The organism is Vibrio sp. 779(2023), assembly GCF_033344285.1.
Lineage (GTDB): Bacteria > Pseudomonadota > Gammaproteobacteria > Enterobacterales > Vibrionaceae > Vibrio > Vibrio alginolyticus.
This window is the reverse complement of sequence record NZ_JAWPOM010000006.1, coordinates 1-57671: the sequence shown is the minus strand read 5'-3', so window position 1 is coordinate 57671 and position 57671 is coordinate 1. Positions and strand designations below refer to the sequence as shown.

The following is a 57671-nucleotide window of genomic DNA, read 5'->3' as shown; positions in this document are numbered from 1 at the left end:
ACTCGATAATAAAGAGATTTTGTGAACTGAGAGTTTTTACCTTTTGAGACAAGTTGTTAAGCTGTTAATTATGTCTATGCAGACACAATCGATTCGTTTGTACTGCTAAGATAGTAAGCTGTAAAGGCAGCGTTTCATGGAGGGAAGGGATGCCTCTCAAAGCAAAGTTAATTCTGCTGACACTGATACCCGTGGTATTGGTGTCAGCGAGTATCAGCTGGATCTCTATCTATCAAACTAAGACCCTTGGCAAAAGGGAGGTGGAGATCTTTCATCAAAACCTGATCCAATCAAAAGAAGCGGCGCTGAAAGATACGGTCGACGTCGCTTTTGACTCCATTTCTTACATCTACAACGATCCGACTTTAGAAGAGAGTGCTGCCAAAACGCGTGTGAAAGCGATTTTAAATCGTTTGAGTTATGGGTCGGACGGCTATTTTTTTGCTTATGATAAATATGGTACCAACCTTGTACACCCAGTTCTTCCGGAGCTTGTCGGGGAAAACTTACTCTATCTTGAAGACGAAAATGGCGATCGCTTAATCGAAGCTCTATTGTATCAAGCGCAATCCGGTGGTGGATTTCATCAGTACCTGTGGCAAAAGCCATCTACGGGTGAAGTTGTCCCTAAGCTTAGTTACGCTGCATGGCTCGATAAGTGGGAATGGATGATAGGGACTGGGCTGTATATTGAGGATGTAAGCCGAGAAGTCGCCAATATGCGCGCGGCGGTGAACAAAAATATCGAAACGACATTTTTCTCAGTCGTCGTGATCTTAGCGGTGACCGTTGCTGTAATCATTGTTCTCACTCTGGCGATCAATCTGCACGAGCATCGCCTCGCTGATAAGAACCTGAAAGAATTGGCACATAAAACCGTGATGTTCCAAGAAGATGAGAAAAAGCATTTAGCGCGAGAACTGCATGATGGAATCAATCAGTTGTTAGTCTCCAGTAAATGTCATTTAGACTTAATGAGTCATAGACTGGAAGACGAAAAACTCAAATCCCACTTAGATAAATCACAACGATCGCTCGTCACCGCGATAAATGAGGTGCGGCATATTTCTCATCAGCTCCGTCCAAGCGCCCTCGATGATATCGGTTTAGAAGCAGCACTGACGACCTTGCTACAGGATTTTCATTCCCATTCCGGGATTGATATCGAGAGCAATTTCGATACTCAGCAGCACAAACTGACTTCGGAAGTCGCAACGACGCTATATCGCGTCGCTCAGGAGTCTTTGAATAACATTGAAAAACATGCGCGAGCGAAAAAAGTAACGGTTACTTTGCAAAAAATGGGCAATATGCTGCAATTACTCATACGTGATGATGGCGTTGGGTTTGTGGTTAACCAAGCAGTGCACCAACAAGGGATTGGGTTAAGGAATATGCAAGAGCGTGTAGAGTTCATCGGTGGTGAATTTGAGCTAATGAGTGAGCTTGGCTTGGGAACAGAGATTACCGTGCTGCTTAATTTGGATGAAATAGTTTATGGATAAACCGATTAGTGTAGTGATTGTCGATGATCATCAAGTGGTGTTGGATGGCTTCATGGCTCGTTTGGAGTTAGAGCCTGACATCGAAGTGGTGGGTACAGCAAGTAATGGTTTGGAAGCGATAGAGGTCGCAAAGCACTTGCAACCGGATGTCATATTGATGGATATCAGCATGCCTATAATGAACGGTATTGAAGCGACTGGTGTAATTAAAGAAGCGCGCCCAGAGAGCAAAATACTTATGTTGACCATGCACGATAATCGCGAGTACATCATGAAGGTCATGCAAGCTGGTGCCGTAGGATATATGCTCAAGGAAATCTCGGCCGAGAAAATGGTGCAAGCAATAAAAACGGTGAACCAAGGCTCGACGTATTTCTGTGAATCCGTCACACAAACACTCTTTACCCAAGAAGTGGTGCCTGCCACGCAAAAAACGAATCCTCTCAGCCGCAGGGAAGAAGCGGTACTTAAATTAGTTGCTCAAGGAAACAGCAGCAAGAAAATCGCCACTTTACTCAATATTAGTTATCGAACGGTAGAGACGCATCGCCATAACATTAAGCACAAGTTGGACTTACATTCGACGGCAGAGTTAGCAAAATATGCGTTTGAAACTGGGTTGACTGAGTAGGAGAGTAGTGCCCGCAAAAAGCGAGCACGTGGGAGCGAAACTAATCGGCTTTGGTAATACTACCAAGCTCTAGCATTGGAGCAACATCGATGTCCTCTGCATTCATCATCGTCGAGATGCGTTGAACGGAAGATAGTAGAAGGGATTGTTCCCATTCTTCCAATTTTTGGAATCGATTAATGAAGTGCTCTTGCAGCGGCGTTGGTGCTTGTTTTAAGGCTTCTTGGCCCTTGCTCGTAAGTACAGCATGCACTTTACGCTTGTCTTGAACACTGCGCTGACGCTCAACAAACTGGCCTCGTTCTAGTCTATCTAGAATGGTCGTTGCGGTCGCTTGGCTCATGTTAGTGTGGCTAGACAACTGTTTAATCGTCACGTTATCTAAGTCATTGATAGCGCGCATCAAAATCAACTGTGGAGCAGTCAATCCAGACTCTTTGCTCAGCTTTTTAGAATGTAAATCAATAGCGCGGATGATCTGACGAATCGAGACCAATACTTCTTCGTACTTTTCCAATTTATTCATCCAGTCTGTAGGGAACATTTATCGAGGCGACACTAACTTAAATGCGCCCTTATTTAAAGGGGGGAAATCAAAAATTACCTCTACAATTTTACGCCGTGTCCTCAATACCATTTTGTCGCGCCTTTTCGACAAAATAAGAAGAGCTAAAATTATTATAGCAATAAATGTTTGTGGTCTAACTATTGTAGTAGTGATTTGTTCTATCAAAGGCCGTAATCACACAGTGAAAAGTAAGTTATTGGATTTTTTAATAGCAAAAAGATAGACAAAAACGTGTCAAATGATAGGATCTTGCGCCTTCACGGAATGCAAAACGTATCGTGTTCGAAAGATTTTTTTGTTTGGTACGTAAAAACACTACAAAAATAGAGAGGAACGATGACAAAGGGTATAGATAAGTACAGTATCGATAGTACCGACTATACGGTAGGTCAGGACAACGTTCAAAAATGGGGTTTTGATGTTCATAACCCAGTTTTTGGTATTAGTGCAGGTTTAATTGCGCTGTTTCTTGTCGCTGCATTAGTTCTAGATGCACATACCGCAAAGACGGCACTTGATGGGCTGAAGTGGAAAATTATTGGTTCATTCGATTGGTTGTTCATTATTGCAGGTAACATTTTCGTTATTTTCTGTTTGGCGCTTATCGTCTCACCAATGGGTAAGATTCGACTAGGTGGTAAAGACGCTGTTGCCGATTACTCGTTTATGTCATGGCTTGCAATGCTATTTGCAGCTGGTATGGGTATCGGTTTAATGTTCTGGAGTGTTGCAGAGCCTGTCGCTTACTTCACCGGTTGGTATGAAACGCCACTTGGTGTTGAGGCAAATACACCAGAAGCCGCGAGATTGGCACTGGGTGCAACGATGTTCCACTGGGGCCTTCACCCATGGGCAATTTACGGTGTTGTAGCACTTTCTTTAGCATTCTTTGCCTACAACAAAGGTTTACCGCTATCTATGCGTTCGATCTTCTACCCACTTCTGGGTGATCGTGCATGGGGTTGGGCTGGCCACATTGTGGACATTCTGGCTGTGCTTGCGACTTTATTTGGTCTTGCTACATCCCTAGGTCTAGGTGCGCAGCAAGCAGCAAGTGGTATTCATCACGTATTTGGTGTTGAGCCAGGCCTTGGCCTACAAATCGTCGTTATTACCGTGGTGACTTTACTTGCTGTTGTTTCAGTCGTACGCGGCATCGATGGTGGTGTTAAAGTCATTAGTAACATCAACATGGTTGTGGCGTTCTTGCTACTGATTCTTGTTGGTCTTATCGGTTGGGCGGCGAGTTTAGGTTCGATTCCAACCACACTTATGGCATATGTGGAGAATATCATCCCACTAAGTAACCCGTTTGGTCGTACGGACGAAGCTTGGTTCCAAGGCTGGACAGTGTTCTACTGGGCTTGGTGGATTTCATGGTCGCCATTCGTAGGCATGTTTATCGCGCGTGTTTCTCGTGGCCGTACCGTTCGCGAGTTCATCACAGCAGTTCTGCTGGTTCCAACTGCGGTTACCGTTGTTTGGATGTCTGTATTTGGTGGCCTGGCGATCGAGCAAGTTGTTGATAAAGTAGGTGAGCTGGGCACAAATGGCTTGACTGACGTATCTCTCGCTATGTTCCAAATGTTTGATGTTCTTCCATTTGGTAGCATGCTTTCTATCATCGCTGTTGTGTTGGTACTTGTGTTCTTCATTACGTCTTCTGACTCTGGTTCACTTGTTATCGACAGTATCACGGCAGGTGGTAAAGTTGATGCACCTGTACTTCAACGTGTTTTCTGGGCATTCATGGAAGGTGCAATTGCGGTTGCTCTGCTATGGATTGGTGGCTCCGAGGCGGTTCAAGCTCTTCAGGCTGGTGCCATTTCTACAGCACTGCCATTTACCTTCATTCTGCTTGCAATGTGTGTGAGCTTATTGATGGGTATGAGAACAGAGCGTCAGTAATTCGGCATTTTATAAAACCGTCTGACTAACAATTAATCAAAAGGCCAGCAATTTGCTGGCTTTTTTTGTGCGGTTTTTATGACGCTCGAGACAAAAAAATGACACATGAAAGTTCATATTTTACAAAGAGTTAATGTGCTATTTTGTTTTTTAAAAATTAGTGAATAGTCGTAAAAAAGTGTGTAATATTCATGCACCTTAACTGTTCTCCCAACTCAAAAAACTATAAATATGAAATTATCATTAAAACAAAAGCTTATAGGCGCAAGCCTTTCTGCTGTTGTTGTGATGGCAACAGCACTTACTTGGTTGTCGGCTGGTCAATTATTTGATCAGACTCGTTCAGGTGTCTATTCACGTGCGCAAAGTCTTAGTACTACTGCGTCAGAGGGAATTTCTGATTGGGTCAATATCCGTAAAGATATTGCCACTGCGTTCAACGACTACTCGACCGAGCAAGACGTTGTTCCTTTCCTACAACAAGCTCGCAAGGCTGGTGGCTTCGATGACATCTTCCTTGGTACACCAAACGGTGATATGTACCGCTCTCATCCGGAGCGTAACCGTGTTGATTATGACCCTCGCACACGTCCTTGGTACAAGGATGCTGATGCAGCGGGTAAGCAAATCATCACAGCCGCATATCAAGACGCAATCACGAATGCACTACTTGTGACCATTGCTGAGCCAGTAATGAAAAATGGTCAGTTTGTTGGTGTTGTTGGTGCGGATGTACTGATCGATCAGCTTATCAGCGATGTGATTAACTTAGATGCAGGTGAAAACGCGCATGCGATGCTAATCGACATGAATGAAGGCACCTTTTTAGCGCATCCAGATAAAAGCTTGACGCTTAAGCCTATCACCAGTGTTCTAAAAGATTTTTCAGAAGAGGCAATTGAGCGCGCCGCCGATGAAGGTCGTATCGAAGATACGGTAATCAAAGGAAAAGAGAAGCTTTACTACTTCAATAAAGTTCCTGGTACGCATTGGATGTTTGCGATTGAAATGGATCGCGCAACAGAAGAAGCAGGTCATGCGGTATTGCTACGAGATCTATTGTTTACTGCTGTGGCGATCACGATTGTGGTTATTCTTGCAGTTTCTTGGCTAGTTGGTTTCTTGTTCCGTGACTTGAACCGCGTATCAAATGCACTGGAAGAAATTGCATCTGGTGAAGGTGACTTAACGCAACGCCTAGAACCACGCAGTGATGATGAAGTAGGTAAACTGGCGGAAAACTTCAACCGTTTTGTTGGCAACATGCACACAATGGTTACTAAGCTTAGCCACGTATCTTCTGCGCTTTCAGAGCAAGCACGCACGACAGCACAGCAAGCTGAGGAGCGTAGTCAGCGTATCTCTTACCAGCAAGATGAAATCAACATGGTGGCGACGGCCGTGAACGAAATGGCAGCAGCGACACAAGAAATTGCAGGTAATGCTGATAGCACGGCAAGTAACTCAGAAGAAGCGGTTCAAGCTTGTTCACACGGTTCAAGCCAAGTAACTCAAACGCAAGGCTCTATTCAGAACTTAGCGCAAGAAGTTCAAGTTGCTACTGATGTGATTCAAGAGCTAGAAGCACACGGAAATAGCATCAATACGATTCTATCAACGATTCAAGGCATTGCAGAGCAAACGAACCTACTTGCACTTAACGCGGCGATCGAAGCGGCACGTGCAGGTGAGCAAGGCCGTGGTTTTGCTGTGGTTGCAGATGAAGTCCGCGTATTGAGCCAACGTACTCATGCTTCAACGCAAGAGATTCAAGAAACTATCGAGATGCTACAAGGCACAACAGCCAAAGCGGTCGGTATTATGGGTGACAGTCGTCGTCTAGCTGATACCAGTGTTGATGATGCCAATGCGGCTGCAGCGAGCTTGACGCAAATCCACACTGCTGTTGAGCGTATCAGTGATATGGCAACGCAGATTGCTTCAGCAGCAGAAGAGCAAGCATCGGTAACCACTGAGATCACTCGTAACACTGAAGGTATTCGTGATGTGTCTAACGAGTTATCAGTCGAAGCTCATCAAGCAGCAGAACAAGCTGCTCATCTTTCTGAGCTATCACACGAACTTGAACAAGAGATTCAACGCTTTAAGCTGTAATCTTGTCTCAAGCTAAGCAAAAAAAGGAGCCATCTGGCTCCTTTTTTGATCGCTATTAAGCGTGAAGTATATTACAGCCAGAACTCACTGATGGGTTGCTCTTCACTGTAATGATGGGCGATTTGCGCTTGCAGTAGCTCTGCGGTAGCAATTGCATCGGTTAATGCATGGTGAGGCGTATAGTCTGGCAGCCCATAACGGCGTCGAGATTGCGCTAGCCGAACCGATTCTGGTTTTTTCCCTTTTAAACGCTCCCAGAGAGAGCCTGAACGTTTCTGTTGAATCGTTTCTTCAAGGTGCAGCGTATCTAAAACAGGAAACTCAATACCTTCCCCTAAACGGCTTTTGAGCGCTTTATCCAGAAACTCTCTCTCGATACGACGGTAATGAACAACAATGATTTTCCCGCTTAAGCATGGTAGCAGCTCGCTTAAGATATCGCCTAAGTCAGGCGCATCGATCAATTCGCTGTGAGTAATACCGTGTATAATGACTGAGTCTTCATCGAGTGCACGCTGTGGACGTACCTTCCAATGACGCGAGTTACGTAGGAAAATTCGCTTCAGGTTAAACGGCACCAAACCAATAGTAATGATGTCATGTTTTTCAGGATTCAAACCCGTCGTTTCGAAATCTAACGCCACGAACTCTACCTCAGATAACGGTGTTTCTGGAGCAGGCGGCTTGTTGCTATAAAACGCAATTAAATTCTCATCTTTCGCCATCTCCAGCTTTTGTTCAAACTTCGTTGGCCACTGAATGGTTGGCTTCTGAAAGAGCTTTTTAATCATGCTAAACCTCACTTAAAGCTCTTGTTCGCTTGGTAGCGGAACTTAAGGAAATTTTGACCATTGCTTAGGATCTGGAATGCATCCTTTAGGTTGCGACGTTCAAACTCAGAGAGGTTTTCTGGTTCGATATTGTTATCAGGATCAATGCCTAGTTCCACATCCGTCGCTTGGTGACGAATACGCACCATGGAAATAAACTCTAACGCGTCTTTTAAGTCTTGTGCTCGACCTTTTGGCAAAATGCCAGCATCAATAATGTCGTCAAGACGCTCAAACGAGTTCTGTGCACGTGAACCAACCGCCAGAGAGTGAACGCGAATTAAGTCGACCAGAGGAGCAGTACCGCGACGTTTGAGGTTGATGGAGTTGTTGTGTCTGCCATCTTTTTCCATCACGAAGTCTTTAAAAAAGCCTAGAGGTGGTGTTCTGTTTAGTGCGTTACGAGCCAAACACGCTAAGAAGCGGTTGTTCTTTCGAGCGCGACGAACAATAAAGCTAGTTAACTGTTCTGCCCATTTTAAGCGGCCATAGACGCCATCCAAGTCGAAAAAGATGGAGGCGTTGAGTAGTGCTTTCGGGTTCGGGTTATCAATCCAGTCAGCAAAACACTCTTCCCACTCTGAACGAGTCATGCGCCACAGTGGGTTGGTTGCCATAATATCGCCTGTGCAATATTTGTAGCCACAGGCATCTAACCCATCGCTGACGTATTTTGCTAGGGCTTCGAAGTATTTACCATGTTTCTCTTCTTGATAAGTTTCATCTAGAATGATGGCGTTATCTTGGTCAGTTACCAACAGTTGCTCATCTCGCCCCATTGAGCCAAGTGCAAGGAAACAATAAGGAATTGGCGGTGGGCCAAGCTCTTCTTCTGCCATTTCTAGCAGACGCTGTTTGAAGCTTCGGCCAATGACCGACATCGCGCTACCCACCATGTGAGAGTTGGCATCTTCATTGACCAAACGCACGAAGCTGCTTTTCACTTCTTCGGCAACAACTGCTAAATCTTCGATAGTCTGTTGTTGGAAAATACTACTCACCAACAACAACGAATTCTGAGATTCATAACGAACAATGTCGGTTGTTTCGATAATACCGATTGGTAATTGGTTTTTTACCACTGGTAGGTGATGTACGTTGTAACGCAGCATCGTTAACATTGCTTCATAGATGTAAGCGTTGTGGTCAAGAGACATGACCTCCGTGGTCATCACACTGGACACATCGTCCTGTGGGGACAAACCTTCAGCTAACACACGGGTACACAAGTCACGGTCGGTAATGATACCAAGTACTGGGGACTGTGGATCGTCTTCGTCACGAACGAAATCTGGGTCGACGATAAGTAAAGCCGATACGTTGTCATTCGCCATTTGCTGCGCGGCTTGCTGGATTGTCTGACCACGATCAATCGTATGAGCATCGCCAGTCAGCAAGGTTTTCACTTTCGACGTCGTCAGGTCATTGGCGTCTTTGTTTTCTGAAATGGCTTGGCGTAAACGAGCGCTATTTTCAACTTCAACAAAATCCGCAAAGGAATCAAAGTTATCGTAAATTTCTTGGAAAATGTCACCAGGAATACAGTAGAGCAGGGTATCCTCAATGGCTTTTACCGGAAAGCGGACTTTGTTATTGGTGAGCATGCCCATCTGGCCAAATAGGTCACCTTCGTCAAGGCGGTTATACAGCTCACCTTTGCGTCGATAAACTTCAACAACACCGCTTCGCACCACGTATAAATCTTGGATATAGTCTCCAAAATGGATGATGGGGGTATCTTCTCGGTAGTACGAGATTTCGACACTCTCTGTCACCTTGTTTAGTGTTTCTTCAGGGAGTTCATTGAACGGGGGATACTTGGCGAGAAAGTTGTAAATCTCGAGAAGTTCTGCATCCATCGAAGGCGCCTTTTAGTTCGCAAATAATAAAGTAATCTTAACTTAGTTTTAAAACAGAGTCTTATCTGAACCGCGATTTTCGTGCTCAGTCATAAGATTCTGACATATCGCACGATAAGGGAGCTTCATTTTTACTACTATATGGTCACCTCAATTGAAAAAGACGTCGTCGATATGTTTTCTTCGTGATGACTGATTAGATCTTTGGCTGTTTCAGATCGTTATCACGTCTTTAGATTAAGCTATTCTTCTTGAGCCAAGTAGCTCAGGCGATGGAATACAGTGTTTAGATAATTCTCATGAAAGGAAGTCGAATGGTGAGAAATTTATTGCTTGTTTCTTTAGCTGCTTTGCCGGCGATATCAAGCGCAGCGGTCATGGACCAAGCAGAAAAATTTGGGTACGAACACATTCATTTGGATGTTGGTGCCGGAACGACAAACGAAGAATGGTTAGATAACTCTAATGCGACCACAGTTGGACTCGGTGGTAACTATTTGTTTACTGAGAACTGGTTGTTTAATGTTGATTACTCAGCGCAGTTTTTCCATCCGGATGATTTTACTCTTCGCATTGACCGCCTTTTGTTTGGTGGTGGTTACCGTTATGGAGTTACAGAGCAATTCGATATCTACGGGATATATGGAATAGGCGCAATCAAAGCGAAAGCGACGGACGACAAAACGGATAATACGTTGTCTTCCGATAGCGAATTGATTCAAGCTGTAACTGTTGGGGTGAATTACTTGCTCAGTGAAAAGCTTATTGCGACAGCTGAAGTGGAGTTGAACCGTAGTGATATCGTTGATGAGAACAATTTTAAGATCGGTTTTAACTACCAATGGCATAAAGTCATCGGCACTGGTCTTTTTTATCAGTTTAGAGATACTGATTACAGCGGTGAAAGCTCAGATTACGTCAATGAAGTAGGGCTGAGTTTGAAGTTTGTCTACTAGATCGGACGGGTTCGTTTTTGGCGTTAAGTTAAAACAAAAAAGGTCAGCTTATGCTGACCTTTCCTTTTAATAAAGTATGCGACAGTCGATTATAAAACCGCTGCAATGCCTTTACACAGAGGGCCCATATTTGACTTCGTCATACCAGCAACACTGATTCGGCCAGAACCGACAATGTAAATACCGAACTCTTCTTTAAGGCGGTTAACTTGCTCTTTAGAAAGACCAGAGAAAGAGAACATACCATTTTGACGTTCGATGAAACTAAAGTCTGCGTCCACACCCTCTGCTTTTAGTGTCGCTACAAACAGTTCACGCATTTCTTGAATACGGTCACGCATTTCTGCTACTTCAGCTTCCCATTCCGCACGCATTTCGGCGTTGCCAAGAATGTGAGTCACGACAGCGCTGCCGTGTGCAGGTGGGTTAGAGTAGATAGAGCGAATAATGGCTTTAACTTGAGAAAATGCGGTTGTTGCGACTTCTTCTGACTCAGCTACTAACGTGAAGGCACCTACGCGTTCATTGTATAGGCCAAAGTTTTTCGAGAAAGAGCTCGCGACTAGGATTTCTTTGTTGTATTTAGCAAAAGTACGAAGACCTGCAGCATCTTCTTCCACACCTTTAGCAAAGCCTTGGTAGGCGAAGTCGAACAGAGGAAGCAATTTCTTCTCTGCGACAAGTTTCGCCAATGTTTCCCATTCTTCAGCTGTAGGATCGATCCCTGTAGGGTTGTGACAGCAGCCGTGTAGAAGCACGATGTCGCCTTCAGATGCAGATTGCAGATCATTTAGCATCGCATCGAAGTCTTTGTCTTTTGTTTCAGCATTGTAGTAGCTGTATTGTGCCGTTTCGATACCAGCAGCAGTAAATACGCCGTTGTGGTTCGCCCATGTTGGGTTGCTGATCCAGATCTTTACATCGCCTAGTTGACGTTTAATAAACTCGCCGGCAACACGTAGTGCACCAGTACCACCCGGAGCTTGAGCTGTTTTAGCGCGTTTTTCGTTTACAATTTCTGCATCAGAGCCGAAAAGCAGTTTTTGCACTGCAATACCGTACTCTGCTGTGCCTTCGATGGTTAGGTAAGATTTGGTTTTTTCAGTTTCAACAAGTGCTGCTTCAGCTTTCTTTACTGTCGCAAGAACGGGAGTTTCGCCTTGCTCGTTTTTGTAAATACCTACGCCAAGGTTAATTTTGTCTGCGCGAGCATCTTTTTTAAACTCTTCAGTAAGGCCAAGAATAGGGTCAGCCGGAGCGGCAACTACTTTTTCAAACATAATCTTCATCCATGTTAATCGAAGGGGTGTGCTAACATTTATACCTTTCAGCAATATTGGTTACAACCGTTACTGAAAAGAAAACCTAAAAAAGTTGCGATTTGAAACAGAATTCTAACATAACTAAAGTTTTTGCCATGAAAACGTTTGGTAGGCACAGAGTTTGAAGGGCATTTATGCCATGGTTGGAGAAGTTTTGCACACATCCCAATCGTTTCAATTCAGTGCTTTGCGTTAACGCGTTTATAGTTGTCTAGTGAGGATTTGTTGAGACAAAAACGCCCCACCAAAGGTGGAGCGTTTACTGTTAGAAGTATGGATGTCGGTTTGGGTTATTTCTTCAGATTGATTTCCGACTCAACCGCATTGGCTTCGATGTCAGGGTTAGAAGAAAGTTTTTCAGTCGCCCAGTCGTTCATATGCTTTAAGATCGCTTTTAATGCGTGCTTTTCGGTTGGTACTTCTGTCTTTTCAACTTCAAGTTTTTGCTTCGGATGCGTACCCGTCGCATCTTCCGCAACGTGTAACCAATCTGGGTGCCAGTAATAAGGTTGGCCGGAAGGAGAGCTCCAAGAATGTACGCCGTTGGATTCACCTTTGTATTTAATATCTTCTTCGTTGTATTTCGCCATTATTGTTTTCTCTCATAATCCATGAGTTGAGGTGTGCATCACCATTACTATTTAAATGTAACAGATGTAATGAAAATTAATGTGATAACAATCGACTTATTTTGCCCTTTGAACGCGATAGAAGATGCGTACTTCTCATTCAGAAGAATTTACTATTTGGCAGGTTTTAGCTTTATTTGTGTTTAAAGCATACAACGATGGATTCGCCTACCTAATGCTATTCTTGAACGGTGATAGAGCCTAAACTACTCGTCATTCAAGTGTTTGAGAATCGCCGCTTTTGCATGCTCTTCTGTCGCTGTTTCTCCATCAGGGACTTCAAGGTCAGCCTTTTTGTGTTCACCCAAAACATCTTCAGCGATATGCAGCCAATCAGGATGCCAATAATAAGGGGTGGTACTGCCAGGATGGTCCCAACTATGTACACCTTTATGTTTTCCGCGATACGAGAGATCGTCCATTGTAAAAACTTTCATCGCTTCCTCCTGATTTAAAGACCGTAGCTCGAAGTGAGTTTAACGCACTCAGTCCAACGTAAAACCTTGGCTTTTAGGTATTGCAAAGATGTGAGGCAATATGTATGTAACAGTCAAAGTATGGGATATAAACGCTCACTTCGTGGCTGAAATATCTATTGATAAGCTTGATAAATTACGTTGCTAAATTGAATACTCCCATATCAGAATGCTGGCGCGAAGTATGCTATGGTGCGGCTGTAAGTGAAATGAGGGAAACATGAACCGATACCGTCAACTGGCTGAGCTGTTCAAAACGCAGATTCAGCAAAATACATGGAGAGCAGGGGAAAAGCTGCCATCAGTGCGTGTAACAAGCCGAAACCATTCTGTCAGCGCAGGTACGGTGTTACAAGCTTATCAGCTGCTCGAAGCACAAGGTTGGGTCGCAGCGAAACCTCAGTCTGGATATTTTGTGACTGCGGAGTTGGACCGCTTCGAACCGAGTTCTCCAGCCACTTCCGTTTATCGCTCTAGCATCAACGATGAACTTTACGACTACCTCAAAAATCAGGCCTCACCGAATGCGGTGAAGTTTGGCTCCGCGTTTCCAGACCCTGCATTGTTCCCATTAGAAGCGCTAAACCGCAGCCTAGCCAGCTCAGGCAGGAAGATGGGGGCAGAGACGTTATTGGATAACTTGCCGCCGGGCTGTGAGTCTCTACGCCGTTTGATTGCTCAACGGTACATCCAACAAGGTATGGTGTTTACCCATGATGATATTGTCGTTACTTCTGGCGCATTAGAAGCATTGAATTTGAGCCTTCAGGCCGTGACCCAGCCTGGAGATACTGTTGTAGTTGAATCACCGACGTTTTATGGCGCACTTCAAGCGATTGAACGTTTAGGTCTAAAGGCGATAGAAATAACGGTGGATCCGTTAACTGGACATTCAGTGGATCAAATTGAAGCGACTTTTGCCGGCAATGATGTTCGCGCATGTTGGTTAATGACTAACTTTCACAATCCAACAGGAACCTTATTAAGTGACGGGCAGAAGCAACGTATCGTCGAACTGGCTGACAAATACGATGTGTACTTGATCGAAGATGATGTGTATTCAGAGCTTTATTTTTCTGAAAAAAAGCCAAGCTCACTTAAAGCTTTTGATACACAAGAGCGCGTGTTGCATTGTGGATCATTTTCAAAAAGCCTTTGCCCTGGCTATAGGCTGGGCTGGGTGGTAAACAAACGCTTCAATGAGCAACTTCAAAAGCTGCAACTTATCTCGACGTTGTCAGGCAGTGCACCAATCCAGCAGGGTATCGCGCATTACTTGCAAAACGATAGTTATGATAGCCATCTTAGAAAACTGCGAAAGAATCTTGAGCAGCGGCAATTGGCGTTTATTGAACTGGTTGATAAGTACTTTCCCCAATCGATTCGTTACACGCAACCGGAAGGCGGCTATTTTCTTTGGATAGAACTGCCGAAAACAAAGTGCGGAAAAGCGATTTATCAGAAGTTATTGGAAGCGAACATCACTGTAGCATTTGGTCAGTTGTTTTCTATCGCTCCAAATTATGAGAACTACCTGAGGCTTAATACATCGTTACTTGTAAATGATGAATTAGAACAAGCCGTGAAGACGGTCGGAGAATTACTTCATTAGCCAACTGTTTACCTGTTTTTTGCTCAAACTGTATCAGTGGACGATACCGAAGCTGTGTTTCAATCATGGGCAGACAACCATTTAGGTTAGGAGCCGTAATGAAAAAGCAGTTGGTAAAGCATGAACTTAGGTTGATGGGTGTTGCTATTTTTAGCGCATTTTTGTTGGTGTTTGCACACTTGATATTGGCGAAATCTTTCTCTCATATGGTTTGGACGGAATACACTGCTGCCGTTATCCCATTTGTGATGTTTGGCTTGTGTGTGGTTGGAGTAAAATACGCAGCGCGAGCAGATGAGGATGACGACGAAAATAACAACTAGAGTGCTTACATCGGTTGCTAGAAAATCATTCGTACAAAATAAAAGACCTCCACATGGGAGGTCTTTTTAATTCAATATCACTAAAAAGTGATTAGAAGTTCGCAGAGCGAGGAGTACGTGGGAATGGGATCACGTCACGAACGTTGCCCATACCAGTTACGTAAGATACTAGGCGCTCGAAGCCTAGACCGAAGCCTGCGTGTGGCACTGTACCGTATTTACGTAGGTCGCGGTACCAGCTCATATGTTCAGGATCGATACCCACTTCACGCATACGTGCATCTAGAATGTCTAGGCGCTCTTCACGCTGAGAACCACCGATGATTTCGCCGATGCCCGGTGCTAGAACGTCCATCGCTGCAACTGTTTTACCGTCATCGTTAGCACGCATGTAGAATGCTTTAATGTCTTTCGGGTAGTTCTTAACGATTACAGGTGCTTTGAAGTGTTCTTCAGCAAGGAAACGCTCGTGCTCAGAAGACATATCGATGCCCCATTCCACTGGGAATTCGAACTCACGACCTGAATCAAGAAGGATCTGGATTGCGTCAGTGTAGTCAACTTGCGCGAAGTCAGAAGAAACGAACTGCTCTAGACGAGTGATTGCTTCTTTGTCGATGCGTTGAGCGAAGAACTCAAGGTCATCGCGACACTCTGCAAGCACTGCTTTAAACACGTACTTGAGCATGTCTTCAGCCAGTTTCGCTACATCATCCAGTTCTGCGAACGCAACTTCAGGCTCAACCATCCAGAATTCTGCTAGGTGGCGGCTTGTGTTTGAGTTTTCAGCTCGGAAAGTAGGGCCGAAAGTGTAAACTTTGCTTAGCGCACAAGCGTAAGCTTCTGCGTTTAGCTGACCAGATACGGTTAGGAACGTCTCTTTACCGAAGAAGTCTTCGTTGTAGTCCACTTTACCAGCGTCAGTGCGAGGAAGGTTTTCCATGTCTAGCGTAGATACGCGGAACATTTCACCAGCGCCTTCAGCATCTGAAGCCGTGATCAACGGCGCAGATACCCAGAAGTAACCTTGCTCGTGGTAGAAGCGGTGGATTGCTTGAGATAGGCAGTTACGTACACGTGCTACTGCACCGATTACGTTTGTGCGCGGACGTAGGTGCGCTACTTCACGTAGGTACTCGATTGAGTGACGAGTTTTTGCCATTGGGTAAGTGTCAGCATCTTCAACCCAGCCTACAACTTTAACGTCTGTTGCTGCTAGTTCGAAGTCTTGACCTTTCGCAGGAGAGGCAACAATCTTACCAGTTACTTCAACAGAGCAGCCAGTAGTTAGCTTTAACACTTCGTCTTCGTAATTATTAAGATTATTAGGGACCACGGCCTGAATCGGGTCGAAACAAGAGCCGTCATAAATGGCAAGGAAAGAGATTCCAGCTTTGGAATCACGACGTGAACGGATCCAGCCACGAACAGTTACTTCACTGTCTACTGCTAGCTGACCTTTCAAAACGTCTGATACAGGCGCGTAAGTCATGTTTTCAATATTCTCCATTGAGGTAAAAATTCAACTCAACGCTTACTTAAAGTACTTGTCTAATAACATTTTTGTTCAAAAAACAAGCTAAGCGCTGAGTTGGGTAGCATTTTACAGATTCAACGAGACATATTACCTGTCAATTCGCTCGCATCAACCTTTATATTCGTTTTGATGGGGAGAATCTCTCTATTTATTCACTCTTTTGTGCTCTGAAAGTGTGAATTGGTTTAGTAATTGCTCTAAACGTTCGGATAGATGCTCTAAATCAACACTAATATCACGCGTGTGCGATGCTGATTGCGATGTGTCGTTAGCATGCAGTGTGATCACATCTATTTTAGATTGAATATGCTGACTTACATCAGATGTGGTTTGCGTCTGGTTTTGGATATCTTCTGCATGTCTGAGCACTTGGCGCATTTCGTCAACAACGTTATGCATTGTGGCTGATAGTGCCTCGACATCGACAGAGCGTTGATGAGCAAACTGGCAGACGGTATCAACAGAAGTTAATGACTCTTCACTTCCTTGCTGGAATTGAGAAATGATATGTTCAATATTACCAGTGGCCTCAGCCGTCCTAGAAGCCAGGTTACGCACTTCTTCCGCGACGACCGCAAAACCGCGTCCTTGCTCTCCGGCACGGGCGGCTTCGATAGCAGCATTCAACGCGAGCAGATTGGTTTGTTCTGCAATACCCTTAATAACCACAAGAATGGACGACACTTCTTCGGTTCTTTGATTTAGAGAGCTGATTTTTTCCCGTACGGTATCAATGTTACTTACTAGTTGTTTGATGTCTTCACTGACGTTGTGTGCTTGGCTTGCACTATGAGTGGCGACATCAACGGTGTGATTGACCAAAACAGTAGCGTTGTTAGTCGAGTCCTCAACCGCAGTTTGTTGCTGCAGCATATCGGTGATATTGCTTTGTACTTCGCTGGTCTCTAGCTGTTGGTTATTGGCCGCTTTATCTGTGGACTGCGCGACAGCAGTTAGTTTACTCGCGGAGTCGGCAAGTGAGTGAGAGGTGTCTTGCACACGTTCTAAGCTTTCGGAGACCGTGTCCATGAATGAATTGATGGCTGTAGAAAGTTGGCCCACTTCATCCTGTTGGTGATGCATCAGTCGTTGAGATAGATCTTTGCTATGGCTCACATTCGACATGAATTTCGACGTTCTTTGAATTGGTCGTACAATGATTTTCTGAATCAAACTCATCGTTATGATGAAGCCCACAAATGCGATTACGGCCATTATTCCCATCGCAAACATTGCCTGTTTACTGATCATTGAATTGACATGATTCATGTTGTATTCCAAGCGAATCGCGCCCAACACTTCTCCTGCTGGTGCAACGTGGCAAGAAACGCAGTTGGTGCCACGGTAATTTTCGCTCGATTTCATTGGTAGTGCGACTACTAACCCTTTGCCCCAATCGGCTGAGATTGGTTCAATCACCAGTTCACCATTCAACGCTCGTTGATCAATATCATCGACAGGCTGCTGGTTTTGTTGCCCAGGTCCGTAAAGTTTGGTCACAGTATCAGCTCGCAACACGCGAACTGCTTAAATGCCTTCTTGGGCCAGGGCCTTTTGACGTAAGGTTTCTTTTTGCGACATGGTGCCCGTAAGCATCATCATATTTAGGCTATCGAAATAATTACTAGCCTTATCATGGAGTTGTTCACTAAGAACATCATTGATTAAGGTTTTTTGTTGATGGTATTGGTAAGCCGTAGAGGCAGCTAGAACGCAGCTGAAGACAGCAATTAACGCCAGTAAGAGCTTAAAAGTGATAGTTGAGCGCATAAATTTATAAGTGTAATTGGAACGAACTGCACAATATTAATGTGCACAAATGCGCACTGCGAACAACGAAATGAATGATTGTGACCCCACACATGTTGGGGATATGTAATTGTGATGTGAGTGCTGTGTAATCAAATGTTTGGCGCGTGACAGAAATACGGCGCTTTGGTGTGAGTGATAGCAAAGAGGCCGGGAACTAGCGGAAGTTTTTGCTACGCTTGTATGGGGTAACGCTTGTCTCTTGGCAGCGAATTCCTTAGTATTGCCTGTCTTTTTAAAGCCTGAGAATCAAGATGAAAACAGAATTATACAAAGAGTTTATGTTCGAAGCAGCACACCATTTGCCACACGTACCAGAAGGTCACAAGTGTGGTCGTTTGCACGGACACTCTTTCCTTGTTCGTCTTTATGTAGAAGGTGAAGTTGATCCACATACAGGTTGGGTAGTGGATTTTGCAGAGATCAAAGCTGCGTTTAAACCAATTTACAATCGCTTAGACCATTACTACCTAAACGACATTGAAGGGTTAGAGAACCCGACTAGCGAAGTGTTAGCAAAATGGATTTGGCAGCAGCTTAAGCCAAGCTTACCACTGCTAAGTAAAGTAGAAATCAAAGAAACGTGCACAGCGGGTTGTATTTACAAAGGCGAATAAGTCACTTTCTATTGAGCATTAAACAAAGGCAAGCGAGAAGCTTGCCTTTGTTGTATCTGAATGGCCCAATTTTGATTATGCTTCACCAGTTAGCTTAATGGGTGTCGTAGAATCCATTCTTTTTCATTATCACCCAATGTTGTTTCCTCTGTATTAATGAATCCGCACGCATCAAAAAAACTGATAGCGTATTGCTGACTTTGTGGAACAGTGGCGCAAAGAGAGGTGCTTTTAGGGTTAATGGTATACGCATAAAGGAACAGTTTACGCAATGCCTCACTCCCAACCCCTTGACGTTGGAAACGTTGATCAATCATCAAGTACTTAAGCTCCAGTTCGTATCGTTTAGCAAACGGCGCATGTTGGGAGAAACCTTTATCGATAACAAGATAGCCTACTAATAGATCATCAGAATAAATCGTAAAGAACGCCTCTGACTTACTACGTTTTTGATAAGCCATTTCAAACGGTGTAAAAAATCCTTTTTGCTCTTCTTGCACATCCAATTGCATCAAACTTGAAAAATCTTTCAGTTTGGTGGGTTTAATCGCAATCATCGCTCAATCACAAATTGGCGGCATACCTTTATGCCACCACGAGTTTTTATAGAGTATTAGATCTATTTTAAGTAACTAACCGAGTGAAGAAAAGCTAGCAATGAAGAGGGTAATAATAACCTTGGTGAATATAGGCGCCCAATGTTGTGAGTAAGTGAGCACTGTCTGCCGTTTCTACGCCTTCAACAATGACCGTGCAGCGATACGTATTGCCCATAGCAATTAACTGACGCAAGGTTTCTATCTTTTTATCATCAGATTTTAGGCCAATAACAAATTCTCGGTCGATTTTGAGGTAGTCCGGATTCAGCTTGCTGATAAGCGCCACATTATTATTGCCGGTGCCAAAGTCATCAATACTGATTTTACAATCCAGAGCTTTTAGTTTCGCGACATTGTCATAAATCTCAGAGGTATAGTACATCGATGCATTTTCTGTGATTTCGATTGTCAGCAAACGGCAATCCCGATTAGATAGCTCTCTATATAGGATTGAAAAGTTACGCCCTCGCAGCAAAGAAGGACAAACGTTAATGCTGATAGGGATGGGCAACGCTTTTTGTTTGGTGTAGATGGAATCAATCACCAGTAAGGTATGAGTTAGCAGCAATCCATTGCGGATCAGTGTTTCAATAAACCGTTGCGTATTTTTACCTTAAACCGGGAGAGGGCTTCGTAGTGCACAATCTTTTGTGCCGAAGTGTTATAAATCGGCTCCAGTTTTATTTTGAATTGTCGAATTGCGCACAAGTAAGCCATAAAGGCTTGTAGGGAGCGGTGACGCAGTATAATGAGAAAAAGTAAGCTCAGTAGAATGATACTTTGAAACGGTCCAGAGATGTAATACACCTCTTTATAGCCACTATTCTTTACGTGATAATTGAAAAAGCGTTCATTGGTGTTACCAATCTCTAACGACGTTCCGGTATTCGTTGATAGCTTCATACCAGAAAGAAAAAAACGTGAAATATGATTTTCAACATTGTCGGATAAGTTAATGTTTTTAACACGAACCAAAACAGTTGCGTTATTTAAGTCAAATGATTGGGTGGTGTAATTGTTATTGTTACTCCACTCTTCAAAGGCTTTTTTGCTGACAGGGACAACGGTTTCTGGAGTGACTAAGCATCGAATATTGAAACGATCTAGCATCATGCTCGATTCCACCAACTTCACATTATCAAATAGCGACTTCAGTTCGCTTTCATTAGCAAAGCAACTCCTGCGGGAAAGGCTCTCTGCAATTTCGAAGGCGTTATCCAGATAATTATGTTTAACGATGCTGTTTATCGCGTAGTAACAGATAGCAAAGAAAATGATCGCAGTGATCAACACAACCCACATTGCTTCTGAATAGATCTTTTTATTACGCAGGCAAATACGAAGCGCTTTGCGAAGACTATTGGTTGTGTATTGATTGATCTTCTGTTGATGTTCGATGCCATTCTGGTGGTTGTTTTGCATAGTAAAAGGGATGAAGTATCCGGTCCGGTGAATGTTTTCGATAATGTTTTTGTTAGTGGTTAAATGTTCTTCCGTGAGCTTGCGAAATTTCTTTCTTAGAGCGGCCACCGCGTTTTTAAAGCCATTTTCAGGCAGTGTCATTTTGTATTGTTGAGTGATTTTGCTTTCTATTAACCGCTGACTAATCGGCGTATTTAAACTGCCGTATGTGGCGATAGTTGACAGAATGGCGTACTCATTTGGGTTGACAGGAATGGAGTGGTGGAGTGACTGATTGAGCTCTAGAGATATTTCGTTTTCGGACAAGCAAACGCAGATTTGGTTTCCAATTTCAAACCTAATCATGTGTTGATGTGCTCCAAGTTTAATTTTTGGCTACGTTATCAATAAAGCTAGGGAAGAGATGTGATTTTTTACTGAGATATCCATAATATTTGGATATATTCAACGTTTTAGGTTTTTTTTACTTGTCCTGATAACGCATTTTCCTGGGTTTTTTAGGTATAAAAAAACCCGAGCACAGACTCGGGTTTTGATTGGTATTCAGAAAGGCGTGTTAGCAAATCACTTTGATTGCTAGACCACCTTGAGATGTTTCGCGGTATTTCGCGTTCATGTCTTTACCTGTTTCTAGCATGGTTTCGATAACCTTATCTAGAGAAACAGTTGGAGCTGAAGAGCGACGTAGTGCCATGCGAGTAGAGTTGATTGCTTTTACTGCCGCAATACCGTTACGCTCAATACATGGAACCTGAACCTGACCTGCAACTGGGTCACACGTTAGACCTAAGTTGTGCTCCATCGCGATTTCTGCTGCCATACATACTTGCTCAGGGCTACCACCCATAAGCTCAGCAAGGCCTGCTGCTGCCATAGAACATGCCACGCCAACTTCACCCTGACAGCCAACCTCTGCACCAGAGATAGACGCGTTACGCTTGTAAAGACCTCCGATTGCGCCAGAAGCCGCAAAGTAACGGATGTAATCTTTTTCAGTCACAGTTTGGATGAACTTATCGTAGTAAGCCAGTACCGCAGGGATGATGCCACACGCACCGTTAGTTGGTGCTGTAACAACGCGGCCACCTGCTGCGTTCTCTTCGTTTACTGCGAAAGCGAACATGTTTACCCAATCAACAACAGACATTGGGTCGTTTGTAGTCTTTTCTGAAGTAAGTAGCTGCTGGCGAAGTGCTGCTGCACGACGAGGCACACGCAGTGGACCTGGCAAAATACCTTCTTCATTCATACCGCGATCCATACACTCGCGCATTGTGCGCCAGATGTTTGCGAAATAAGTACGAGTTTCTTCATCTGAATGAAGCGCATGCTCATTCTTCATGGTTAGTGCACTGATGGACAATCCACTTTCGTGGCATTGGTTAACCAGTTCCTCTGCCGTTGTAAACGGGTAAGGTACTTTTACTGGGTTTTCAGCTTCTTTACCGAAATTTTCTTCATCAACGATGAAACCACCGCCGATAGAGTAGTAAGTTTTTGAGTACGCTTTTTCGTCATCAATCCAAGCGTGGATCTGCATGCCGTTTTCGTGTAGCTCTAGGTTTGTTTTGTGGAAGTTCATTCCACCTTCACGTGGGAACGATACTGTGTGACAGTGCATGCCAACAGGAAGGCGTTCAGTTTCTTCTACACGAGCGATAAAGCCCGGGATAGAATCGATATCAACTTTCTCAGGAGTGTTGCCTGCAAGACCCATGATGATAGCAATATCTGTGTGGTGACCTTTCCCTGTCAGTGATAGTGATCCATAAACGTCAACGGTGATTTTAGTGATGTCGCGCAGTTTTCCCATTGCACGAAGATCATCAATAAACTCTTTACCCGCTTTCATTGGGCCTACAGTGTGTGAGCTTGAAGGTCCAACACCGATTTTATAGATATCAAAAACACTAATCATATCGATTACCTCAGAAGAAAGCCTCCCAAGGGGAGTTGGGAGGCTTAATTTTATCGTTATATTTTTGGATTAATCATACTGCACTGGGCAGAGATGATTAAAGAGCGCCGTAGATTACAGAACTAATTGCAGCAAGACCACAGATTGCTGTGAAAATTTGCACAGGTGCTGAAGTTTTGTACTTAGCCATCGCAGGAACTTTTTGCATTGCGAAGATTGGCATCAAGAATAGGATTGCCGCAATCATCGGTGCACCCATTGTTTCAATCATACCTAGGATGCTTGGGTTAACGATAGCAACGATCCAAGTTGTGATTACAATGAAGATTAGAGACATCTTCTCGATCTTACTTACTGGTGATTTTGAACGAGATTTCACTAGACCAACTAGACCTTCGTGCGCACCCAAGAAGTGGCCAAAGTAGCTAGAGGTGATCGCTGCGAAAGCAACCAATGGACCCATGTAAGAGATCAGTGGAGATTCATGCACGTTTGCTAGGTAAGAGAGAACAGAGATGTTTTGCTCTTGCGCCGTTGCTAGTTGCTCTGGAGACAGAGAAAGTACAACAGAGAAAACGAAGAACATAACAAAGCCCATCAGCATCATTGCTGCGCCACCGGTGATAGCGTCAGTTTTCTTAACTGCGTCATCACCGTATACACGACGTTGCTCTTTAGAGAACTGAGAAATGATTGGGCTGTGGTTGAAAGAGAACACAATAACAGGGATTGCTAGCCAAACGATAGCTGGCATTGCACCCCAGTCAGGTGACACTTCCATCATTGAAGTGTTCCAACCAGGAATTAGGTATACAGACAGTGCTAGTAGGATGAACACGAGAGGGTAAACCATTGCTGAAGTTGCTTTCAGCATAAGCTCTTTACCGAATACTACGCCTGCTGTCATTGCAGCAATAAGTGCACCAGAAAGTAGCCAGCGAGGAATAGATTCCATGCCCATTTGGTTAACTAGGAAAGAGTCAACTGTGTTTGTGATACCAACACCGTAGATAAGTACGATTGGGTAGATAGCGAAGAAGTAAGCGAACGTAATAAGGTTTGCGCCAGTCTTACCAAAGTGCTCTTCTACTGTGTCGGTGATGTCCGCTTCAGGGTTTTTCGCAGAAAGAACGAAACGAGCTAAAGATTTGTGTGCGAACCAAGTCATTGGTGCTGCGATTAGGGCTAGGATTACTAATGGCCAAAAGCCACCTGCACCTGCTTTAATAGGAAGGAACAGTACACCTGCACCTACTGCCGTACCAAAAAGGGACAGACACCAGGTAAAGTCTTTGTAAGAAAACTTACTAGACGATTGTGCGGTAGAAACCGCAGAAGTAGTTGTATTCATTTTTTAGTTACTCATTTTGGGAACAGGAAATAAGTCGGGAGTAATTTTGCAAGATTTTACACTAGGAAAATTAGATCTAAATCATTTATTGCTTACGCTTATTGAATGATATGTCAAAAACCTGCTTTTTATCACGAAAATGATGTGCTACTCGTGATTTCTGCTAATGAGTAAAATTAGAAAAACTTATCAATAGGGCTGTTTGTATAAATTTATTTCACCGCAAGCGTTTGCGGTGAAAATGGAAAATTAATCTAATGTGAATGAATGTTTATGAAGCAACGTTTTATTAATATTGATGCGCATAATGATCGCGCCTATAAAAGCACCGATATCAACAACTGTTTAATGTGAAATAATATGTTTTTGCATTGATTCGATAATTTGTGCCGTCATGCCCCAGATGAAATGCTGTCTATATGGGATAGCAAATACACGATGACTGCTTCTTTTTAGGTCAAATTTGGTGCTATACAATTTTTTGGGGTTCAGAATATGGTTGGCAGGAACCTCAAAAACTGACTCTACTTCATTTGGGTCAATATGCGTTTTATATTCCGGAGAAACAAAAGCCAAAAAAGGTGTCACATTAAACTGACTAATCGTTGGTAGTGTAGGCAGTTGACCAAACACATGAATATGCTCATCTTCTATCCCAACTTCTTCTTTGGTTTCTCTTAAAGCGGTATTCACGAGCTGAATATCTTCCTGCTCATATTTGCCACCGGGAAAGCTGATTTGTCCCGGATGATGGCGTAAGTGGGCTGCACGCTTAGTCAGAATGACTTGTAACCCGTCATCGCGTTCCACAAAACCGATTAAGACTGCCGCATCTCTCAGGGACTTTTCTTTCATCCATTTCAGTCGTGCAAGGGACTCTTTGTGGTAGCCCGTTGGAAGCCGAAATTGAAAGTTCTGTAGTAAATGAGTTTTGTCGATAACCAAACTGAGTCCTTATTTATCGTGCCTAACCATTATTTATTATACTCAAAGACGGCAAAGCGTATGGCGTTATCGTTACTGGTTGCCAAATAAAGCATTCACATTAAAACACTCGCCAGCACTTTCCCTCTTTGTGTTGTGTGTCTCACTCTGCTTGAACATATTAATTTGAAACTTATAAGGTTATACACCATTCTTTATTTTAGGACGTCACTATAGGGCAAGTATTGGCCAATGAAAGGGATTATTTTCACCGAGTTCATGGAGTTAGTGGAAGAGAAATTCGGTCTTGATGTGTTAGACCAAGTTCTCGACCTTTCTAACGATGAAGGTGTTTACACCGCTGTTGGTAGTTACGATCACAAAGACTTGGTTAAGTTGATCGTGAATCTCAGTAAAGTATCTGGTGTTCCCCCCGAGCAACTGCAAGAGGTGTTTGGAGAGTGCGTCTTTTTGAATTTACTTCGCTCCATTCCTAGTCACGCCAGTTTGCAACAGTGTGAAACGACGTTTCAATTTGTTCGCCATGTTGAAGACTTTATTCATGTCGAAGTTAAGAAGCTCTATCCTGATGCTAACCCTCCGCAATTTGATTTCATTAGTGAAAACCAATCCCAATTGGTATTTGACTACCACAGCGCAAGATGTATGTCTCACGTATGCTTAGGGTTGATAAAAGGTTGTGCTGCACATTTTGGTGAGGTAGTTCATATCAAACATCAAAACCAGTCAGAAGATGGCAGCAAAGTACGTTTTTGGTTAGAGGCTCAATAAGAACGATATGACGGGAAGTTCCTCATTAGAAAGGAAACTCAAACGAGAAGTTGCATCAAGAAAAGCAGCTGAGCAGCTGTTGGAACAGAAAAGCTTAGAGTTATATGAATCCAACCAGCAACTCAGTGTTGCATTGAAAAAGCTAGAGCTGAAATCTAAAAAGGATCTTCGTAAGTTTGAGTTTGAAGAGCAAATTGATGCGACGTTGATTAAGTTCGGTCGTACTTTTTTATCGAGCACGTTCGATGAAGCAATGATAGCGAGCTTTATTGAGCAGCTCACTTCTAACTCGATCATTTCTGCGGCTTACTTGTTTCTTGACGCTACAAAGCTGAGCTCATTGCGTCGTCATCACTTTGGTCACTTACAGCTTCGTCATAACAACGAGATTTTAACCTCTCCTAATTGGCAGGGAGAGAATTTGCATTTGCCAGTTATCATTGATGGGGAAACGGTTGGGGAGTTGATTTTCTCTGTGTTGCAAGATCAAATCGATCAGTCTTTTATTTCCAAACAGATGGAGCTCGTGTCTGACTTAGTTCATGGTGTTATTGGTCGACACTTAAGTTTAGAGCGAGAGGTCGAGCTGAGAAAGCGGGCTGAGGAATCAGAAAAAGCGACGAAGGAGTTTGTCGCCATGATTAACCATGAGCTGCGAACTCCTCTCAATGGCGTATTGGGTAGTGCGGAGTTATTGAGTCGAACCCAATTAGAAGAAGAGCAGCGTCAATACTTGAGCAATCTGACTCAATCAGGGGACTTATTGAGAGTGATCATTAATGATCTTCTTGATTTCAGTAAGATGAATGCCGGTATGATGGAAATCATACATAAAGTTTTTGCCTGGGAGGAGCTTGAAAAAGCCATCATGGGTGTATTTGCCGCTAAGGCTGCGGAAAAACGCATCCATTTCTCTATCGACAAAAAGCTGGGGATCCCTGAGTTTTTAGTCGGTGACTTAGAGCGCATTACACAAATTTTGGTTAACTTGGTGGGAAACGCGATTAAGTTTACTCACTTGGGTGGTGTCGTGTTACGGGTGGAATGGCTTAACGGCACGGCTTATTTTGAGGTTGAAGACACTGGTATTGGCATCCCAATAAAAGCACAGCCGTCACTCTTTGATCCATTTGTCCAAGTTGATCGCTCGGCGAAACGCAGCTTTGAAGGCTCAGGTTTAGGTCTCGCGATTTGTAAAAACCTCGTGGATTTGATGCAAGGTCAAATTAGCTTTGAGAGTGAAGAGCGCAAAGGGACAACTTTTAAAGTTGCTATTCCTCTTGAGGAAGGGCAAGCACAAGGCACAGCAGAGGGGGAATTGGTCACCATAGAGCGAAGCGATTTAGCAGGACGCTCAATATTAGTGGTTGATGACATCAGAATGAATCAAGTCATTGTTACTCAAATGCTGAAAAAACTCGACATTACACCTGATTTAAAAGCCAACGGCAAAGAAGCATTAGAAGCGGTGAAAAGTAAAGACTACGAACTGATATTCATGGACTGCCGAATGCCAGAAATGGATGGTTATGAGGCGACGATGTATCTGAGAGAGCGTGGCTTTACTCATCCTATTATTGCATTAACCGCTGGCACTACCATCGAAGAGCGTCAAAAGTGTATTGATTCAGGCATGGACGACATCCTCACTAAGCCGTACACCGCAACCGATATTGAACAGATTATGTGTAAGTGGCTTGAGCAGTAGACGCTGCCTCTTAAAAAGTATGTTTGTTCGCCAACGGCTAAAAGCTAAAGTACATGCAAATAAAACACACAAAAAAACGCACCACACCGGATAATGCCGATCATTTAACGATGTTTTTTGGGTCATTCTAGCGAGCCTTGGCGAGACTAAGAATCTAGTAGCAGCACGATGAGCGGGTAATGAAACAAATTTGACCACAAAGTGCTTGAATAGAAGAACCTGTATCACGCTCCTTCGTCGCTGTGCAGGGGGATGAGATACAGAAATATGCCACTCGCTGTTAAACGAGCGGCATTATCCGTTCTGGAGGCATTTTAGATTGTTTTCGTCAATAGCATTAAAGCGACGTTGTCCACGGTTGAAATCTACGATTGCAGCGCTGGTAAAATCTTTGAAAGCTTGTCCAACGTTTCTTGATACTCAGAGGCGCAATCGCTATCTGCCACGACGCCGCCGCCAGCCCAAGCGTAAAGTTTGTTTTGTTCCGCTACAAGAGTTCGGATAGTAATGCTGGTGTCCATACGACCATGGCGTGAAATGTAGCCAATACTGCCGCAATACGCGCTGCGTCGATGCGGCTCCAGTTCTTCAATGATCTGCATTGCGCGAACTTTAGGTGCGCCCGTAATTGAACCGCCTGGAAAACACGCTCGCAGCAAATCCGCAGGAGCGTATTGTTCATCCAAATTTGCACGAATGGTGCTCACCAAATGATGCACGGCAGGGAAGCTTTCAATATCGAACAGCTTTGGAACGTGAACGCTACCCGGTGATGCAACTCGACCAATATCATTACGCAGCAAATCGACAATCATCAGGTTTTCTGCCTGATCTTTTTCCGCTGTCTGCAAGTCATGGGCATTAGCGTTATCTTTCGTTGGATCTTCGCTGCGTGGGCGAGTACCTTTGATTGGTTTTGTTTCAATGACGCGATCTTTGAGCTCTAAAAAGCGCTCTGGAGAGATACTCAAAATCGAAGACTCAGGCATACGGATAAACGCTGAGAATGGCGCTTGGTTTGCGGACTCCAATTTCAGATACGCTTGCCACTCACTGCCTTGATACGGTGCGTTAAAGCGCTGCGCCAAATTGATCTGATAGCAGTCACCGCTTAACAAGTATTTTTGCACCTTGTCAAAGCGAGTGGCGTAGCTCTCTTTCGTCATGTTTGACTGCCAAGCTCCAGACAAAGCGAAGTCAACGGTTTGTTCTGCTTTTTGCTCGTTTAACCATTGCCAAGCTTGCTCGATGTTCTGACCGACTAAGCATGCTTTTTTTAGCTGGTGGTCAACAACAACGGCCCATTCATACAGACCTACCGCCATATCCGGCGTGTTGAGGTCCTTTTCTGCCACTTCTGGCATCGTTTCTACGCGGCGACCTAAATCGTAACTGAAGTAACCGAGCGCACCGCCGACAAAAGGCAAATCCAATTCTTTATTTAACTCTACGTGAGGAAGCCACTGTTCTTGCAACTGATGAAGCAGCGCAAATGGGTCATCTTGAGTTGAATAGGCATTCGATGGTGTTTCAACTTGTGTGTTGTCGGCAGTGGTTTCTAACGTTGCAATTGGGTTGGCAACCAATACATCGAAGCGGCTATCGATATGCGTTTCTGATGCAGAACGCAGCAACATCGCCCAAGGTAGGTGTTGAATGCGAGAAAAAAGGTGAAGAGCAAACTCTGGTGCGTATTCCAGCGCTTTAAAATCAATGAATTGATTGTCCATGTTGTTCATTTGTGTAATTTGTGACAAAGAGATCGTTCACTGCATGGCATGTCATGGGCAGCAAGAGTATCATATTCCTCTGTATAGCCAAACTCCCTCTATTCATAGGGTTTTGAGATGGTTTACAAGTAGGCAACTTCAGCATTTCGTGTGTCGATATCAGCCGTTCGACAATTGTTTATAAAAAACGAAGCTCAAAAGAGCAATAAGCTCAACAAACACGATTGAAGCTAAGCCAATAATGGAAGCATAACTATAACGAGGCATGTAATGACGGTAATACGCAAGCAGGATGTGATCAGCAGTGTCGCTGATGCGCTACAGTATATTTCTTACTACCACCCGCTAGACTTTGTTCAAGCTCTTGAAAAAGCCTATCACCGCGAAGAGAGTCAAGCCGCGAAAGACGCGATTGCTCAGATCCTAATTAACTCCCGAATGTCCGCAGAAGGTCACCGTCCAATTTGTCAGGATACTGGTATTGTGACGTGTTTCGTCAACATCGGTATGGGCGTGCAATGGGATTCGACCGACATGACGGTTCAGCAGATGGTAGATGAAGGTGTTCGACAAGCGTACACGAACCCTGATAACCCGTTGCGTGCGTCAGTACTTATGGACCCTGCTGGTAAACGTATTAATACCAAAGACAACACGCCTGCCGTCGTACATATCAACATGGTTCCGGGCGATAAAGTTGAAATTCAGATCGCTGCGAAGGGCGGCGGTAGCGAAAACAAAACTAAGATGGTGATGCTAAACCCATCTGACGATATTGCTGAGTGGGTAGAAAAAACGCTACCAACTATGGGGGCGGGCTGGTGTCCTCCTGGCATGCTTGGCATTGGTATCGGCGGTACGGCTGAAAAAGCAGCGGTATTGGCAAAAGAATCTCTAATGGAACACATCGATATTCAAGAGCTTATCGACCGTGGTCCACAAAACGCAGAAGAAGAGCTTCGTTTGGATATCTTCAATCGCGTGAACAAACTTGGTATCGGTGCGCAAGGTCTTGGCGGTTTGACGACTGTTGTCGACGTTAAAATCAAAACTGCGCCAACGCACGCGGCTTCTAAGCCTGTTTGTTTGATCCCGAACTGTGCGGCGACTCGTCACGTACACTTCACGCTTGATGGTAGCGGCCCAGCAGAGCTAGCACCACCTAAACTAGAAGATTGGCCAGATATCACTTGGGAAGCGGGCGAAAATACGCGTCGCGTAAACTTAGACACAATTACTAAAGAAGAAGTACAAGAGTGGAAGACAGGCGAAACGGTTCTTCTATCAGGTAAAATTCTGACTGGTCGTGATGCTGCGCATAAACGTATTCAAGGCATGCTAGATAATGGCGAAGGTCTACCTGAAGGCGTAGATCTAAACGGTAAGTTTATTTACTACGTAGGCCCTGTCGATGCAGTTGGTGATGAAGTCGTTGGTCCTGCTGGCCCAACAACATCAACGCGTATGGATAAATTCACCGACATGATGCTAGAAAAGACCGGCATCATGGGCATGATCGGTAAAGCTGAGCGTGGCCCTGCAACGGTTGAATCTATCAAGAATCACAAAGCGGTTTACCTAATGGCTGTCGGTGGCGCTGCGTACTTGGTGGCGAAAGCGATCAAGAAAGCTCGCGTTGTCGCATTTGAAGATTTAGGTATGGAAGCGATTTACGAATTTGAAGTTGAAGATATGCCAGTAACAGTGGCTGTCGACTCAAATGGTGTTAACGCGCACCAAATCGGTCCAGACACTTGGAAAGTGAAAATTCAAGAGATGGAAGCATAAGGCAAAGGGCAATCTTGCTGCGTCTCAGTAGAGAGAATGTGACAAGGTGCTGATTTACCTAGCAAACAATTGACAAAAGTGCAGCGAAACCTGCACTTTTTGTCTATATAATTAAGGATATAAACCTTTAGGCATAGCAATCAAACGTTATGCGAACAATAATTAGGAGACGGCATGCCTCGTTTTATTCAGATTCTACAAATTATTCTTGCTGTAGTGATAGGTGGCTTTGTTGGCTATGACTTGATTCTTCACGGTATCAGCATCTTTGATGAAAAGTACGTGACCATCACATGTGTGTTGTGGCTGATTTTAGAAATCGCTCTATTTGTTATCTATAAGTTAATCGAAGACGACTAGGCTTAAAGAAAGCGGGTTCCTGTTTAACATAGTAATCAGCGTATATAGAGTTACTAATGCTGTAGATTAAGTAAGCCTCTGAACCACTCAGGGGCTTTTCTTTTTTAACACAGCATTAAGCCGGATGTTTTGTTCATCTTTTATTAAGGTATATAAAGTTAAACTCATAGAATTCGAGATAGAACAGTATTCATAGCTCGAAATTCGAAGTCGCTGACAACGTTGTTTTAAAGTGGAGTAAGATAAAGAAGCGTAATGAAGAGAATAAAGAAAGAAGTTAATGACTTTATCAACAGAGGTATGGACTCTAATGTTCGAATTGCTGTCACCGGACTTTCTCGTGCCGGTAAGACGGCATTCATCACGTCATTAGTGAATCAGCTTCTTCATACTGCAACCCATGACAATTTGCCTCTTTTGACTGTGGCTAGAGATAAGCGCCTTATTGGGGCGAAGCGTGAGCCTCAATCGAATATGATGGTGCCACGCTTTGCTTACGATGAGGCGATGAGCCAAATTCATGCGACTCCACCTCAGTGGCCAGTACCGACACGTGATGTGAGTGAGATTCGCTTAGCGCTCAAGTACAAACCAAATAAAACTACGAAAAAGCTGTTGAGTAAAACCGCAATTTTAAATGTTGATATTATCGACTATCCAGGAGAGTGGTTGCTCGACCTGCCTTTATTGGACATGGACTTTGCAACGTGGTCGCAAACTCAGTTTGATGCACTTAAAGGCCAGCGTGGCGATTTAGCCAAAGCTTGGCTTTCTGAACTGGAGAAAGTGGATCTCTTTGCAGAAGTGAATGAGAAACTACTTGAGAAAGTTGCACACATATACACAGAGTACCTTCATTCTTGTAAAGACGCTGGCCTTCATTGGGTTCAGCCTGGCCGCTTTGTATTACCTGGTGAGCTAGCAGGCGCGCCGGTGCTACAGTTTTTTCCGTGTCGTGCTGATTCGGAAAGCAAAGCGCCCAAGGGCAGTAACTTAGCGATGCTAGAAGCCCGTTTTCAGGAATACCAACAGAAAGTAGTGAAAGCGTTTTATAAGCATCATTTTGCGACCTTCGATCGCCAGATTGTACTGGTGGATTGTTTGCAGCCTCTCAATGCTGGTGATGAAGCGTTTTACGACATGCGCCAAGCGCTAGAACAGATCATGCATAGCTTCCGTTATGGTCGTAGTAGCTTTTTGCGTCGTTTGTTCTCACCAAAAATCGACAAAGTGTTGTTTGCTGCTACAAAAGCGGATCATATCACGCCCGATCAGCACCCAAATTTGGTGTCTCTGCTCCAACAAATGGTGCATCCAGCATGGCAAACGGCAGCCTACGAGAATATTGAGATGAGCTGCATGAGTATCGCTTCCATCCAAGCAACCACGACGGGGTTTATTTCCTCTGGAGATAAGACCATCCCGGCGTTACAAGGAACAACATTGGGTGGTGAGCCGATGACTATGTTTCCCGGAGAGGTGCCGAAAAAGCTACCAAATGCAGCTTATTGGCAAAACAACGGGTTTGATTTTACGTCGTTTCGTCCGATGCCCTCACCGAATGATGAGCCAGTGAAGCACATACGCTTAGACAAAGCACTGGATTACCTGATTGGAGATAAATTGAAATGAGTGAGTTGAAGCAAAAACAAGTTTTCTCTGAAAAGGTAATGGAAAAAGATCAGCAATCGAATCAACCAGAGTTGACGGCGCAGCAAACATTCGGCGAAAAAGAAACATTTGTACCTGTTGAAGTTAAAGAAGCGCACCAGGAGACAGAACAGGAATTGCAACTCGAGCATGTCATTCGTCCAAAATCGGGCAGAAAATGGCTCGCGACTGGCGCATTTGCAACTTTTGCTGGTTTGGTTGGCTGGCAAGCGGTGGACTCGGTTATAACCGCAATTCAGGCTTCTGATTGGCTGGCCTTAAGCTGGACGGGGTTTATTGCTGCGATCGCTTCGCTTGGTTTAGGAGCTATGGGTAAAGAGCTTTGGAAACTGCGAAAACTACGAAATCATTTTAGTGTTCAAGAAGAAGCAGAAGCACTTGTTAATAGTGAGAGCGTTGGGAAAGGGAAAGACTTTTGCGAAACCGTAGCAGAACAAAGTGGTGTGATGGCAGAGAACCCGGGCTTTGATCGTTGGCAGAACAGTATTAACCCTGCTCATAGTGACGCTGAAATTCTTGATATGTATGACTCTATGGTGGTGAGCCAACAAGACAAGTTGGCAACGAAAATCGTATCACAGCACGCAACCGAGTGTGCGGCCCTAGTCGCCGTGAGCCCTCTGGCTGCCGCTGATATGTTGCTGGTGGCGTGGCGAAATTTCAAAATGATCGACAACCTCTCCAAAGTATATGGGGTAGAGCTAGGTTATGCCTCTCGCATCAAGTTACTAAGAGCGGTATTTGTCAATATGGCGGCGGCTGGAGCCAGTGAGCTCGCTATTGATGCCAGTATGGATTTGATGTCGATGGATCTTGCTGGCAAAGTTTCTGCTCGTGCAGGGCAGGGACTAGGTGTTGGTATTCTAACGGCACGTTTGGGCTTGAAAGCGATGACCTTATTGCGTCCACTACCCTGGTATCCTGACCGTCAGGTTAAGTTGGGCACCATACGCAAGGCAGTGGCGGCGAAAGTTGCATCAATTACGATGAAACCGTAACGAATATCAACTTTGATGGATAGGATTGCTTGACGCCATTCCAAGCATGATAGAAACTACTGTCAACTTTTCCTGACAGTTGTGAATTGGGATATTTTAAGTGCGTCTTGAAGTCTTATGTGAAGATCGACTCGGTTTGACCCGAGAACTGCTCGATATTTTAGCGTCTAAAAGCATCGACTTACGTGGTATCGAAATCGATATTAGCGGTATTATCTATTTGAATTGCCCGGATATTGATTTTGATACGTTTAGTGAGCTGATGGCTGAAATCCGCCGTATTCCGGGGGTGAAAGACGTACGTAAAATCCAGTTTATGCCGATGGAGCGCCACAATACGGAGCTGCTCTCGTTAGTTGATAACTTACCCGATCCGGTTTTTGCCATTGATCTTAAAGGTGCCGTAGACATGGCAAACATGTCTGCACTTTCATTGCTTGGCCTTCACAAGCAAGAAGTGATTGGTACTCAAATCGGTGCTTTGTTACCAAGTGTTCGTTTCTCTCGTTGGTCTGAGGGTGTGAATGGCCGAACACGGGAAAACCTTGTGATTGATGGCTTGGACTATGTTCTAGAGTTGATGCCCGTTTATATCCGAGACGAAGCGCAAAACTCGACTCTAGCGAGTACTCTAATGACGATTCGCTCTAGTCAGCAAGTTGCCAGAATTGAAGAAGCGCTACCGCTGCATAATCCTCTGGGTTTTGAGCACTTTGTTGGTCTATCGAACCGTCATAAAGCACTAATGAACCAAGCTAAGAAGCTGTCTGTGCTTGACCAACCATTGTTGATTGAGGGCGAAACGGGGACCGGTAAAGAAATGCTTGCTAAAGCTTGCCACAGCCGTTCTAGCCGTGCGAGCAAGCCATTCCTAGTTTTGAGTTGTGCTTCGATGCCTGACGATGTAGCAGAAACCGAACTTTTTGGTCATGCGCCGGGTTCATTTAATCATGAACAAGGCCACAAAGGCATCTTTGAGCAAGCAAATGGCGGGACGGTATTTCTTGATGAAATCGGTGAAATGAGTTCGCACCTTCAAATCAAGCTGTTACGTTTTCTACAGGATGGTAATTTCCGTCGTGTCGGTGCAGAAGATGAGATGCATGTCGATGTTCGTATCATCGCTTCAACAAAACATAACCTTGCCGAGCTTTCTGAAGCAGGAATGTTCCGTGAAGATTTGTATTATCGTCTCAACGTACTTACGCTCAGCATTCCTCCGTTACGCAAGCGCTCAAACGACGTTGCACCATTGCTTGAGTTGTTTGTCGCGAAACATGCTCAACAGCTTGGGATTGATAAGCCAGAGTTTGATGATGGTCTAGTTGATGCCCTTGCAAATTATCAGTGGCCAGGAAACATGCGCCAGCTGGATAACATGGTTCTTCGAGCGCTCACAGAAATGGATGGTGGTATACTAAACGCGGATCACTTCAATTTACCTCAGCCTCAGTCAGTCGGCGCTGGTAGTGCAACGCTTAACATCGACGGTTCATTGGATGAGATCATGCGTGATTATGAATCTCAAGTTCTGGAACGTTTGTATCAGTCATTCCCATCAAGCCGCAAGCTTGCTAAGCGCTTAAATGTATCGCATACCTCAATCGCTAATAAACTGCGTGATTACGGTATCCGTAAGAATTAATCGAATTGAACGAAAAGACGGAATTAATCATTTGTAATGGAAGATAACAGCTCATCTATCGCCGTTCATAAGTTGGACGGTGACTTGCTTCTTCGTACCGCTGAAATCGGTGACGCAGATATGATTGCCGAATATTTTCAAGCCAACCGAGAATACCTGAAACCGTTTGAACCGAAACGTGAAGAGGCTTTTTTCTCAGTGAACGGTTGGTTGCAAAAGCTTATCAAGCTCAATGAGCTGCATCGAATGGGATTGGGGTATTATTGCCTTTTAGTCAGAGCCTCTTCGGGTGAAATGCTAGGTACGATATCCTTTAGTAGTTTGAGTCGTTTTCCTTTTTATTCTTGTAACGTCGGATATTCTCTCGCTGAAAAAGCGCAAGGGCATGGTTATATGCGTCGTGGATTAACCATGGCTTGCGACTACATGTTTAACGTTCAGAAACTGCATCGTATTCAAGCTGGCTACATGCCTCACAATAAACGCAGTGAAGCTGTGCTAGAGCATGTAGGTTTCAACCGAGAAGGGTATGCAAAAGATTACCTTTTGATTAATGGTGAGTGGCAAGACCACGTTCTAACGTCGCTTATTAATCCGAATTGGCAGCCAGAAGGGCGATAGTATGGAACGATTGGAAAAGCAGTTAGCACTTGTAATCGAGCTCGATAAACTCAAAAGCATTTTGCGCCGAACTCGAGTTAAAAGTGCTGAAGGGCGCCTCGAAAATAGTGGTGAGCATAGTTGGCATGTCGCACTGATGGCAATATTGATGGAAGAGCATGCGAATGCACCTGTTGATATTTGCCGAGTGATGAAAATGTTATTGATACATGACGTAGTAGAGATCGACGCGGGCGATACCTTTGTTTATGATACTGCTGCGTCTCAAGAGCAAGCAGAAAAAGAAATTAGAGCTGCAGAGCGCTTGTTTGGTATGTTACCCAGCGATCAGGAGCAAGAGCTATTGGCGCTTTGGCATGAATTTGAAGCCGCGCAGACCGATGATGCTAAGTATGCAAAAGCACTCGATCGGTTAATTCCAATGCTCTTGAACTACCATAATAATGGTCAGAGTTGGAAGGAACATGGTGTCTCACGCGAACAAGCACTTACCATTAATAAACGAATTGAATTTGGCTCTGTTACCTTATGGGACAAAGCGAAAGAGTTGATTGAAGAAGCCACAGAGAAAGGTTGGCTGAAATCGTAATAAAGGAGACTGAATGTCTTATTTGCCTTTGGATGAATACCAAAGAAAATGGATTTTTACGCATCAGTCGATGCCTGTGCCAGAAGAAGATTTGGCTTTTATTAAGCCGATGAGCCAAGCCCGTTCAGCACAATTTTGGAAAGAAAATATCAGTGCTCAAAGCCCTGATATGGATAGACTTAGTTCCCAAGACTGGCCAATGAATGAGGCGAATTGGTCTGAAACTGTGGATTGGATGGCTGCCTGGGAGTCGGATGATCCTGACATGCTAGCGGAAGTTGAGGCACATATCGATTGGCAAGACGATGTGACCGTTTACTTTTGCTACGAGAAGTACAATGTCATCGAAACGAAATGGTCTATTTTTAAAAAGCACTGGAAGAACTTTCTCTTTTATGACGATGGTCCGATACTAATAGGACGTCGCCGTTCACAAGCACTTTGGTTTGATTCAAAAGGCAATGTGAAACTCGGTGTTCGTCAATAACGAGTTATAAAGCAAAGCCACCTTTCGAGGTGGCTTTGTTTTTCTAAAGGCTGGATAATGGACTCAACACACCGCCAGCCCCGCGCTCGATAACGTGAGTATAGATTTGCGTGGTTTTCACATCAGTATGCCCTAATTGTTCCTGAACAGTTCTAATGTCTGCGCCAGATTCCAATAAGTGCGTGGCAAAACTGTGTCTTAGTGTGTGGCAAGTTACAGTTTTCTCAATGCTTGCGTCGCTTGCCGCGCGCTTTACTGCTCTTTGTATTGCGCTTTCATTGATATGATGCCTTCTGAGTTCACCAGTGTCTCGATCTGCGCTTAACTTTGTTGATGGAAACAAAAAGTGCCAGTTAAAATCTAGCTCCGCTTTTGGGTATTTACGTCGTAAACCTTCAGAGATGTATACGCCCGCATAACCAGGCATGTGCCTATCTTTAAAGTAATAGTTTCTTGCTAAATTAACTTGAGCTTTGAGTGGTTCATGCAGTTCTTTGGCTAATGTGACTGTACGATTTTTACCTCCTTTTCCTTGCCAAACGCGAACTGCACCATAATCATAATCGATGTCTTGAACTCTTAAGCGTAAACATTCCATAACTCGAAGCCCTGAGCCGTAAAGCAGCTGAATATGGAGTCTATACCTCGGGTCGATATGCTGAACGAATCTTCGGATCTCCTCCCTGGTTAATACAACGGGAAGTTTCTTTTCGGTCAAGGATTTCTGAAATCTCATATCAAGTGATAGTGGGGTTTTGAAATAATCACGATATAAAAATGATATTGAGTTCAGCGCCAAAGCTTGCGTTTTTACCGCAACTTTTTCTTCTACCGCTAAGTAACTCAGAAATTGAATGACATCATCTTCTGCTAGTGTTGATGGGTGTGCAAGCTGGTGAAAAGTGATAAAGCGTTTTATCCAAAATAGATAACTTTCGATAGTTTTATTCGCATAATGACGCGTAAGCATGTGTTCTTTTACACTAAGTAAAAACTGACTTTTCATGATAAATTAACCTGTTTATTTATACAGCTCTGTTAATGTATCACCACTTTTGAAATTAGCGTGCTGTGCGCCGACTAATTGCGCGCGCTACCACACATATTCATACTGTTTTTCTATTTGTTTCATACATATAAGTGCTACGATTGATAGCGCTTTTGATAAGAAAGAAGGCGGTAGCCTGCCATAAAAACGGCAAATCGCCGTATAGAAAGCGTTATGTGATTCATGAAATTTATACTCTGTTCTCCCTTTCTATATTTAAATAGAAAGGAGAGGTATTATGAAATATTCAGTAAAAATTGTTTGGTCAGTTATCATCTGGGTTGCTTCAGTGATTCCGGCTTTTGCCTTAGAGCCGGTATACAGTGACTTCTGGGGTAGAGCCATCAAGGGCTATGACAGTGTTTCATACTTTACTGATGGTATCGCGGCCAAAGGCGATAGTGATTTTATATATCAATGGAATGGTTCAAAGTGGCTTTTTTCATCTCAGCAAAATCTTGAGTTATTCGTTTCTAACCCGGAGAAGTATGCGCCTCAATATGGCGGCTATTGTGCATGGGCCGTAAGTAAAGGGTATGCTGCTAACATCGATCCGAATGCTTGGAATGTTGTTGAGGGTAAGTTGTATCTAAACTACAGTAAATCAGTTCAAGAGACTTGGCAAAAAGATATCAAAGGTAATGTTGCTAAAGCAAATGTACACTGGCCTAACTTAATCAGCGAATAAAATCACATAACAAACAGTTCAAGAGGGATTCAGCACGCGTGGCATTTTTGGTATGCGTTGGTTTTTGTGTTGTAGTGCCATGCAGTAACATTGGTATTGCGTGCTTCACCCCTTAACTGGGCGTTAGTTTGCAAGAGGAAAAACGCAGCTATATCGCAAGGTCTAATAGTAAAAGCTCAAAAGCTAAATTGTTGTATCGGCGTTCAATTTCAGTGTTAATTTACGTGGTCAAAGTCCAAATCAGGCAACGCTTTAACGGTTGATTTGTTCTTTGGTGCGGCGACTTTTGGGTTAACGGAGTCGAGCTTTTTCGCTGAAACTCTGCTCGTTGAGTTTATTGGTACAAAAGCCGATTTACTCGCTGAAATGGCGTTTTCTCTGGTGTGAAAAGTTCACGTGGTTTCAGTGACTTTGTTGAAAGTCCGCATTGTGAGATTGGTTTTCCAAAAGCACTTTTTGGTATTGTGAGTTCGTTTTCTGCGGCGTTGTTTGTTCCACGTGGTTCCATTGAGTAGCCGCTTTGAGACTACGCCTGACTTTAGTGCGTCAAAGCACATATGGTTTGTTGTTCGCAAAGTTTAAAATAACGTAAAATCAACGCTTTGGGTTTGCAAACTAACAAACTGCTCAAGAGGGATTCGCAACGCGTGGCATTTTTACTATGCGTTGATTTTAGTGATTAAGGTGGTTTGCGGCAACATCGGTATTGCGTTGCTCACCCCTTAGCAGGGCGTTAGCTTACAGTCTGAAAAATCAAACTCATATAGCTGATGTTAGGTAGGGCATATCGTCAAAACGAGGGCTCTGATTGGCAAATGTTTTGGTTGTATCAGCGGTAGTAAGTAACATTTGTTAAGCGGCAATTTTTACCGTGTGTGGTCGTAAGCTCACTTGGTCTAGGTCTAGGTCTTGGTTTGTTGGTGGTAATGTCAGTACCGCCTCTATTTCATTCATGGTAAAGTTTTGCACTTGAAAGCAGCAAATCCAATACGAGCATTGGTGGGTGAAGTTCCGTGAGTCTCCACGCTCGGCGGTTTGGCAAAGCTCAAGTTAATACTAAGATCATCGCCTGAAGTTGTCGGCTATGTTTATAATCTCGACTTCACGTTTAATGCTAGAATAACTTGTTGTTTTAGTTTGGAGTTTTCGAAAAGTAATAAGCTAACAAAGCGTTAAAGACGGATTCGCAACGCGTGGCATTTTTCGTTTGGTTTGGCTTTAGTGTGTACGGCACAATATTTTAGGTCGGTGGTCTGCGTTGCTCACCACTTAACGCGGCGTTATGTGCTTTCCTAAATTTTTATATCTTGCGCACACTATCGTTGTGCGCTATTATTCTCACATTGATGCACAACAAGACAGTGCGAGGACATGGCAGTAAATTTTAAAGATGACTGGCTCGAAGCGTTCTACGAAGAGGATAAGCGACATCGTTTAATCCCTAAGACTATCGAGAATGCGTTGTTTCGCAAGCTTGAAATCTTAGATGCAGCAAAAGCCGAGTCTGACTTGAGAGTTCCACCGGGTAACCGGTTCGAACACCTTGAGGGAAATTTGAAAGATTGGTGCTCAATACGAGTGAACAAACAGTATCGTTTGATTTTTAAGTGGGTTGACGGTGTAGCAGAAGACACCTATTTAGACCCTCATAAATATTGAGGTAAGGGTAATGCGTAGAACTAAGCGTCGTCCAGTTGGTGTAGGTGAAATGCTCAAGCTTGAGTTCTTAGAGCCTATGGAAATTACATCCAAAACTTTAGCTGAAGCAATGGGTGTGCATAGAAATACAGTTAGTAACTTAATTAATGGTGGTACTTTGACTGCACCACTTGCAATTAAACTTGCGGCTGCTCTAGGCAACACTCCAGAGTTTTGGCTTAATATCCAGCACTCGGTAGATTTATGGGATACTAGAAATCGTTATCAAGACGAAGCAAAATTCGTAAAGCCTTTGTTTTCAGCGCAAGATCCTGAATTACGCACATAACAAAGCATTTAAGAGTGATTCGCAACGCTTGGCAGTTTCGCTTCGCTCAAGTATAGCCAAGCGCCGCTCACACCTTAATGCGGCGTTATAGCTTTGGAGTAAAAAGTGGCATTCAATCTATCAGAAGAACAATTAGTCAATACAGAGGTTGAGCTTGGTGCTGTGCTTCCTCATGAACATCGCGAATCAATGAAAATTGAAAATGGTGGTGAAGTAACGACTGAAGAGGACGATTGGGAACTTTATCCAATTAAGGACAATTCTGAGCGGAAAAGGTTATCTCGTACTTGCAACCACATTATTGAAGAAACTAGGTCATGTTTTGGTTTTGGCAACTTTCCACACAATGCATTGGCAATTGCCGGCAACGGTCTTGGAGATCAAATGGTTTTCTTAAAAGAATCAGCACAGTTCAAACCAGAAGTTTATATTTGGCTTCATGAAACTGGAGAGACTCAGTTGCTTGCAAGTTCATTTGCCAAGATAGAAAAGCTATAACAAAGCGTTTAAGACAGATTCCCAACGCTTGGCATTCTCAGTTCAAGGTTGGGTCTTGTGTTTACGGTGCAATGGTTTAGGTTAGGTGGTTAGCGTTGCTCACTACTTAACGCGGCGTTAGTCGCCAGAAAAAGCTAGCAATCAAAATCATGTTTCTAAGCTCAAACTTGGCTGCTGATCGTTCGGTTCACAGGTTCATCGTTGTTGGTCCAAACTCATTTTCAGATGTTTTAAGTCCAAAGTTTTGTAACTGTCCTGGCGGTTGTTTTGTCCATTGGTGCTGACAGAGCAGGGCAATCGAGAGTTTGTTTTTGGTTGCAACTCCGCTCGGTGAGTTTGTTGGGTACAAAAGCCGATTTACTCGCTAAAATGACGTTTTCTCTGGTGTTGTAAATTCCACGTGGTTTCAATGACTTTGTTGAAAGTCCGCACTGTGAGATTGGCTTTCCAAAAGCGCTTTTTGGTGTTGTCAGTCCGTTTTCTGCGGCGTTGTTTGTTCCAAGTGGTTTCATTGAGTAGCCGCTTTGAGACTACGCCTGACTTAAATGCATCAAAGCACATAAAGTTTGTTGTTCGCAAAGTTTAGTTCGGCTTAAAATTGTCGCTCGGTGCCTCGCGACTAACAAACTGCTCAAGAGGGATTCGCAACGCGTGGCATTTTTACTATGCGTTGATTTTAGTGATTAAGGTGGTATGCGGCGGCTTTGGTATTGCGTTGCTCACCCCTTAGCAGGGCGTTAGCTTACAACAGTAAAATCAGGATCTTATAGCTAGTGTGAGGCTGGGAACATCATCGAAAGTTAGTGCGTTGACCTTTGACTACACTTTTTCTTGTTCTAGATATCTCAGTGAATACGCTTGTCTTGGTTCTTGGTTCTTGGTTCTTGGTTCTTGGCTTCTAGTATCTAAACTTTAAAAGTTGGTGCTTATTTCAATCACGCCTTGGCTAGTGCCATTTGCAAAGTCTTGTACATGAAAACAGCAATTCAAATGTCAGCTTCAGTGCGTGAAGTTTCGTGAGCCTGCACGCTCGGCGGTTTTAGCTTGGCTCAAGGTCATTCAAAGTTTACAGCCTGAAGTTCTCGGCTTCGATGTTAAGTCTCAAGTTCAGCATGTAAAGCAAAGTAAGGTATGGCTTTTGGTATACAATGGTTTGCATGAAATAAGCTAACAAGGCGTTCAAGAGGGACAGTCAACGCGTGGCGAGTTTGGCTTAAATCTTGGTATTTGTGTTTACGGTGGTAAATTGAAGTTTGGTGGTAGTGCGTTGCTGCCCCTTAACGCGGCGTTATAAATCTAGGAGAACTTAGGTGACAAAATTAAGAAATACTACAAAAACATCAATATACAATAGGCTTGATAGTACTTACTTTACAGCCAATAGTTTCAAGATTGAGTACCATGAATCTGAGTCTACATTTGTTACAATATGCTTTCTGCCTCAACCAGAGTTCAAGTTTCAAATTAGTACGAGTAAAGGATACAACGCTAAAGGTTGGGTTGTGTCTGAAGCACCAGGTGAGCACTTGCGAGAAGTTGAGAGAGTTTCATTAAGTGACTTTGACCAGATTATTAATCGAATACCCCATTGGGCTCAGCGAATACTAGAAGACTATAGACAAGCACAAGCTAACCCAGACTATGGGTTTGAAGATTTCTCTGAAATCATTAATAAAAAAATAAACTCATCAGAAACTGAGCCTGATGCATTCTTTGACGCTCAAGAAGCTGAAGAACTTCAAAGCAAATTAGATGCTATGTACAAAAAGTTTATTGAAATTTCTGAAACGAACGAAGAGTTAAAGTCTCAGCTTGACAAAGTGCAAAAAGAAATCGAATGCATCAAGAGCGATGTAAACTTATTTCCTAAAGGAACTTGGTACAGGGTATCTGGAGCTAAGGTTGTAAAAATGATGAAAGATTTTGCCAAAAGCTCCGAAGGTCGAGCTGTTATTGCTGAAACCGCCAAAAAGTATCTTTTGGGGTTGTAGGTATCAGATTTATAACAAACTGTTTAAGAGTGATTCACAACGCGTGGCATTTTTGTTATGCGTTGCGCCTAGTGTTTAAGGTGGTATGCGGAAGCCTCGGTATTTCGTTGCTCACACCTTAACAGGGCGTTAGTTTGCAAGAGGAAAAACGCAGCTATACCGCAAGATCTAGTGGTAAAATCTCAAAGTTGAAATTGTCGTATCGGCGTTCAATTTCAGTGTTAACTAGCGTGGTGATAATTCAAAATTGGCATCGTTTCAACGGTTGATTTATTCTTTGGTGCGGCGACTTTTGGGTTAACTGAGTTGATCTTTTTTGCTGAAACTCTGCTCGTTGAGTTTGCTGGTACAAAAGCCGATTTACTCGCTGAAATGACGTTTTCTCTGGTGTGGTAAGTTCCACGTGGTTTCAGTAACTTTGTTGAAAGTCCGCATTGTGAGATTGGTTTTCCAAAAGCGCTTTTTGGTGTTGTGAGTTCGTTTTCTGCGGCGTTGTTTGTTCCAGGTGGTTTCATTGAGTAGCCGCCTTGAGACTACGCCTGACTTGAGTGCATCAAAACACATAAAGCTTATTGTTTGCAAAGTTTAAAATGACTTAAAATCAACGCTTTGGGTTTGCAAACTAACAAACTGCTCAAGAGGGATTCGCAACGCGTGGCATTTTTACTATGCGTTGAATTTAGTGGTTAAGGTGGTATGCGGCGGCTTCGGTATTGCGTTGCTCACCCCTTAGCAGGGCGTTATGTGCTTTCGGAGAAAACGATGAATAAGTGTCTAATCATCATATTATCTAGTCTTTCATTTGGTGCTCTTGCTGAAGAAGAGTCCATTGACTGTAATAATGCGATGACCACAATCGAGATAAACCAATGTGCTGCTATTGAACTAGAGTCAGCACAAGTTAAATTAGACAAATATCTAAGCACTAGCTTTGAGCATAACTCTCATGACCCAGAACTGATCGCAGCAATTAAGCTTGCGCAACAGGATTGGCAAGCATATATGTCCTCTCACTGTGATTCGGTTTATACGCAATGGCGTGATGGAACTATTCGTGGAATTATGGCGATATCGTGCAAAACTAAGCTAACTAAACAAAGAACGCACGAGTTATGGGAAAACTTTTTAACTTATATGGACAGTACCCCACCAGTTTTACCAGAACCAAGTGTAGAGTAGGTTTCAACCACGCACATAACAAACTGTTCAAGAGGGATTCGCAACGCGTGGCATTTTCACTATGCGTTGGTTTTAGTGGTTAAGGCGGTATGCAGTGGCTTTAGTATTGCGTTGCTCACCCCTTAACAGGGCGTTATGAGGCATATGGATATTCAACTAATACAAATAGAAAGTGATGAGTTTGAAAGTCTATTTTCTGTTGTGAAACAGGGACTTTATTCGCATGTTGATGCCGTCTTTGGTTGGTGTGATAAGTTTCAGGTCGATCGTTTAAAAAGTGACTATGAGCTGCATTGGTTTCACTGGGTTTATCTCAATAACGCGCAAGTTGGAATGCTATGCTTCAAGCCTTACGACAATGCACTTCATGTACATTTACTCATCGTGTTTCCAGAATTTCAAAATCAGAAACTGGGTGAAAGGGTCATGAACATGGTTCACGAAATCGCGCGTGAACAAGGGCGCAGTTACGTAACCTTATCAAGCTTTACTAGAAATGAGCCTGCGGTAAGGTTTTACAAATCTCTTGGCTATAAGGTAACTGAAAGCGACGAAAACTTCCTTTCTTTGTCGATTCAAATTGCCTCATAACAAAGCGTTCAAGAGGGATTCTCAACGCTTGGCATTTTTAGTTTGAATCGGTTTAAGTGATTACGGCACAATGGTTTAGGTAGGGTGGTTTGCGTTGTTCACCCCTTAACGCGGCGTTATGTTTACGGAGGCTAAATATGATTTTACGTAAGTTAATGATAGTGTTGGTGGCTTTTCTCTCGTTGACTGCTTTTGCTGTAGAGCAAAGTTCAGATATTAGTGAACTGCGCAAAAATGTAGAGATCAAAAAGCAAGAATATGATCGAGCCAAAAAAGCGTACGAGGAAGCAAAAGCTACTTTAGAAAGCGCCCTCAAATCCGCTGATAAAGATGAAGTTCCATGCACTTGCGTATTCAACAAAAATAGAGCCTGGAACCCTGAAAAAATCATCTGGAGAGATGTTTTTTGGGAGTGTGCCAATTACAGAGATGACGGAACTTGCTCCAAGGTAAGGAAAGTTGAAGGGGCCGTCGTAGAGTAAACATAACAAGCAATTTAAGAGGGATTCACAACGCTTGGCACTTTTGCTTCTACTTAAATTTAGTGTTTATGGCACTATGCGTTAGGTTGGGTGGAGGCGTTGTTCACCCCTTAATTGGGCGTTAGGTTGGAGGGAATAATATATGCCTATGATCATGGCAGTAGGAGACTATATTGCGCGCGAGTCTGTATATGTTTTATATGATGGTGAGAGGTGTCTATACGTAGGTGACTCAAGAACTGGGCGAGCGGGTGTGGCTGGTCGGATAGTAGAGCATTTAAAGAATGCTGGTAAGCGAGATGAAAGCAAGAGAGCTGGTAAACTTCATGAAGAAATTAACAACTCTGATAAAAACAGAGATTGGTTTTTGAATTGGCGTCTTGAAATTTACTCTTTAAGCGACTGTGTAGAAAAAACAGGAAAACATGTTTCGACTGTTAAGGAAGCTCAGCAGGTAATGATCGAACACCTTAATCCTAAATGTAATGTGCATAAGAAATAATAGAACCTAACAAACAATTTAAGAGTGATTCACCACGCTTGGCATTTTTGGTATGAGTTTAATTCAGTGTTTACGGAGTTCAATTTGAGCGTTGTTGGTCGCGTGGTTCACACCTTAATTGGGCGTTAGCTTTCAATAACAAATTATCAATAACAAGGAGTCATTTGGCAGTGGGTGATGTAATCGAAGTAGTAGAAGGGGGCGTTGAAAATACAGGGGTAACAACCTTTGATGACGCACAGCTAGATCTATATTTTAAAATTCATCAAAAGGTGAATCAAAAAAGCGAAGAAATTTCTAAGTCATATAAGAATAATATACTTGTCGAATTTAGCGATATTGAAGAGCTCCATGAGAAAATAGTTCAATCGATCCGATCAGCTAAACCTCAAAAAGGATCGATTATAATGCGTGTCATGGTCAGTCATCATGAGGGTGAAGCTGAGCGCTTTAAATCATTTGAAGATTTCAAAAACCATAATATTACAAGTCCAAACCCTACGTCTGAAATAGCGCTTATGTATCAGTTTTCTATTCATGACCCTGAGTCTGGGGAAATTGAAAGCTACAAGGTAGCAGCAAATGTGAAGTCGAGGGTTGGTGAGCTACATCAAATTGAGCAAGAAGCACCTGCGTTTATATCTTCGGCGATCATTTCTAGCATGGTTACTACCACAGCTAGAATAAAAGTTGAATACAGCGATTATGTAAAGGCACGCCATTTCGTTGCTATGTTTGATGAGTGGATAAAAGGGTGTGATGAATCTAAAGAATTGAAGTTTATTGCTCCTTTAAAGAGAGTCTCTCATTTAATATCCAGATTTGGGCACTTGGTCATCATTGCTCTATTAGGTCTGTTTGTATCTCAATCAATCGATATTGGCAGTATGCAATCTGATGAGTTGGTTCAATTTATTGTTCTGTACGGTTCAGTATTTTTTGTTATCAGTTCTCTGTCGGAACTTTGTTTTAGAAAATTAGAACATGCAATAGATAGCTATCTTGCCTTGTCTTATCTAAAAATCAATAAGGGTGATGGTAAGCTAATAAAGTCCTTTAAGGATAGAAATAAAAAATCAATCCTGTGGTCTATTTTGGGTGCTATTGGTGGCTTATGCATGGGGCTAGCTTCAAGTGCAGCGTACGACTTCATTAAGTTAGTCATCGAAAAAAGCTAACAAAGCATTTAAGAGTGATTCGCAACGCTTGGCATTTTCGCTTCGCTCAAGTATAGCCAAGCGTCGCTCACACCTTAATGCGGCGTTATAAAACAGGAGATCACAGTGAGTTTAGTTAAGGAATTTAAGTTTATTAAGTGGGAAGAGTTTGGAGAAGTTGTTGAGGAAAATAGAGTTGTGGAGCCTTCAGTTTCATTAAGAAGGTATGCCGAACTGAATAGATATGATGTCAAAAATAGGCTTCCCTCAGCAGTTAAAGAGTTACTTACACTCGCCAAGCTTTATGATATTCCCTACAACAATAGCTCTAGTCCAGTAACTTTTTCTTATGCCATTATCGATGCCATATTTACGACTATTATTGTTTCTGCTGCTGAAAGAGACATGATACTAAATGCGCAACTTGAAACAGCGACTCATTCGCAGTTGGTTGAGGCGGAGCAGTTTATATCTGAACTAAGGTTGCCAGAGATTCGATAGTTTTATAACAAAGCGTTTAAGGCAGATTCGCAACGCGTGGCATTTTCAGTTCAAATTGGCTTTTGTGTTTACGGTGCAATGGTTTAGGTTAGGTGGCGGCGTTGCTCACTACTTAACGCGGCGTTAGGCTTTTGGAGAAATAATCAACATGGTTAAAAAGGGTATGCTTCTTCAGCTATTGGATGAACTCCGAAAGCTTGAGGAAAAAGGTAGTGAGTTTACAGCTAAAGAAGTGGCGGAATCAGTCGGTTACAGTGTTAGCTCTGTAAACAAGTACTTCAACGAAAAGCTCAAGGGCGAGTACATCGTTAAAGTGAGTCGTTCTCTATGGAAATGCAGCGGTATTAATAAACTCTCTAATGACGAGTTTTTCAGGCTCATGTCCCAGAGTTTGAATACACAGACCAAATCACCTGATGAAATTCTCTCGGATCAACTGATTAAAAGAAGTCATGATGCTTTTACATTAGCGCTTGAAGTTTATAACCGTCCAACACTGGGGAACCGGGTTGAAGCATTTACCATTATGATGGTAAATGCATGGGAACTCATGCTTAAGTCGGAACTAGCTAAAAGAGACGGTGCGTCAAGTATTTTTAAAGAGGGTGATTTCAGCATTAGCATTCGTGAAGCTATGTGTAAGCTGCTCGAGTCATCCGACAATGTGGCTAAAAACTTGGAAACGCTGATTGATCTTAGAGACCATGCGATTCATCTGCTAATTCCAGAGTTACAACCTCAATTATCTCGTTTGTTCCAAGCAACAGTACTGAATTATCAAAAACGTTATAAAGCGCTAATGGGCAATAGCCCATTAGCGGGTCAAAGCGTTGGTTTACTGAGTCTTATTGTCGATGGCTGTGAACCTGAAGTCGCAGTAATCAAAGAAACTTATGGTGAGTTAACTGCAACTCAAGTGAAAAGCTTTCTGGGCAAATTTACGGAAATGGCACGAGAATGTGACTCGGATGAATTTTCGATTTCCGTAGACTACAAGTTAGCGTTAACCAAAAAGTCTTCAGAGAGTGACTTATCTTTATCACTGAGTGATGGTGGCGAGAAAGCCATCATCATCCGCGAAACTAAAGATCCAGATGTTACCCACCCATACCATCAGAACACAGCAATCGCAGAAATTAATCTTCGACAGACACTCGTTAAAATTACAAGTTACTCTTTTCAAGCTGTTGTAAAGAAAAACAAAACTCAGAAAGCCAAGCGTTCTAACTATCATTATGAGCTAGATGGGCGTCACAGATACTCTGAGGCTTTCATTGAATGGTTTGTGAATAATCTTAACCAGGAAAATTGGCTGGACGGTGCATTAAAAAGTCACCGGAACCGTCGGAAAAAAGCCTAACAAACTGTTCAAGAGTGATTCGCAACGCATGGCATTTGCACTATGCGTTGGTTTAAGTGATTAAGGTGGTATGCGGCGGCATCGGTATTGCGTTGCTCACACCTTAACAGGGCGTTATACCTTAAGAGGAAAACATGGACATTGTACTAGGTACTTATAAAGATCCTGCTTATGGTCTTGATTGGCATGAACAAACAGATGAAATTGAAAACTCAATTAGAAAGCAACTGAAAAAAGCAGAACTTCCAGTGGAGTGTTCAATTCAAGAGCACAATATTGGTCGTGGGGCTGACAATCCAGTTACAGTCGTTCAAGTTCTTTCTATTCTTGGTTTAGTCGGTTTTGTCATTCCTGAAGCACATAAACGAGTTCGAGAATCTATAGAAGAATGGTCGCGTATTAAAGGTCATTTTACAAAGCTGTATACGCTTTTGTCTCGAAATTATCGGGTAATAGCTCTACCAGAAGAAGTTCTCTTTATTAAAGCAGTTGAAGCGTTACTCAGTGAAACAGAATCTAATGATGCCGCATTTGTTAGTTACGAAACAATCCATAGTGTCGGTAGTTACGAAAAGTATTCTGGTCTAAAAGGCTTCTACTTTGATTGTAAGGGTAAGCAATGGCGTGTTGTTATTGATGGTCAAGGTGAAGTGAAACTGATAGAACAGGTATAACAAAGCATTTAAGAGTGATTCGCAACGCTTGGCAATTTCGCTTCGCTCAAGTATAGCCAAGCGTCGCTCACACCTTAATGCGGCGTTAGTTTGCAAGAGGAAAAACGCGCCTATATCGAAAGATCTAGTGGTAAAAGCTTAAAGTCGAAATTGTCTTATCGGCATTCAATTTCAGTGTTAACTTGCGTAGTGAAAATCCCAAATTGGTATCGTTTCAACGGTTGATTTGATCTTTGATGCAGCGACTTTTGGGTTAACTGAGTTGAACTTTTTCGCTGAAACTCTGCTCGTTGAGTTTGTTGGCATAAAAGCCGATCTACTCGCTGAAATGACGCATTCTTTGGTGTGGCAAGTTCCACGTGGTTTCAGTGACTTTGTTGAAAGTCCGCATTGTGAGATTGGTTTTCCAAAAGCGCTTTTTGGTGTTGTGAGTTCGTTTTCTGCTGCGTTGTTTGTTCCAAGTGGTTTCATTGACTAGCTGCTTTGAGACTACGCCTGACTTAAATGCATCAAAGCACATAATGCTTGTTGTTTGCAAAGTTTAAAATAACGTAAAATCAACTCTTTGGGTTTGCAAACTAACAAACTGCTCAAGAGGGATTCGCAACGCGTGGCATTTTTACTGTGCGTTGAATTTAGTGATTAAGGTGGTTTGCGGCGGCTTCGGTATTGCGTTGCTCACCCCTTAGCAGGGCGTTAGTACGGGTTTGACATCAAAGGTCATAAGTTTTGGTGTTTATCTGCTTTGGCGCTCGTCTTTACACCTTTCAGTTTGTACCTTTCACGTTCTTTCCGGTGGCACTATATGCGGAGTGTTTGCTTTGATTTCACCGTTTACGGCTTCTAACTCTTAGTCTATTTCTTTGGCGCGTCTTCATTTTCGTGGTGGCTTTTGAGAGAACCTTGATTACTTTTGGTGTGGTTGTTGAAGTACGAGGACCGAATCCTTTTCTAATTTGAAGCAAGTGAAAGTAGGGTTGTCCAGTGCGTTTTTCTTCTAGCCAACTTTCGTCTTTCAATGGGGTAAAGTTTTGTAGCTGCCCGTCTCACTTCAGTGTTCAAAGCCTTTCATATCATCTCAATTTTCAATATCTTGGAGCGTATAAATAGAAGTAGCGCATGTACTAACAAATTGCTTAAGAGTGATTCGTAACGCGCGGCATTTTTACTATGCGGTGGCTTAGGGTGATTAAGGCGCTGTGCGGTAGCTTTTGTATTGCGTTACTCACACCTTAGCAAGGCGTTATAAGCAAATGGAGGCTTCATGAAGCGTTACGAGTATTGGATCCTTGACTATCGAAAAAATCGTTACATGGAACATTTGTCTATGGATCTTCTTGTCGATAGACTACGCTACCTTATTGAAAACTTAACCACTCTTGAGGTAAATGGAAAAATTGGTATGGGCAACATATCAATAGAACCGTGGAAAGAATTAATTGTAAAGTTTACTCATACCCAAGAAGAGTTGAAAATTCGTGGTGAAAGCCTTCCTAACAATTTTTTAGCTGATTGTGCAGTTCCTAAGCCAATGATTGAAGCATCAGAGCGCTTAATTGAAATTCATAATATGGCATTAGCAAAGAAACCTCATCTAATTAAGTTTGGGAAAAAAGAGTATTTAGGTAAAAATAGTCTGAAAATCTCTTTAGCTAGTTCGTTCATGGATTCATCTCTAAATGTTGCACAGATGGATGATGAAATGAAAGCCATCTTTCATGCGAACCCAAATGAAATGACCATTACGACTGAAAATGGAGAGATAATAAAGCCTATAGGCACGGTTGATATTACTTATGAAACTGATCGTGATTACTATGTGTTTTGCAGTAGTGGGGCGTTTGATATTCGAATGTTTAGTAATTTTGAAGCGGATAGTTGTTTATTTATCTATGATTCTCAACAGTTCGCTGATGACTTGATATCTGAATTGCGCCATCACATTGAATTTGAAGATTATGCATATCAGATGGTTAAGTATGTCGATCCTGTAAAACCTAAACGAGAGGAACGAGAGCCTATAATTGAATTTCATAAGCATATTAGATATCAATATCAGAAAGAGTATCGACATGTGATTGTTCCAAATCGTAATTCGCCGATGCCTAAAGATGTGTTTCTATCAATTGAGTCGATAAATGAATATTCCGAGCTAATTTGCTTATAACAAAGCATTTAAGAGTGATTCCCAACGCTTGGCATTTTTCATTTCATCGTTGGGTTTTGTGTTTACGGTGGTATGGTTAAGTTTCGTGGTAGCGTTGCTCACACCTTAATGCGGCGTTAGGCATTTAAAATGAAGTACGAACCAATAGATATCAAGTGCCCAAATTGTGGCAATTTAGCAAAGTTCGAAGAACCATTTGAGTTCTGGCCAAAAATAGAAGCTAATGCTGATGACAATCGACCAACTCATAGGTGGGGAGGTTGGACAGTAGTGGAACGTTTTCCATCACAAGTATCTTGGAAGCCGCCATCGAGTTCATGTCAGTATCTGAGAGGCGGTGGTAACACTGGTAAAGGAGGCTATCCACTATTAACTAATGGACTTGTACAATGTCAGAGTTGCCATGTGAATAACAAGCATGTGTTGTGTTGGCCTTCTGATGCTTATTGGCAATGGCCGATTAGAGGTGAGCTACTGTGGGCATGGGATAAAGATCATGCTCAATTAATTCTAAACTATGTAAAAACACGTATGAGACCGTCAAGGCAATCCTATAGTTTGCGCTATATCCCAACACACTTTTTGTCAGCAAAAGTACGAGATCTTGTAGTTCAAAAAATGGAACGTAGTATAAATGCCTAACAAAGCGTTTAAGACAGATTCGCAACGCTTGGCATTTTGGGTTTGAATCAGTTTTAGTGTTTACGGCACAATAGGTTAGGTTCAATGGTAGCGTTGCTCACTACTTAACGCGGCGTTAGCCATACAAGGAATAACTATGAAAATTGAGCTAGATTCGAGCCCGAAGATTAGCGACATTGAGGAAATCCGCTCACATCTTAGAAAATACAATGATGAGCACCTTGAAGGCGTAGTTGAGCAACCAGTAGCAATCTATGTTTACAACGATGAACAAGACAAAATAGCAGGTATTACCGCAGAAATTTGGGGTAATTGGCTCCATGTTAAGTTGTTGTGGGTCGCAGAGTCGTTGCGTGGAAGCAACATTGGAACACATCTACTCAAGCAACTTGAAGAACATGCCGCGTCACAAGGTTGCCAATATGCACAGGTCGAGACATTCAGCTTTCAAGCTCGTCCATTTTATGAAAAGAATGGCTATTCGTGCCAAATGACGTTAGAAAACTACCCAGTATCTACAGCCGTACATTACTTGGTTAAAAAATTGCGGTGAGAGTATGGCTAACAAAGCGTTCAAGACGGATTCACAACGCTTGGCATTTTCGGTTTGCTTTGAATTTAGTGTTTACGGCACAATGATTTAGGTTTGGTGGTTGTCGTTGTTCACCACTTAACGCGGCGTTAAATTTCAACTAGGAGTATCGAGTGCTAACAGAAATAGTTCAAGTTATAGAGAAAGCACAATTGTCCATTATTACACTATCTGTTGTACTTTTTTGGCTATATAAAATTGATCTCTCGGGTGTTTATAAAGGTTTACACGAACGAAAGTCAAAGCAGTTAGAATTATTAATCAAGTGCTTGGATAACCATCATCTTAGTGACAATGTTAAGTTTTCAATTCAAGAACATGTTGAGGCTCAGTTGTTTTATCAAAGTCATGGTATTCGAGCTGACAAACCATATCGAGATGCATTGATTAATTTTAACAAAAAGCACCCAAACCAAGCTCGTTGGTTTTTCTTGAGAAGAGCTTACCCTTTCATGTCTTTAAGTGAGGCTGGGCGAATTGAACTAAAAGTTGGTAAAAAAGACATTTGGATAAACAAAGCTGCTACTTCGTTTTCGATAGGAGTTATCGTTTTTGGCTTTATATTTTTGTTGTTTTCCTTTATTACAATGATAGTTAAACTTTTACCCGCGGAGGTTGGTTTGAAGGTCGTTGGACTTGGTTTTGTGATGATATTTTTGGGTATGTATTTTCACTGGACTACATGGGGTCGCCATGCTGCAATCAAATTGTCTAAATTAGAAATTTAACAATCTGTTTAAGAGTGATTCGCAACGCGTGGCATTTTTGCTATGCGTTGCGTTTAGTGTTTAAGGTGGTATGCGGGAGCATCGGTATTGCGTTGCTCACACCTTAACAGGGCGTTAGTACGGGTTTGATATCCAAGGTCATAAGTTTTGGTGTTTATCTGTGTTGTCGTTCGTCTTTACACCTTTCAGTTGGTGCATTTCACGTTCTTTCCGGTGGCACTATATGTGGAGTGTTCGCTTTGATTTCACCGTTTACGGTTTCTAACTCTTAGCCTATTTCTTTGGCGCGTCTTCATTTTCGTGGTGGCTTTTGAGAGAACCTTAATTATTTTTGGTGTGGCTGTTGAAGTACGAGGAAAGAATCCTTTTCTAATTTGAAGCCAGTGAAAGTAGAGCAGTTCAGTGCGTTTTTCTTCTAGCCAACTTTCGTTTTTCAATCGAGTTTAAGTTTTGTAGCTGCCCGTCTCACTTCAGTGTTCAAAGCCTTTCATATCATGCCACTTTTCAATATCTTGGAGCGCATAAATAGAAGTAGCGCATGTACTAACAAGTTGCTTAAGAGTGATTCGTAACGCGTGGCATTTTTACTATGCGGTGGCTTAGGGTGATTAAGGCGCTGTGCGGTAGCTTTTGTATTGCGTTACTCACACCTTAGCAAGGCGTTATGCTTTTTCTCAAACTTGTAAGTATGGACACTTTAGGTATTCAACGAATATCACCATGTATCTTTACTAAAAATGAGGCTTTTATCCCTTAATAGACGCTAACTTTTCTGAAAAACATCGCAGCTCATCAAAAATTGCGTTCTGTCTTATCTAACTTATCAGTGGTTTGATAGAGTTATGATTCGATGTGTAAGGAGGGTTTTAGATGGGAACTATAATAGGCTTGGTCATTTTAGCAGCGATAGATTGGTATCTTGTTCGTAAAACAGGACTTCATATACATCAACTCATTTCCCAAAAGTATGCCGAGCATTCGCGTAGTAAAGAACATCATAAATAAGATCTCGTTAGGCAACAGGCTAACTGTATATGGCGTTGGCATTTAGCCGTGCCTACTGATAGAACAAGCATAACAAACTGTTCAAGAGGGATTCGCAACGCGTGGCATTTTTACTATGCGTTGGTTTTAGTGTTTAAGGTGGTATGCAGCGGCTTTAGTATTGCGTTGCTCACCCCTTAACAGGGCGTTAGGTTTCTCCGCGGGAAACATCGAATTCGAGGATTTTAGATCATGGATTATGAAGCGAAGCTACGACTTGCTCACAAAGAGTTAAATGATAAAGGCGTTTGGAAGTCGAACTACAATCCACCAATTGTAAAGTGGCTACGTAAACTTGGAATGTGTTTTCCGCCACCTTATTACCAAAGTTATTTTGCAAACGTTATGCTTTGTGTGACTTTCTTTGCTCCTGTATGGGGGATCTTCCAATGGTTTCTTGTGTGGAGCGAGCTAGGTAAACCAGTTTTAGAAGCCGTTTTCATCTCGTTACTTGCTGGCACTTTGTTTGGCTTTATTATGGCAACTTTCTACTACATTAGACGTAAGCAATTAAATCTAACAGATTGGGGGTCATTGGGAGAGTAAGCCCAAAACCTAACAAACTGTTCAAGAGGGATTCGCAACGCGTGGCATTTTCATCATGCGTTGGTTTTAGTGTTTAAGGCGGTATGCGGCGACTTCGGTATTGCGTTGCTCACCCCTTAACAGGGCGTTATGTGTTCCGTACGGAGAGAGGAAATAATGACAAAGAGAACACTGGTTTTACTCTATCCGGGGGCTATTTCCTATGAAGTAATGTACGCGATAGAGTGTTTAGGAGCGTATGGGAGAGTTGATATCACCACCCCAGAGAACCACAATCATACCGATTCATCAGGTCTAAGAATTTGCCCCACTGTTAACTTTGAAGACATATGTATTACGGACTATCAAGCTCTTCTGATCCCTGGAGGAAATCCCGACTCAATAATGGGAAGCGACCCAATTGCTAGTTTCATACAGAAAGCCTATGAATCATCACTAGTTATTGGTGGCATATGTGCGGGAGTATTAGTCTTAGCAAGAGCTGGCATCCTAAAGGGCGTTAAAATTACCCATAATTATACGGAAAAATATGCCCCAGAATCTTCGGTACAGCTCACTCGACCATATTGGGAGGGGGCTATCTATGAAGAGTCGTTGGTTCAAGTCGACAAGCGTATAGTGACAGCGATGCCCAATGGGTACGTTGATTTTGGGTTAGCGGTGGCTGAAGCCCTAGAGTTGCTAGATCGTAAGCAAAAACAGTTTATTCTGAACTATCACAAGCAAGGTGCTCATTAAACACATAACAAATTGTTCAAGAGTGATTCGGCACGCGTGGCATTTTTACTATGCGTCAGGTTTAGTGGTTAAGGTGGTATGCGGAGGCTTCGGTATTGCGTGCCTCACACCTTAACAAGGCGTTATGCCACTTTTACTTTACTTCTCATGGATGAGGATAGAATTAGATGCAATATGGGATTCAGCATCACATAGAAGTTACGGCAAAAGCTGCCGGAGCTGTGATTTTTAATCAACACAATGAAGTGTTATTGGTTCAAGAGCTAACCGGCTCAAAGAAAGGTCTATGGCATATACCGTCAGGTAGTGTTGAATCTACAGAGTTTCCTCAAGAGACAGCGGTCAGGGAAATTACAGAAGAAACAGGTTTAGAAGTTCCTTTAGAGAACTACTTAAATACCTATGCAGGACGTTTTGATGATGGTGAATTAGTATTACGTCATGTCTGGGTCACAGAAGTAAAAGACCAAGTCATATTGCCGAAATTCAACCATGAAATAGGTTGTGCTAAGTTCTTCTCGTTAGCTGAAGTGCGGGATTTGTATGCTCAATCGAAATTGCGGATGCACCATACATTTTTAATGATCAATGATGCTTATGCACAGCGGGAAAAATTGGCATAACAAACTGTTCAAGAGGGATTCGCAACGCGTGGCACTTTCACTATGCGTTGGTTTTAGTGTTTAAGGCGGTATGCGGCGGCTTTGGTATTGCGTTGCTCACCCCTTAACAGGGCGTTAGCTGTTTGAGAAACACATGAAAATAATCGATAAGCCGTTATTTTGGCTATATGTTAAAACGCGAGACTCAGTCTTTTCATCATTTAAAGGTTTTTCCTCTCTACTCTTAGTCATCATTATTGCGGCTATAGTTTCAGGTAACAAATCTCCCGAAAACACCTTCATGTCTTACATGTTGTACCTGTTGGCGCTTAGTGTACCTACCTCAATGGGTCTTATGCTTTTGAAGCTTAAGTTTCGAAAAGTTGCAGGCTCCATTCCTAGGGCAGAGTTAGCGTACTTTTTACAGAACAATAAAGGTATCGAGCTGGAAAGTGCTGTAAAAGGGATATTTTCGCTCTACCTATCATTGATGATTTATCTCTGGTTTTTGATGATGGTTGTTGCAGTTTTGGGGCCTTTTATTTTAATGCTAGTGTTGTAGTACACAGCTAACAATCTGTTCAAGAGGGATTCGCAACGCGTGGCATTTTCACTATGCGTTGGTTTTAGTGTTTAAGGTGGTATGCGGTGGCT

53 protein-coding genes and 3 pseudogenes are annotated in these 57671 nt (G+C 42.9%); 40 read left to right on the top strand and 16 right to left on the bottom strand.

The features are described from left to right. The first annotated feature begins 149 nt into the window (after positions 1–149). Both R8O70_RS09870 and R8O70_RS09865 read left to right on the top strand, forming a co-directional pair. Positions 150–1505, top strand: coding sequence for a cache domain-containing protein (locus R8O70_RS09870; RefSeq protein WP_205461184.1), 1356 nt, complete (start codon positions 150–152; stop codon positions 1503–1505). Then, complete coding sequence (locus R8O70_RS09865; protein ID WP_005376875.1) at positions 1498–2136, top strand: response regulator; 639 nt, start codon at positions 1498–1500, stop codon at positions 2134–2136. The genes R8O70_RS09870 and R8O70_RS09865 overlap by 8 nt, the downstream gene beginning before the upstream one ends. 40 nt (positions 2137–2176) lie before the next feature. On the opposite strand, the gene R8O70_RS09860 is transcribed toward R8O70_RS09865, so the two are convergent. After that, on the bottom strand, positions 2177–2653 hold the full coding sequence (locus tag R8O70_RS09860; RefSeq protein ID WP_005376877.1) for a MarR family winged helix-turn-helix transcriptional regulator: 477 nt from the start codon (positions 2651–2653) through the stop codon (positions 2177–2179). A gap of 387 nt (positions 2654–3040) precedes the next feature. Between R8O70_RS09860 and R8O70_RS09855 the strand changes: the two genes are divergently transcribed. Both R8O70_RS09855 and R8O70_RS09850 read left to right on the top strand, forming a co-directional pair. Next, positions 3041–4612, top strand: coding sequence for a BCCT family transporter (locus R8O70_RS09855; protein WP_005394723.1), 1572 nt, complete (start codon positions 3041–3043; stop codon positions 4610–4612). A 231-nt stretch (positions 4613–4843) separates the two neighbouring features. Then, complete coding sequence (locus tag R8O70_RS09850) at positions 4844–6727, top strand: methyl-accepting chemotaxis protein (protein WP_258624365.1); 1884 nt, start codon at positions 4844–4846, stop codon at positions 6725–6727. A 71-nt stretch (positions 6728–6798) separates the two neighbouring features. Here R8O70_RS09850 and R8O70_RS09845 read toward each other — a convergent pair whose 3' ends face one another. Next, on the bottom strand, positions 6799–7518 hold the full coding sequence (locus R8O70_RS09845) for a 3'-5' exonuclease (RefSeq protein ID WP_005376881.1): 720 nt from the start codon (positions 7516–7518) through the stop codon (positions 6799–6801). Positions 7519–7526: 8 nt separating this feature from the next. Next, complete coding sequence (locus tag R8O70_RS09840) at positions 7527–9416, bottom strand: DUF294 nucleotidyltransferase-like domain-containing protein (RefSeq protein ID WP_017636107.1); 1890 nt, start codon at positions 9414–9416, stop codon at positions 7527–7529. A gap of 314 nt (positions 9417–9730) precedes the next feature. Here R8O70_RS09840 and R8O70_RS09835 point away from each other — a divergent pair, with 314 nt between their 5' ends. Continuing rightward, positions 9731–10372, top strand: a complete 642-nt coding sequence (locus tag R8O70_RS09835; protein WP_025767291.1) for an outer membrane beta-barrel protein — start codon at positions 9731–9733, stop codon at positions 10370–10372. 89 nt (positions 10373–10461) lie between these two features. Here the strand turns inward: R8O70_RS09835 and R8O70_RS09830 are convergent, their stop codons facing one another. From R8O70_RS09830 to R8O70_RS09820, 3 genes are all read right to left on the bottom strand, one after another. Then, complete coding sequence (locus R8O70_RS09830; protein ID WP_017636105.1) at positions 10462–11652, bottom strand: amino acid aminotransferase; 1191 nt, start codon at positions 11650–11652, stop codon at positions 10462–10464. 332 nt (positions 11653–11984) lie between these two features. Beyond that, positions 11985–12284 carry a hypothetical protein gene (locus tag R8O70_RS09825; protein ID WP_258624363.1) on the bottom strand — a complete coding sequence of 100 codons (300 nt, stop codon included), beginning with the start codon at positions 12282–12284 and terminating at the stop codon, positions 11985–11987. 245 nt (positions 12285–12529) lie between these two features. After that, positions 12530–12760 (bottom strand): hypothetical protein, encoded by a 231-nt coding sequence (locus R8O70_RS09820; RefSeq protein WP_213894028.1) that lies wholly within the window; start codon positions 12758–12760, stop codon positions 12530–12532. A gap of 259 nt (positions 12761–13019) precedes the next feature. Here R8O70_RS09820 and R8O70_RS09815 point away from each other — a divergent pair, with 259 nt between their 5' ends. Further along, entirely contained in the window at positions 13020–14411 is a 1392-nt protein-coding gene (locus R8O70_RS09815; protein ID WP_213894029.1) for a PLP-dependent aminotransferase family protein, read from the top strand. 98 nt (positions 14412–14509) lie between these two features. Then, entirely contained in the window at positions 14510–14734 is a 225-nt protein-coding gene (locus tag R8O70_RS09810; RefSeq protein ID WP_017636102.1) for a hypothetical protein, read from the top strand. Between the two features lie 91 nt (positions 14735–14825). Here the strand turns inward: R8O70_RS09810 and asnS are convergent, their stop codons facing one another. Then, complete coding sequence (gene asnS, locus R8O70_RS09805; protein ID WP_258624361.1) at positions 14826–16226, bottom strand: asparagine--tRNA ligase; 1401 nt, start codon at positions 16224–16226, stop codon at positions 14826–14828. Between the two features lie 189 nt (positions 16227–16415). Next, positions 16416–18041: pseudogene (locus R8O70_RS09800) on the bottom strand (methyl-accepting chemotaxis protein). Between the two features lie 293 nt (positions 18042–18334). On the opposite strand from R8O70_RS09800, the gene queD reads away from it, so the two are divergent. Continuing rightward, the gene (gene queD, locus R8O70_RS09795; protein ID WP_005376896.1) at positions 18335–18697 is read left to right on the top strand and encodes a 6-carboxytetrahydropterin synthase QueD; all 363 of its coding nucleotides are present in this window, start codon (positions 18335–18337) and stop codon (positions 18695–18697) included. An 89-nt stretch (positions 18698–18786) separates the two neighbouring features. On the opposite strand, the gene R8O70_RS09790 is transcribed toward queD, so the two are convergent. From R8O70_RS09790 to R8O70_RS09770, 5 genes and pseudogenes are all read right to left on the bottom strand, one after another. Continuing rightward, positions 18787–19254, bottom strand: coding sequence for a GNAT family N-acetyltransferase (locus R8O70_RS09790; protein ID WP_017636099.1), 468 nt, complete (start codon positions 19252–19254; stop codon positions 18787–18789). Between the two features lie 94 nt (positions 19255–19348). Beyond that, positions 19349–21063: pseudogene (locus R8O70_RS09785) on the bottom strand (EAL domain-containing protein). Between the two features lie 211 nt (positions 21064–21274). Further along, a complete protein-coding gene (locus tag R8O70_RS09780; protein ID WP_005376899.1) occupies positions 21275–22636 on the bottom strand; it encodes an L-serine ammonia-lyase in 1362 nt (453 codons plus the stop codon). Positions 22637–22733: 97 nt separating this feature from the next. Beyond that, a complete protein-coding gene (locus tag R8O70_RS09775; protein WP_005388284.1) occupies positions 22734–23987 on the bottom strand; it encodes an aromatic amino acid transport family protein in 1254 nt (417 codons plus the stop codon). A 345-nt stretch (positions 23988–24332) separates the two neighbouring features. Then, positions 24333–24932: a CoA pyrophosphatase gene (locus tag R8O70_RS09770; RefSeq protein WP_005376901.1), complete on the bottom strand. Its 600-nt coding sequence runs from the start codon at positions 24930–24932 to the stop codon at positions 24333–24335. Between the two features lie 231 nt (positions 24933–25163). Here R8O70_RS09770 and R8O70_RS09765 point away from each other — a divergent pair, with 231 nt between their 5' ends. Together R8O70_RS09765 and R8O70_RS09760 are read left to right on the top strand one after the other, a co-directional pair. Further along, positions 25164–25703 carry a heme NO-binding domain-containing protein gene (locus tag R8O70_RS09765; protein WP_005388282.1) on the top strand — a complete coding sequence of 180 codons (540 nt, stop codon included), beginning with the start codon at positions 25164–25166 and terminating at the stop codon, positions 25701–25703. A 7-nt stretch (positions 25704–25710) separates the two neighbouring features. Continuing rightward, positions 25711–27411 carry an ATP-binding protein gene (locus tag R8O70_RS09760; protein WP_005388280.1) on the top strand — a complete coding sequence of 567 codons (1701 nt, stop codon included), beginning with the start codon at positions 25711–25713 and terminating at the stop codon, positions 27409–27411. Between the two features lie 365 nt (positions 27412–27776). Here R8O70_RS09760 and pabB read toward each other — a convergent pair whose 3' ends face one another. After that, on the bottom strand, positions 27777–29141 hold the full coding sequence (gene pabB / locus R8O70_RS09755; protein ID WP_258624352.1) for an aminodeoxychorismate synthase component 1: 1365 nt from the start codon (positions 29139–29141) through the stop codon (positions 27777–27779). Between the two features lie 270 nt (positions 29142–29411). Here pabB and R8O70_RS09750 point away from each other — a divergent pair, with 270 nt between their 5' ends. From R8O70_RS09750 to R8O70_RS09715, 8 genes are all read left to right on the top strand, one after another. Continuing rightward, positions 29412–30929 (top strand): fumarate hydratase, encoded by a 1518-nt coding sequence (locus R8O70_RS09750; RefSeq protein ID WP_017820444.1) that lies wholly within the window; start codon positions 29412–29414, stop codon positions 30927–30929. Between the two features lie 174 nt (positions 30930–31103). Further along, positions 31104–31289, top strand: coding sequence for a hypothetical protein (locus tag R8O70_RS09745; protein ID WP_005376906.1), 186 nt, complete (start codon positions 31104–31106; stop codon positions 31287–31289). A gap of 255 nt (positions 31290–31544) precedes the next feature. After that, positions 31545–32921 (top strand): YcjX family protein, encoded by a 1377-nt coding sequence (locus tag R8O70_RS09740; protein WP_104979480.1) that lies wholly within the window; start codon positions 31545–31547, stop codon positions 32919–32921. Continuing rightward, on the top strand, positions 32918–33958 hold the full coding sequence (locus R8O70_RS09735) for a YcjF family protein (RefSeq protein ID WP_064354116.1): 1041 nt from the start codon (positions 32918–32920) through the stop codon (positions 33956–33958). Before R8O70_RS09740 ends, R8O70_RS09735 begins: the two co-directional genes overlap by 4 nt. A gap of 100 nt (positions 33959–34058) precedes the next feature. Then, on the top strand, positions 34059–35603 hold the full coding sequence (gene tyrR, locus R8O70_RS09730) for a transcriptional regulator TyrR (protein WP_213971104.1): 1545 nt from the start codon (positions 34059–34061) through the stop codon (positions 35601–35603). A 36-nt stretch (positions 35604–35639) separates the two neighbouring features. Then, complete coding sequence (gene rimJ, locus R8O70_RS09725; RefSeq protein ID WP_005376916.1) at positions 35640–36224, top strand: ribosomal protein S5-alanine N-acetyltransferase; 585 nt, start codon at positions 35640–35642, stop codon at positions 36222–36224. Position 36225: 1 nt separating this feature from the next. Then, on the top strand, positions 36226–36813 hold the full coding sequence (locus R8O70_RS09720; RefSeq protein WP_005376917.1) for an HD domain-containing protein: 588 nt from the start codon (positions 36226–36228) through the stop codon (positions 36811–36813). Between the two features lie 13 nt (positions 36814–36826). Beyond that, the gene (locus R8O70_RS09715) at positions 36827–37300 is read left to right on the top strand and encodes a DUF2947 domain-containing protein (protein ID WP_064354115.1); all 474 of its coding nucleotides are present in this window, start codon (positions 36827–36829) and stop codon (positions 37298–37300) included. Positions 37301–37343: 43 nt separating this feature from the next. Here the strand turns inward: R8O70_RS09715 and R8O70_RS09710 are convergent, their stop codons facing one another. Beyond that, the gene (locus R8O70_RS09710; RefSeq protein WP_017636093.1) at positions 37344–38306 is read right to left on the bottom strand and encodes an integron integrase; all 963 of its coding nucleotides are present in this window, start codon (positions 38304–38306) and stop codon (positions 37344–37346) included. 280 nt (positions 38307–38586) lie between these two features. Between R8O70_RS09710 and R8O70_RS09705 the strand changes: the two genes are divergently transcribed. The 4 genes from R8O70_RS09705 to R8O70_RS09685 all read left to right on the top strand — a co-directional run bounded on the left by R8O70_RS09705 (position 38587) and on the right by R8O70_RS09685 (position 41521). Next, on the top strand, positions 38587–39036 hold the full coding sequence (locus R8O70_RS09705) for a YHS domain-containing (seleno)protein (protein WP_318184161.1): 450 nt from the start codon (positions 38587–38589) through the stop codon (positions 39034–39036). 1371 nt (positions 39037–40407) lie between these two features. After that, a complete protein-coding gene (locus R8O70_RS09695; protein WP_130193221.1) occupies positions 40408–40695 on the top strand; it encodes a type II toxin-antitoxin system RelE/ParE family toxin in 288 nt (95 codons plus the stop codon). Between the two features lie 10 nt (positions 40696–40705). Beyond that, complete coding sequence (locus tag R8O70_RS09690; RefSeq protein ID WP_100661991.1) at positions 40706–41023, top strand: HigA family addiction module antitoxin; 318 nt, start codon at positions 40706–40708, stop codon at positions 41021–41023. Positions 41024–41128: 105 nt separating this feature from the next. Further along, positions 41129–41521: an SMI1/KNR4 family protein gene (locus tag R8O70_RS09685; RefSeq protein WP_318184159.1), complete on the top strand. Its 393-nt coding sequence runs from the start codon at positions 41129–41131 to the stop codon at positions 41519–41521. 187 nt (positions 41522–41708) lie between these two features. Here R8O70_RS09685 and R8O70_RS09680 read toward each other — a convergent pair. Further along, positions 41709–42033: pseudogene (locus R8O70_RS09680) on the bottom strand (hypothetical protein). A gap of 798 nt (positions 42034–42831) precedes the next feature. Between R8O70_RS09680 and R8O70_RS09675 the strand changes: the two are divergent. The 18 genes from R8O70_RS09675 (at position 42832) to R8O70_RS09585 (ending at position 57579) form a co-directional block, all read left to right on the top strand. Further along, a complete protein-coding gene (locus R8O70_RS09675) occupies positions 42832–43512 on the top strand; it encodes a hypothetical protein (RefSeq protein WP_318184158.1) in 681 nt (226 codons plus the stop codon). A gap of 762 nt (positions 43513–44274) precedes the next feature. Next, a complete protein-coding gene (locus R8O70_RS09670; protein ID WP_025507156.1) occupies positions 44275–44691 on the top strand; it encodes a lysozyme inhibitor LprI family protein in 417 nt (138 codons plus the stop codon). A gap of 135 nt (positions 44692–44826) precedes the next feature. Continuing rightward, on the top strand, positions 44827–45282 hold the full coding sequence (locus tag R8O70_RS09665; protein ID WP_318184157.1) for a GNAT family N-acetyltransferase: 456 nt from the start codon (positions 44827–44829) through the stop codon (positions 45280–45282). A 137-nt stretch (positions 45283–45419) separates the two neighbouring features. Further along, positions 45420–45764 (top strand): hypothetical protein, encoded by a 345-nt coding sequence (locus R8O70_RS09660; RefSeq protein WP_130250987.1) that lies wholly within the window; start codon positions 45420–45422, stop codon positions 45762–45764. A 142-nt stretch (positions 45765–45906) separates the two neighbouring features. After that, the gene (locus R8O70_RS09655) at positions 45907–46266 is read left to right on the top strand and encodes a hypothetical protein (protein WP_318184156.1); all 360 of its coding nucleotides are present in this window, start codon (positions 45907–45909) and stop codon (positions 46264–46266) included. 170 nt (positions 46267–46436) lie between these two features. Next, positions 46437–47444, top strand: a complete 1008-nt coding sequence (locus R8O70_RS09650; RefSeq protein WP_318184155.1) for a hypothetical protein — start codon at positions 46437–46439, stop codon at positions 47442–47444. Between the two features lie 105 nt (positions 47445–47549). Further along, entirely contained in the window at positions 47550–47924 is a 375-nt protein-coding gene (locus R8O70_RS09645; RefSeq protein WP_025594819.1) for a hypothetical protein, read from the top strand. 148 nt (positions 47925–48072) lie between these two features. Next, positions 48073–49284: a DUF3644 domain-containing protein gene (locus tag R8O70_RS09640; protein ID WP_318184154.1), complete on the top strand. Its 1212-nt coding sequence runs from the start codon at positions 48073–48075 to the stop codon at positions 49282–49284. A gap of 134 nt (positions 49285–49418) precedes the next feature. Continuing rightward, positions 49419–49958: a hypothetical protein gene (locus tag R8O70_RS09635; protein ID WP_318184153.1), complete on the top strand. Its 540-nt coding sequence runs from the start codon at positions 49419–49421 to the stop codon at positions 49956–49958. Positions 49959–50220: 262 nt separating this feature from the next. Further along, the gene (locus R8O70_RS09630) at positions 50221–50436 is read left to right on the top strand and encodes a hypothetical protein (RefSeq protein ID WP_258624071.1); all 216 of its coding nucleotides are present in this window, start codon (positions 50221–50223) and stop codon (positions 50434–50436) included. Positions 50437–51222: 786 nt separating this feature from the next. Beyond that, a complete protein-coding gene (locus R8O70_RS09625) occupies positions 51223–52125 on the top strand; it encodes a hypothetical protein (RefSeq protein WP_258624072.1) in 903 nt (300 codons plus the stop codon). A 129-nt stretch (positions 52126–52254) separates the two neighbouring features. Then, positions 52255–52767, top strand: a complete 513-nt coding sequence (locus tag R8O70_RS09620; RefSeq protein WP_105024061.1) for a hypothetical protein — start codon at positions 52255–52257, stop codon at positions 52765–52767. Positions 52768–52903: 136 nt separating this feature from the next. Beyond that, complete coding sequence (locus R8O70_RS09615) at positions 52904–53320, top strand: GNAT family N-acetyltransferase (protein WP_036825139.1); 417 nt, start codon at positions 52904–52906, stop codon at positions 53318–53320. A 152-nt stretch (positions 53321–53472) separates the two neighbouring features. Next, a complete protein-coding gene (locus R8O70_RS09610) occupies positions 53473–54087 on the top strand; it encodes a hypothetical protein (protein ID WP_258624075.1) in 615 nt (204 codons plus the stop codon). 1236 nt (positions 54088–55323) lie between these two features. Beyond that, positions 55324–55677: a DUF6404 family protein gene (locus R8O70_RS09600; RefSeq protein ID WP_258624076.1), complete on the top strand. Its 354-nt coding sequence runs from the start codon at positions 55324–55326 to the stop codon at positions 55675–55677. A 156-nt stretch (positions 55678–55833) separates the two neighbouring features. Beyond that, on the top strand, positions 55834–56415 hold the full coding sequence (locus tag R8O70_RS09595; protein ID WP_238969944.1) for a DJ-1/PfpI family protein: 582 nt from the start codon (positions 55834–55836) through the stop codon (positions 56413–56415). Positions 56416–56582: 167 nt separating this feature from the next. Then, positions 56583–57038 carry an NUDIX domain-containing protein gene (locus R8O70_RS09590; protein ID WP_171371973.1) on the top strand — a complete coding sequence of 152 codons (456 nt, stop codon included), beginning with the start codon at positions 56583–56585 and terminating at the stop codon, positions 57036–57038. Positions 57039–57171: 133 nt separating this feature from the next. Continuing rightward, entirely contained in the window at positions 57172–57579 is a 408-nt protein-coding gene (locus tag R8O70_RS09585; RefSeq protein WP_041061969.1) for a hypothetical protein, read from the top strand. Positions 57580–57671: the final 92 nt, after the last annotated feature.

Coding starts and splice junctions, on each gene's coding strand:
- R8O70_RS09870 (WP_205461184.1), top strand. CDS start 150: ATGCCTCTCAAAGCAAAGTTAATTCTGCTGACACTGATACCCGTGGTA.
- R8O70_RS09865 (WP_005376875.1), top strand. CDS start 1,498: ATGGATAAACCGATTAGTGTAGTGATTGTCGATGATCATCAAGTGGTG.
- R8O70_RS09855 (WP_005394723.1), top strand. CDS start 3,041: ATGACAAAGGGTATAGATAAGTACAGTATCGATAGTACCGACTATACG.
- R8O70_RS09850 (WP_258624365.1), top strand. CDS start 4,844: ATGAAATTATCATTAAAACAAAAGCTTATAGGCGCAAGCCTTTCTGCT.
- R8O70_RS09845 (WP_005376881.1), bottom strand. CDS start 7,518: ATGATTAAAAAGCTCTTTCAGAAGCCAACCATTCAGTGGCCAACGAAG.
- R8O70_RS09840 (WP_017636107.1), bottom strand. CDS start 9,416: ATGGATGCAGAACTTCTCGAGATTTACAACTTTCTCGCCAAGTATCCC.
- R8O70_RS09835 (WP_025767291.1), top strand. CDS start 9,731: ATGGTGAGAAATTTATTGCTTGTTTCTTTAGCTGCTTTGCCGGCGATA.
- R8O70_RS09830 (WP_017636105.1), bottom strand. CDS start 11,652: ATGTTTGAAAAAGTAGTTGCCGCTCCGGCTGACCCTATTCTTGGCCTT.
- R8O70_RS09825 (WP_258624363.1), bottom strand. CDS start 12,284: ATGGCGAAATACAACGAAGAAGATATTAAATACAAAGGTGAATCCAAC.
- R8O70_RS09820 (WP_213894028.1), bottom strand. CDS start 12,760: ATGAAAGTTTTTACAATGGACGATCTCTCGTATCGCGGAAAACATAAA.
- R8O70_RS09815 (WP_213894029.1), top strand. CDS start 13,020: ATGAACCGATACCGTCAACTGGCTGAGCTGTTCAAAACGCAGATTCAG.
- R8O70_RS09810 (WP_017636102.1), top strand. CDS start 14,510: ATGAAAAAGCAGTTGGTAAAGCATGAACTTAGGTTGATGGGTGTTGCT.
- asnS (WP_258624361.1), bottom strand. CDS start 16,226: ATGACTTACGCGCCTGTATCAGACGTTTTGAAAGGTCAGCTAGCAGTA.
- queD (WP_005376896.1), top strand. CDS start 18,335: ATGAAAACAGAATTATACAAAGAGTTTATGTTCGAAGCAGCACACCAT.
- R8O70_RS09790 (WP_017636099.1), bottom strand. CDS start 19,254: ATGATTGCGATTAAACCCACCAAACTGAAAGATTTTTCAAGTTTGATG.
- R8O70_RS09780 (WP_005376899.1), bottom strand. CDS start 22,636: ATGATTAGTGTTTTTGATATCTATAAAATCGGTGTTGGACCTTCAAGC.
- R8O70_RS09775 (WP_005388284.1), bottom strand. CDS start 23,987: ATGAATACAACTACTTCTGCGGTTTCTACCGCACAATCGTCTAGTAAG.
- R8O70_RS09765 (WP_005388282.1), top strand. CDS start 25,164: ATGAAAGGGATTATTTTCACCGAGTTCATGGAGTTAGTGGAAGAGAAA.
- R8O70_RS09760 (WP_005388280.1), top strand. CDS start 25,711: ATGACGGGAAGTTCCTCATTAGAAAGGAAACTCAAACGAGAAGTTGCA.
- pabB (WP_258624352.1), bottom strand. CDS start 29,141: ATGGACAATCAATTCATTGATTTTAAAGCGCTGGAATACGCACCAGAG.
- R8O70_RS09750 (WP_017820444.1), top strand. CDS start 29,412: ATGACGGTAATACGCAAGCAGGATGTGATCAGCAGTGTCGCTGATGCG.
- R8O70_RS09745 (WP_005376906.1), top strand. CDS start 31,104: ATGCCTCGTTTTATTCAGATTCTACAAATTATTCTTGCTGTAGTGATA.
- R8O70_RS09740 (WP_104979480.1), top strand. CDS start 31,545: ATGAAGAGAATAAAGAAAGAAGTTAATGACTTTATCAACAGAGGTATG.
- R8O70_RS09735 (WP_064354116.1), top strand. CDS start 32,918: ATGAGTGAGTTGAAGCAAAAACAAGTTTTCTCTGAAAAGGTAATGGAA.
- rimJ (WP_005376916.1), top strand. CDS start 35,640: ATGGAAGATAACAGCTCATCTATCGCCGTTCATAAGTTGGACGGTGAC.
- R8O70_RS09720 (WP_005376917.1), top strand. CDS start 36,226: ATGGAACGATTGGAAAAGCAGTTAGCACTTGTAATCGAGCTCGATAAA.
- R8O70_RS09715 (WP_064354115.1), top strand. CDS start 36,827: ATGTCTTATTTGCCTTTGGATGAATACCAAAGAAAATGGATTTTTACG.
- R8O70_RS09710 (WP_017636093.1), bottom strand. CDS start 38,306: ATGAAAAGTCAGTTTTTACTTAGTGTAAAAGAACACATGCTTACGCGT.
- R8O70_RS09705 (WP_318184161.1), top strand. CDS start 38,587: ATGAAATATTCAGTAAAAATTGTTTGGTCAGTTATCATCTGGGTTGCT.
- R8O70_RS09695 (WP_130193221.1), top strand. CDS start 40,408: ATGGCAGTAAATTTTAAAGATGACTGGCTCGAAGCGTTCTACGAAGAG.
- R8O70_RS09690 (WP_100661991.1), top strand. CDS start 40,706: ATGCGTAGAACTAAGCGTCGTCCAGTTGGTGTAGGTGAAATGCTCAAG.
- R8O70_RS09670 (WP_025507156.1), top strand. CDS start 44,275: ATGAATAAGTGTCTAATCATCATATTATCTAGTCTTTCATTTGGTGCT.
- R8O70_RS09665 (WP_318184157.1), top strand. CDS start 44,827: ATGAGGCATATGGATATTCAACTAATACAAATAGAAAGTGATGAGTTT.
- R8O70_RS09660 (WP_130250987.1), top strand. CDS start 45,420: ATGATTTTACGTAAGTTAATGATAGTGTTGGTGGCTTTTCTCTCGTTG.
- R8O70_RS09655 (WP_318184156.1), top strand. CDS start 45,907: ATGCCTATGATCATGGCAGTAGGAGACTATATTGCGCGCGAGTCTGTA.
- R8O70_RS09640 (WP_318184154.1), top strand. CDS start 48,073: ATGGTTAAAAAGGGTATGCTTCTTCAGCTATTGGATGAACTCCGAAAG.
- R8O70_RS09635 (WP_318184153.1), top strand. CDS start 49,419: ATGGACATTGTACTAGGTACTTATAAAGATCCTGCTTATGGTCTTGAT.
- R8O70_RS09625 (WP_258624072.1), top strand. CDS start 51,223: ATGAAGCGTTACGAGTATTGGATCCTTGACTATCGAAAAAATCGTTAC.
- R8O70_RS09620 (WP_105024061.1), top strand. CDS start 52,255: ATGAAGTACGAACCAATAGATATCAAGTGCCCAAATTGTGGCAATTTA.
- R8O70_RS09615 (WP_036825139.1), top strand. CDS start 52,904: ATGAAAATTGAGCTAGATTCGAGCCCGAAGATTAGCGACATTGAGGAA.
- R8O70_RS09600 (WP_258624076.1), top strand. CDS start 55,324: ATGGATTATGAAGCGAAGCTACGACTTGCTCACAAAGAGTTAAATGAT.
- R8O70_RS09595 (WP_238969944.1), top strand. CDS start 55,834: ATGACAAAGAGAACACTGGTTTTACTCTATCCGGGGGCTATTTCCTAT.
- R8O70_RS09590 (WP_171371973.1), top strand. CDS start 56,583: ATGCAATATGGGATTCAGCATCACATAGAAGTTACGGCAAAAGCTGCC.
- R8O70_RS09585 (WP_041061969.1), top strand. CDS start 57,172: ATGAAAATAATCGATAAGCCGTTATTTTGGCTATATGTTAAAACGCGA.